Origin of the sequence: Flavobacterium ponti (assembly GCF_042652765.1) — a bacterium.
Lineage (GTDB): Bacteria > Bacteroidota > Bacteroidia > Flavobacteriales > Flavobacteriaceae > Flavobacterium > Flavobacterium ponti.
Window position 1 is genome coordinate 17378 of record NZ_JBHSGW010000009.1, and the last position, 44569, is coordinate 61946.

Annotated in this window: 40 protein-coding genes; 29 read left to right on the forward strand and 11 right to left on the reverse strand. The window is 31.1% G+C overall.

Annotated elements, in window-relative coordinates; translation table 11 throughout:
- Positions 1 to 222: hypothetical protein (locus ACFO3U_RS07395; RefSeq protein ID WP_379739974.1), on the forward strand; the 222-nt coding region annotated here is incomplete at its 5' end.
- On the opposite strand, the gene ACFO3U_RS07400 is transcribed toward ACFO3U_RS07395, so the two are convergent.
- Complete coding sequence (locus ACFO3U_RS07400) at positions 219 to 818, reverse strand: riboflavin synthase (RefSeq protein WP_379739977.1); 600 nt, start codon at positions 816 to 818, stop codon at positions 219 to 221. The genes ACFO3U_RS07395 and ACFO3U_RS07400 overlap by 4 nt on opposite strands.
- A gap of 57 nt (positions 819 to 875) precedes the next feature.
- Here ACFO3U_RS07400 and pdxA point away from each other — a divergent pair, with 57 nt between their 5' ends.
- The 15 genes from pdxA (at position 876) to ACFO3U_RS07475 (ending at position 11385) form a co-directional block, all read left to right on the forward strand.
- Positions 876 to 1916 (forward strand): 4-hydroxythreonine-4-phosphate dehydrogenase PdxA, encoded by a 1041-nt coding sequence (gene pdxA / locus ACFO3U_RS07405; RefSeq protein ID WP_379739980.1) that lies wholly within the window; start codon positions 876 to 878, stop codon positions 1914 to 1916.
- A 91-nt stretch (positions 1917 to 2007) separates the two neighbouring features.
- The gene (locus ACFO3U_RS07410; RefSeq protein WP_379739983.1) at positions 2008 to 2544 is read left to right on the forward strand and encodes a YceD family protein; all 537 of its coding nucleotides are present in this window, start codon (positions 2008 to 2010) and stop codon (positions 2542 to 2544) included.
- A gap of 9 nt (positions 2545 to 2553) precedes the next feature.
- The gene (gene rpmF, locus ACFO3U_RS07415; RefSeq protein ID WP_026716620.1) at positions 2554 to 2748 is read left to right on the forward strand and encodes a 50S ribosomal protein L32; all 195 of its coding nucleotides are present in this window, start codon (positions 2554 to 2556) and stop codon (positions 2746 to 2748) included.
- Positions 2749 to 2909: 161 nt separating this feature from the next.
- Positions 2910 to 3908 carry a beta-ketoacyl-ACP synthase III gene (locus ACFO3U_RS07420; protein ID WP_379739987.1) on the forward strand — a complete coding sequence of 333 codons (999 nt, stop codon included), beginning with the start codon at positions 2910 to 2912 and terminating at the stop codon, positions 3906 to 3908.
- A 28-nt stretch (positions 3909 to 3936) separates the two neighbouring features.
- Positions 3937 to 4416 (forward strand): acetyl-CoA carboxylase biotin carboxyl carrier protein, encoded by a 480-nt coding sequence (gene accB, locus ACFO3U_RS07425; protein ID WP_379739990.1) that lies wholly within the window; start codon positions 3937 to 3939, stop codon positions 4414 to 4416.
- 86 nt (positions 4417 to 4502) lie between these two features.
- Positions 4503 to 5855, forward strand: coding sequence for an acetyl-CoA carboxylase biotin carboxylase subunit (accC, locus tag ACFO3U_RS07430; protein ID WP_379739993.1), 1353 nt, complete (start codon positions 4503 to 4505; stop codon positions 5853 to 5855).
- 285 nt (positions 5856 to 6140) lie between these two features.
- The gene (locus ACFO3U_RS07435) at positions 6141 to 6488 is read left to right on the forward strand and encodes a hypothetical protein (protein ID WP_379739996.1); all 348 of its coding nucleotides are present in this window, start codon (positions 6141 to 6143) and stop codon (positions 6486 to 6488) included.
- 50 nt (positions 6489 to 6538) lie between these two features.
- Positions 6539 to 7651 (forward strand): hypothetical protein, encoded by a 1113-nt coding sequence (locus tag ACFO3U_RS07440; RefSeq protein WP_379739999.1) that lies wholly within the window; start codon positions 6539 to 6541, stop codon positions 7649 to 7651.
- A gap of 14 nt (positions 7652 to 7665) precedes the next feature.
- Positions 7666 to 8244 carry a hypothetical protein gene (locus ACFO3U_RS07445; protein ID WP_379740002.1) on the forward strand — a complete coding sequence of 193 codons (579 nt, stop codon included), beginning with the start codon at positions 7666 to 7668 and terminating at the stop codon, positions 8242 to 8244.
- Positions 8245 to 8310: 66 nt separating this feature from the next.
- Complete coding sequence (locus tag ACFO3U_RS07450; RefSeq protein ID WP_379740005.1) at positions 8311 to 8883, forward strand: DUF6705 family protein; 573 nt, start codon at positions 8311 to 8313, stop codon at positions 8881 to 8883.
- 25 nt (positions 8884 to 8908) lie between these two features.
- Positions 8909 to 9391, forward strand: a complete 483-nt coding sequence (locus ACFO3U_RS07455; RefSeq protein WP_379740008.1) for a DUF6705 family protein — start codon at positions 8909 to 8911, stop codon at positions 9389 to 9391.
- A 162-nt stretch (positions 9392 to 9553) separates the two neighbouring features.
- Positions 9554 to 10165, forward strand: a complete 612-nt coding sequence (locus ACFO3U_RS07460; RefSeq protein WP_379740011.1) for a DUF6705 family protein — start codon at positions 9554 to 9556, stop codon at positions 10163 to 10165.
- Between the two features lies 1 nt (position 10166).
- The gene (locus ACFO3U_RS07465) at positions 10167 to 10769 is read left to right on the forward strand and encodes a DUF6705 family protein (RefSeq protein WP_379740014.1); all 603 of its coding nucleotides are present in this window, start codon (positions 10167 to 10169) and stop codon (positions 10767 to 10769) included.
- A 171-nt stretch (positions 10770 to 10940) separates the two neighbouring features.
- Positions 10941 to 11141 (forward strand): hypothetical protein, encoded by a 201-nt coding sequence (locus ACFO3U_RS07470; protein ID WP_379740017.1) that lies wholly within the window; start codon positions 10941 to 10943, stop codon positions 11139 to 11141.
- The gene (locus ACFO3U_RS07475) at positions 11128 to 11385 is read left to right on the forward strand and encodes a hypothetical protein (RefSeq protein WP_379740020.1); all 258 of its coding nucleotides are present in this window, start codon (positions 11128 to 11130) and stop codon (positions 11383 to 11385) included. Before ACFO3U_RS07470 ends, ACFO3U_RS07475 begins: the two co-directional genes overlap by 14 nt.
- Before the next feature lie 61 nt (positions 11386 to 11446).
- On the opposite strand, the gene ACFO3U_RS07480 is transcribed toward ACFO3U_RS07475, so the two are convergent.
- Together ACFO3U_RS07480 and ACFO3U_RS07485 are read right to left on the reverse strand one after the other, a co-directional pair.
- The gene (locus tag ACFO3U_RS07480) at positions 11447 to 13321 is read right to left on the reverse strand and encodes a S9 family peptidase (protein WP_379740023.1); all 1875 of its coding nucleotides are present in this window, start codon (positions 13319 to 13321) and stop codon (positions 11447 to 11449) included.
- 102 nt (positions 13322 to 13423) lie between these two features.
- Complete coding sequence (locus tag ACFO3U_RS07485; RefSeq protein ID WP_379740026.1) at positions 13424 to 17074, reverse strand: reprolysin-like metallopeptidase; 3651 nt, start codon at positions 17072 to 17074, stop codon at positions 13424 to 13426.
- A 254-nt stretch (positions 17075 to 17328) separates the two neighbouring features.
- On the opposite strand from ACFO3U_RS07485, the gene ACFO3U_RS07490 reads away from it, so the two are divergent.
- The 6 genes from ACFO3U_RS07490 to ACFO3U_RS07515 all read left to right on the forward strand — a co-directional run bounded on the left by ACFO3U_RS07490 (position 17329) and on the right by ACFO3U_RS07515 (position 22977).
- Complete coding sequence (locus ACFO3U_RS07490; RefSeq protein WP_379740029.1) at positions 17329 to 18591, forward strand: dicarboxylate/amino acid:cation symporter; 1263 nt, start codon at positions 17329 to 17331, stop codon at positions 18589 to 18591.
- A gap of 1 nt (position 18592) precedes the next feature.
- Positions 18593 to 19285, forward strand: a complete 693-nt coding sequence (locus ACFO3U_RS07495) for a DedA family protein (RefSeq protein ID WP_379740032.1) — start codon at positions 18593 to 18595, stop codon at positions 19283 to 19285.
- Positions 19285 to 20400, forward strand: a complete 1116-nt coding sequence (locus ACFO3U_RS07500; RefSeq protein ID WP_379740035.1) for an NAD(P)/FAD-dependent oxidoreductase — start codon at positions 19285 to 19287, stop codon at positions 20398 to 20400. Before ACFO3U_RS07495 ends, ACFO3U_RS07500 begins: the two co-directional genes overlap by 1 nt.
- An 85-nt stretch (positions 20401 to 20485) precedes the next feature.
- Positions 20486 to 21163, forward strand: a complete 678-nt coding sequence (mtgA, locus tag ACFO3U_RS07505; RefSeq protein WP_379740038.1) for a monofunctional biosynthetic peptidoglycan transglycosylase — start codon at positions 20486 to 20488, stop codon at positions 21161 to 21163.
- A gap of 106 nt (positions 21164 to 21269) precedes the next feature.
- Entirely contained in the window at positions 21270 to 22058 is a 789-nt protein-coding gene (locus tag ACFO3U_RS07510; RefSeq protein ID WP_379740041.1) for a T9SS type A sorting domain-containing protein, read from the forward strand.
- Between the two features lie 118 nt (positions 22059 to 22176).
- Positions 22177 to 22977, forward strand: a complete 801-nt coding sequence (locus ACFO3U_RS07515) for a TIGR00266 family protein (protein ID WP_379740044.1) — start codon at positions 22177 to 22179, stop codon at positions 22975 to 22977.
- A gap of 73 nt (positions 22978 to 23050) precedes the next feature.
- Here the strand turns inward: ACFO3U_RS07515 and ACFO3U_RS07520 are convergent, their stop codons facing one another.
- The 7 genes from ACFO3U_RS07520 to ACFO3U_RS07550 form a co-directional block, all read right to left on the reverse strand.
- A complete protein-coding gene (locus ACFO3U_RS07520) occupies positions 23051 to 25177 on the reverse strand; it encodes a prolyl oligopeptidase family serine peptidase (protein ID WP_379740047.1) in 2127 nt (708 codons plus the stop codon).
- Positions 25178 to 25230: 53 nt separating this feature from the next.
- Entirely contained in the window at positions 25231 to 27438 is a 2208-nt protein-coding gene (locus ACFO3U_RS07525; protein WP_379740050.1) for a TonB-dependent receptor, read from the reverse strand.
- 104 nt (positions 27439 to 27542) lie between these two features.
- Positions 27543 to 27878, reverse strand: a complete 336-nt coding sequence (locus tag ACFO3U_RS07530) for a hypothetical protein (protein ID WP_379740053.1) — start codon at positions 27876 to 27878, stop codon at positions 27543 to 27545.
- 125 nt (positions 27879 to 28003) lie between these two features.
- On the reverse strand, positions 28004 to 28993 hold the full coding sequence (locus tag ACFO3U_RS07535) for an aspartate-semialdehyde dehydrogenase (RefSeq protein WP_379740056.1): 990 nt from the start codon (positions 28991 to 28993) through the stop codon (positions 28004 to 28006).
- A 168-nt stretch (positions 28994 to 29161) separates the two neighbouring features.
- Positions 29162 to 29563, reverse strand: coding sequence for a large-conductance mechanosensitive channel protein MscL (gene mscL, locus ACFO3U_RS07540; RefSeq protein WP_379740059.1), 402 nt, complete (start codon positions 29561 to 29563; stop codon positions 29162 to 29164).
- 69 nt (positions 29564 to 29632) lie between these two features.
- Positions 29633 to 32074 (reverse strand): bifunctional UDP-N-acetylmuramoyl-tripeptide:D-alanyl-D-alanine ligase/alanine racemase, encoded by a 2442-nt coding sequence (locus ACFO3U_RS07545; RefSeq protein ID WP_379740061.1) that lies wholly within the window; start codon positions 32072 to 32074, stop codon positions 29633 to 29635.
- A gap of 1 nt (position 32075) precedes the next feature.
- Positions 32076 to 32669, reverse strand: a complete 594-nt coding sequence (locus ACFO3U_RS07550) for a thymidine kinase (protein ID WP_379740064.1) — start codon at positions 32667 to 32669, stop codon at positions 32076 to 32078.
- Positions 32670 to 32772: 103 nt separating this feature from the next.
- On the opposite strand from ACFO3U_RS07550, the gene ACFO3U_RS07555 reads away from it, so the two are divergent.
- The 6 genes from ACFO3U_RS07555 (at position 32773) to ACFO3U_RS07580 (ending at position 39175) form a co-directional block, all read left to right on the forward strand.
- The gene (locus ACFO3U_RS07555; protein WP_379740067.1) at positions 32773 to 33816 is read left to right on the forward strand and encodes a hypothetical protein; all 1044 of its coding nucleotides are present in this window, start codon (positions 32773 to 32775) and stop codon (positions 33814 to 33816) included.
- A 45-nt stretch (positions 33817 to 33861) separates the two neighbouring features.
- Positions 33862 to 34533: a 16S rRNA (cytidine(1402)-2'-O)-methyltransferase gene (rsmI, locus tag ACFO3U_RS07560; RefSeq protein ID WP_379740070.1), complete on the forward strand. Its 672-nt coding sequence runs from the start codon at positions 33862 to 33864 to the stop codon at positions 34531 to 34533.
- 5 nt (positions 34534 to 34538) lie between these two features.
- Positions 34539 to 35366 (forward strand): alpha/beta hydrolase, encoded by an 828-nt coding sequence (locus tag ACFO3U_RS07565; protein ID WP_379740073.1) that lies wholly within the window; start codon positions 34539 to 34541, stop codon positions 35364 to 35366.
- 92 nt (positions 35367 to 35458) lie between these two features.
- Positions 35459 to 37165: a single-stranded-DNA-specific exonuclease RecJ gene (gene recJ / locus ACFO3U_RS07570; protein ID WP_379740076.1), complete on the forward strand. Its 1707-nt coding sequence runs from the start codon at positions 35459 to 35461 to the stop codon at positions 37163 to 37165.
- A gap of 33 nt (positions 37166 to 37198) precedes the next feature.
- The gene (locus tag ACFO3U_RS07575; RefSeq protein ID WP_379740079.1) at positions 37199 to 38467 is read left to right on the forward strand and encodes an MFS transporter; all 1269 of its coding nucleotides are present in this window, start codon (positions 37199 to 37201) and stop codon (positions 38465 to 38467) included.
- A gap of 48 nt (positions 38468 to 38515) precedes the next feature.
- Complete coding sequence (locus tag ACFO3U_RS07580) at positions 38516 to 39175, forward strand: peptidoglycan-binding domain-containing protein (protein ID WP_379740082.1); 660 nt, start codon at positions 38516 to 38518, stop codon at positions 39173 to 39175.
- Here the strand turns inward: ACFO3U_RS07580 and ACFO3U_RS07585 are convergent, their stop codons facing one another.
- A complete protein-coding gene (locus ACFO3U_RS07585; RefSeq protein WP_379740085.1) occupies positions 39176 to 39919 on the reverse strand; it encodes a UDP-2,3-diacylglucosamine diphosphatase in 744 nt (247 codons plus the stop codon).
- Between the two features lie 187 nt (positions 39920 to 40106).
- Between ACFO3U_RS07585 and ACFO3U_RS07590 the strand changes: the two genes are divergently transcribed.
- On the forward strand, positions 40107 to 44569 hold a 4463-nt coding region (locus ACFO3U_RS07590), incomplete at its 3' end, for a choice-of-anchor L domain-containing protein (RefSeq protein WP_379740088.1).

A 44569-nucleotide genomic window follows, 5' to 3' on the forward strand; every position in this document is an offset into this window, starting at 1 on the left:
ACTTTTACCCGCATGAAATTGACCCCAAATAAATATTCTCTAATAGCCTTTTTATTAATGGGCTTTACTGCAATGGCTAAACAGGGTCCACCACCACCAGCTGCTGCACCTCCACCACCAGGTTTTCCAATAAATGATAATTTAATGGTTCTAATGTTTTTAGGTGTTTTCTTTTCTTTTCTTTTTTTGAAAAAATATTTTAATTTAAGTAAAAAAGCTTAATTATTTAAAATATTTAATTCAGATAGTCTTTTAACATATTTTCCTATTACATCAAATTCTAAATTAATTGCATCTCCAACTTTTAAAGTTGAGAAAACTGTGTTTTCATAAGTGTATGGGATTATAGCCACACTAAATTCATTTAATTTTGAATTTACAACAGTTAAACTTGTTCCATTTATAGTTATTGATCCTTTTTCAATTGTAACATTTTTCAATGACTTGTCGTATTCAAAGGTAAAATACCAACTTCCGTCAGCTTCTTTTATTTCTTTGCAATAGCCAATTTGATCAACATGTCCTTGAACAATGTGTCCATCAAGTCTAGAGCCTAATATCATCGCTCTTTCTAAATTTACTAAATCATTTTTTCCCCAATCTCCTATAGTTGTTTTTTCAATAGTTTCTTTGATTGCGGTTACAGTGTATTGATTTTCCTTAACAGCAACAACGGTTAAACAAATACCATTATGTGCAACACTTTGATCAATTTTTAATTCGTTGGTGATTTTAGATTCTATTGTTAAGTGAAGATTTTCTTGGTCTTTTTGAATATCTTTTATTATTCCTATTGTTTCTACTATTCCTGTAAACATAACTGGTTTTATTTTACTAAATTTGCAGTTCAAAAATAGCATAAATTACTCTTTATAATGGTTAAAATAGCAGAAAATATTATTGTTGGGATTTCAATAGGTGACTTAAATGGTGTTGGAAGTGAAATTGTCCTTAAGACTTTTGAGGATAATAGAATGTTAGAGCTTTGTACTCCAGTTATTTTTGCAAATGTTAAAATAATGTCTTACTTAAAGAAGGTTTATGAATTAACATTAAATTTTCATGGAATAGATTCATTAGATCAGTTAGTTGTTGGGAAAATTAATGTTTTAAATGTTTGGAAAGAACCTGTAAATATAGAATTTGGAAAAACGGATAATGAAGTTGGAAAATATGCCATAAAATCTTTTTTTGCAGCTACAAAAGCATTAAAAGAAAGCAAAGTTGACGTGTTGTTAACTGCTCCAATCAATAAATATAACATCCAATCAGAAGAATTTAAATTTCCTGGTCATACTGATTACTTGGCAAAAGAGTTTAATGAAAACGCTCTTATGTTTATGATTCATGAAAATTTACGTGTTGGTTTGTTAACGGACCATGTTCCAGTTAATGAAGTGGCAAAACACTTGAATGAAAAACTAATAGCACAAAAAGTTAAAATAGTTAATGATACTTTAAAACAAGATTTTAGAATTGAGAAACCAAAAATAGCCGTTCTTGGCCTCAATCCTCATGCTGGTGATAATGGAGTTATTGGAAAAGAGGATGAAGAAATTATAAAACCAGCATTAAAGAAAATTTATGATTCTGGAATTTTAGTTTTCGGACCATATTCAGCTGACAGTTTTTTTGGGAGTAATCAATACAAACAATATGATGCTGTTTTGGCAGTGTATCATGACCAAGGTTTAATTCCTTTTAAAACAATGTCGTTTGGTAATGGAGTTAACTATACGGCTGGACTGAGTAAGATTAGAACTTCTCCAGATCATGGAACAGCTTTTGATATTGCAGGTAAAAATAAAGCTAGTGAAAGTTCTTTTAGAGAAGCCTTATATTTAGCAATTGACATGTATAATAATAGAAATGAGTATAAGGAATTGACAAATAATCCTTTAATTGCGAGTAAATAATTAGTTATAAACAAAAAAAAGTTGACAACTACTTTTATTTTATAAATATTTTATATCTTTGCACTCCTTTAAAAAGGAAAAAACTGTTGTAATGAATAAATTAAAAGAGTATTTAATTCAATTTGTTGGGTTAAAAGTAGGGAAACACCAGTTTGATTATCAGATAGATAATTCGTTCTTTGAGCACTTTGAGTTTGATGAATATAATGCTTCAAATATAAAAGTTGATGTTTTATTAGAAAAGAAAACAACCATGCTTGAATTAACAATTAAGCATAAAGGAACAGTAAATGTACCATGTGATTTAACTAGTGAAGATTTTGACTTACCTATAAAAGGAAAAATAAACTTAATTGTAAAGTTTGGGGATACTTTTAATGATGATAATGAAGAATTATTGATATTGCCTCATGGAGAATTTGAATTTAATATTGCTCAATATATATATGAGTCAGTAATACTTTCGGTTCCTTCCAAAAGAGTTCATCCTGGAGTAAAAGACGGAACACTAGATTCTAAAGCATTAGAACTTTTAAACGATTTAGCTCCAACAGAGATTAAAGAAGAAGAAAACAAAGATACCGACCCAAGATGGGACGATTTAAAAAAACTATTAACGGATAAATAATATATTAAAATGGCACATCCAAAGAGAAAAATCTCCAAAACAAGAAGAGATAAGAGAAGAACACATTATAAAGCAACTCCAGCTCAAATCGCTACTTGCCCTATAACTGGTGAAGCACATTTATACCACAGAGCTTACTGGCACGAAGGTAAAATGTACTACAGAGGACAAGTTGTAATTGACAAGTCAGAAGCAGTAGCTTAATAGCATTTTAAATTATAGAGAAAAACTCTCACTTAGTGGGAGTTTTTTTGTTAAAAATAAATCGTTGATAATTATACAAGATGATTTATTTTGGTTTGAATTTTTTTTTGTAATTTTCGCAACTATTCAAACGGCATCGTTTGATAAGAAAAATTATACTTATGAATAAAATAACAGCCGCAATAACAGCAGTTGGATCTTATGTTCCAGACTTTGTTATGTCTAATAAGGTGTTAGAAACTTTAGTAGATACTAATGATGAATGGATTACTTCAAGAACAGGAATAAAAGAAAGAAGAATTCTTAAAGAAGAAGGTCAAGGTACATCTTTCCTTGCCATAAAAGCAGCACAAAATTTAATAGAAAAAGCAAATATTGACCCTGCAGAAATTGACATGGTTATCATGGCTACAACAAGTCCAGATATGCCAGTTGCCTCTACTGGTGTCTATGTTGCCACTCAGATAGGAGCTGTAAATGCATTTTCTTATGATTTACAAGCAGCATGTTCAAGTTTTTTATACGGAATGTCAACTGCTTCAGCTTACATTCAATCTGGAAAATATAAAAAAATATTATTAATTGGAGCCGATAAAATGTCTTCAATTATTGATTATACAGATAGAACAACTTGTATCATCTTTGGAGATGGTGCAGGTGCCGTTTTGTTTGAACCAAACGAAGAAGGTTTAGGTTTACAAGATGAATACTTAAGAAGTGATGGTGTAGGAAGAGATTTCTTAAAAATTGAAGCAGGAGGTTCTTTAATGCCACCTTCTGAAGAAACTGTGAAAAACAAAAAACATTTTGTGCAACAAGATGGAAAAACAGTTTTTAAATATGCAGTTTCAGGCATGGCTGATGTAAGCGAAAAAATAATGGAACGCAACAATCTTACTAAAGAAAATATAGATTGGTTGGTAGCTCATCAAGCGAATAGAAGAATTATTGATGCAACAGCAAATAGAATAGGTTTAGAAGAAGATAAAGTTTTAGTAAACATCCACAGATATGGAAATACAACTTCTGGGACTTTACCTCTATTACTAGCTGATTTTGAAAGTCAATTAAAAAAAGGAGATAATTTAATATTTGCTGCATTTGGAGGTGGATTCACTTGGGGATCTATTTATTTAAAATGGGCATATAACACAAAATAACAAACAAACTAAATCAAATTTTAATAGTATGGATATTAGAGAAATTCAAAATTTAATCAAATTTGTATCGAAATCAGGTGCAACGGAAGTGAAATTGGAGATGGATGATTTTAAAATTACCATCAAAACAACTCCAGAAGGTGCTGAAAGTACTACAACTTATGTACAACAAATGCCAGTTTCTCAAGCTTTACCTCAAGCTCAAGCTGCTCAACCAACAACTCCAGCAGCTCCAGTAGCAGCAGTTGAAGTTAATGATGACGCAAAATATATTACTATAAAGTCTCCAATTATTGGAACATTATACAGAAAACCAGCTCCAGACAAACCAGTTTTTGTTGAAGTAGGAAGTACAATTTCTAAAGGAGATGTAGTATGTGTAATTGAAGCAATGAAATTATTCAACGAAATTGAGTCTGAAGTTTCAGGTAAAATTGTTAAGATTTTAGTAGACGATTCTTCTCCAGTTGAATTTGACCAACCATTATTCTTGGTTGATCCATCATAATTATTTTGAAATTCCAATAGTCAAAATACAAACTCCAAATGTTGGATTTTGGGATTTGGGATTTGTAATTTTAAAATTTAAAAAAGATGTTTAAAAAAATATTAATTGCTAATAGAGGTGAAATTGCACTTCGTGTAATTAGAACTTGTAAAGAAATGGGCATCAAAACTGTAGCTGTTTATTCAACTGCAGATGCAGAAAGTTTACACGTACGTTTCGCTGATGAGGCTGTATGTATTGGACCTCCTCCAAGTAATCTTTCTTATTTGAAAATGTCAAATATTATAGCTGCTGCAGAAATTACAAATGCAGATGCTATTCATCCAGGTTATGGTTTCTTATCTGAAAATGCAAAATTTTCTAAAATTTGTCAAGAACATGGTATCAAATTTATTGGAGCTTCTCCAGAAATGATTGATAGAATGGGTGACAAAGCCAATGCTAAATCTACAATGATTGAAGCAGGTGTGCCATGTGTACCAGGTAGTGAAGGAATTATCACTACTTATGAAGAATGTGAAAAAGTTGCCAAAGCTACAGGTTATCCAGTAATGCTAAAAGCTTCTGCTGGTGGTGGTGGAAAAGGTATGCGTGCCGTTTGGAAAAAAGAAGATTTGAAAAATGCTTGGGAATCTGCAAGACAAGAAAGTAAAGCTGCCTTTGGAAATGATGATATGTACATGGAAAAACTTATTGAAGAGCCAAGACATATTGAAATTCAAGTAGTTGGAGATTCTTATGGAAAAGCTTGTCATTTATCAGAGAGAGATTGTTCTGTTCAACGTCGTCATCAAAAATTAACGGAAGAAACACCTTCACCATTTATGACTGATGAATTGCGTAATGCAATGGGAGCTGCTGCAGTAAAAGCTGCTGAATATATAAAATATGAAGGAGCAGGAACGGTTGAGTTCTTGGTTGACAAACATAGAAATTTCTACTTTATGGAGATGAATACTCGTATCCAAGTGGAACACCCAATTACGGAACAAGTTATTGATTATGATTTAATTCGTGAGCAAATTATGGTTGCAGCTGGAATTCCAATTTCAGGTAAAAACTATTTCCCAATATTACACTCAATTGAATGTCGTATTAATGCAGAAGATCCTTATAATGATTTTAGACCATCACCTGGAAAAATCACTACGCTTCATACACCAGGTGGACATGGAGTTCGTTTAGACACACATGTTTATTCTGGTTATACAATTCCACCAAATTATGATTCAATGATTGCTAAGTTGATTACAACTGCTCAAACAAGAGAAGAAGCAATTAATAAAATGAAACGAGCATTGGATGAATTTGTGATTGAAGGTATAAAAACAACAATTCCTTTCCACAGACAATTAATGGAAGAACCAGATTATGTAGCTGGAAATTACACTACAAAATTCATGGAATCCTTTGTGATGAAAGAAAAAATAGAAGAATAAATAGAAAACGCTCAATGAAAATTGAGCGTTTTTTTATGATAAATTATTTTTAAAATATTATTTAAAAATAAAAAAATACTGTAGTTCATTTGATAGATTAATTTTAAGTATACTCTTTAGTTTAAATTTGCTTTTTAAAAATTTTATTTTAAAAAATCGACAAAATGCATAAAAAAGCTATAAAAAAATCATTTTATTAACAAATTGAAGATATGCGGTTTTACCGTAATTGAATTGCTATAAATCCATATTATATTAGCTAAAAATTATTTAATAATGTAAAATATGAATAGAAAAATTAAATGTTTATTCTTTTTGATTTTAGGTATACTTTTTGCCGCTTGTCAGTTAGAGGAAGATTATTTACAAAATCAAGATAATAACCCTAATTTAGGAAGGTATAAAATGCAATACAAAAAATTTGACGAATTAATTCTTGATACAAAAATTGCTCCTTTAATTAAAAATTATCCTAAAAAAGAAGAGATTATTAGCAGAAAGGCTAATAGAACCATTTATGCTGAGGAGAATGATTTTTATATAGACACTGAACAATCTGTTTATATTGAAGACACAGCATCTAGTTATTCTTCATATACATTACTGTTTATAGAACTGAAACAGAAAATATAAATTATTTAGAAAATCTAGTTCTTTCTTTTCCTGATTCTATTCACTATCAATTGACTTTGATTCGATATGAATTAACAACTCAGGAAAAACAAGATTTAAAAAACGGATTAAATATCGATTTAAGAGATAATATTATCATAACATCTTCTGTGGAAGATAATGAATTTGCGGCTAATCTTTCAGATAAATTAGCTCTTTCGCAAGATGGAGATTGTTTTACCTTAATACAAACCTCTTGTAATGGAAGTTTAAATCATCCTGATGGTTATTTACCTGATGGTTCAAACTGTCCTGGACATCATGAAGAGGGTATATGGACTTTTTGTAATGACAATGGGAGTAGTAGTGGTGGAGATACATTTGGCGGTTTAGATACTGGAATTAATAATAACAATACCAGTGGCACACAAACATCAGGCTCTGGTGGTGGTGGAGGTAATGTTACAACATCTCCTGTTATATGTAAAACTTGCCCAGAGTTTGATGAAAATTCTCCTTGTGAAAAAATAAAAAACGGCACAAGTAGTGCTGCATATAAACAAAAATTTAAGGCACTGACAAATAATTATAACTTAGATCATGAAACTGGTTTTAGTCAAGTTGGTAGTTCTTTAATAGATGGAACACATAACAATAATCATCAAATAATTTATCCTGATGATAGTAAAAATGGAACACATGTTCATAACAATAACATAAAAACAAAATCAGACGGTTCAACATATGATGCAAATGTTAAAATGTTATCACCTAAAGATTTATATTTATTAATGTTCGCTTTTAGACCTAATAACCCTGACCCTTTAGACACATTTCATATAATGCAATCCAATGAAGGTATTTTTGCAATTACCATAATTGATATTGCACCTTTTACTGTAGAACAAAGGAATTTCTTATTTAATTGGAACAAAGAATTTGAGGAAATTGCAAAAGAAATTATAGAAACTTGGAATACTTCCAATGCAAGAAAAAATGCCTTAGCAAAAATGTTTTTAAATGGTTTAAAAGAAGCTGGTCTAGAAGATAAAATAGCGTTTTTTGAAGGTGAAATAGAAAATGCTTCTGATACAAATATCAATAATTATAATATTAAATGGACTAGAAATAAACTTAAGAGCACTTTTTTGGGTACATCGATAGAAAAAACAGATTGTAATTAAAATAAAAATTTAACATGAAAACAATATATAAAATTTTAGCAGTATTATTAATTAGTTTAAATGCTTATTGTCAAGTAACACAAATTGTTCCATTAAGAACTTTGTCATATGATATGCCAAATGGTGCTTATGCAAAAGATCTAGACAATGAATTTCCGTTTTGGATAGATACTTGGGAAGGGGTTGTAAATAATAAGAAATACTCTTTTACATTTATTAAATTTGCTCAACAACTTAGGACTTATCCTAATGGTAATTATAGGTATAAAGATTTAGTAGTGGGTAAGTTAAAAGTAACGGATGTTTTAACAAATCAGATAATTTATGATGAATCTTCTTTTACAAATTATGAAGATTTTATTGTAAATGGTAATGTAATTATTGGAGATGAATTTCATTTTGGTTTATACGACAAAGAAAACCATTGCTATAATAGTGCTGACTTCATATTGGTAAAAGATCCAAATAATCCAAATCAAATTCTTTATAAAGATTTTAGTTATGATGAATATTATGAATGTTCTACTTATCAAAATCAAGAAGACATTCCTATGTTTTTGCCAAAAGTAGATTTAGTATTAACTAGGCAATAAAAGTTAAATGAAAATTTAAATAAAACCTTAGTTTACTGTTGAATTAAGGTTTTTGACTTTAACCTTATGAAAAATATATTAAAAACTTTATGTTTATTCTTGTTTACAATTAACATAAGCTGTAAAGCTCAAATTATCCCTCTTAATAGTGTTGATTATCCTGATGGAGCATATTTAAAAGATTTAGACAATATTTTACCATTTTGGGAAGGCACATGGAAAGGGACAGTAAACAACAAAGAATATACTATTCAATTTGTAAAATTTACACAACATCAAACAACTTTTTCGGATGGTAGTTTTGAATATGAAGATTTGCTGATGGGTAAGTTCAAAGTAATGGATTTAAGCACAAATCAAATTTTATACAATGATTTGAATACTACCATTTTTAATGATTATAAAATACAACTAAACGGCAAATTAGGAACTGAATATTTTTTTATGTTTTTTGATACCCAAAGTAATTGTAACAATACATTTAAATTTTCTTTGGTTAAAGACAATACTAACCCAAACCAAGTATTGTATACAAATTTTAGTTTTGATGAATACGATTCTTGGGATTGTCAATATCAAAATCAAGAAGACATCCCCATGTTTTTGCCGCAAACAAATTTGACATTGACAAAGCAGTAATTGTTAAGTTAAGGTTTTCTTTACCATGAAAAAACTAATTAAGACATTTTGCTTGTTGTTATTTACAGTTAATGTGAGTTGTCAAGTAACTCAAACAGTTCCACTTAAAACTATTGAATATCCTGATTATGGCACTTATTTAAAAGATTTGGATAATGTTTTACCTTTTTGGGAAGGCACATGGAAAGGCACAGTAAATAACAAAGAGTATACATTCCAATTTGTAAAATTTACACAACATCAAACAACTTTTTCTGATGGTAGTTATGAATACGAGGATAAGTTGATGGGTAAGTTTAAGGTGGTAGATTTAAGCACCAATCAAATATTGTATAATGATTTGAATGCTACTAATTTTGAAGATTATAAGATTTATTTTTTATCTAATATTGATAGGCAGTATTTTTTCAAGTTTTATGACACCGTAAATAATTGCTACAACAGTGTAGAATTTTCATTAATAAAAGACACTACAAATTCCAATCAAGTATTGTATACAGAATTTTGATTTGACGGATATGATTCTTGGGATTGTCAATATCAAAGTTCAGTAGATATACCTATGTTTTTGCCAAAAGTAAATTTGGTATTAACTAGGCAATAAAAGTTAAATGAAAATTTAAATAAAACCTTAGTTTACTGTTGAATTAAGGTTTTTGACTTTAACCTTATGAAAAGCATATTAAAAGCTTTATGTTTATTATTGTTTACAATTCATTTTGGTTGTAAAGCACAAACAATCATGCAAGAGCAACCACTTGAGAATCGAACAACAAGTACTACAGGAGTTTATTATAAAGACTTTGATAATTTTTTAAACACTTTTGAAGGAACATACTTATATTCAAACGGAAATACTTCTTTTAAGATTATTTTGCAAAAGAAAATTAAATCCTCTATAAACGGTAGATATGAAGAAGATATTTTAATTGGTGGATATCGTTATGTTGAAAATGGTATTGAAAAAATAAACACGTTGAATGCCTTAAATACCATTTTGCCTAATGGATGGTTTTATCCTATTAACGGAAATAATATTATGGAAGGAAAAATGCGTTGTCCAACTTGTGACGATAATGAAAAGTGGATTTTAGCTGATATTAAAGACCCTGTTGGTAACCATGTAAATGAGTTGTTTATTCGCAAAACAACTGTAGGTGGACAAGATGCTATTAAAATATTTATTTATCATGCTTTAGAAAGTGCAAGTCCAGATAATGCTCCAGCACCATTACCTATAAATCATCCAATAAACCAAGAGTTTACCTTGGTAAAACAGTAAAATGAAAAATACAATATTAATATTACTGCTATCCATTACTTACACTTCTTGCAAAGCACAATATTCTTTGCAGAATTATGATTCTGCTAACGATTTACCAAGTGGTTCTTATTGTGCCGATACATTTAATGATTTTAATAATTATGAAGGTACTTGGAAATCAGTTTTAGGCAATAAAGATTTTACAATAATATTACAAAAAAGAACACATGTTTATTATGATTTTGAAGATATTTATACTGATTTTTTAGTGGGGGAATATATATACAAAGAAAATAATGTAGAAATAATTAATACAACATCAAATTTATCTACTAATGAAGTTAGGGGTAATAATATTAATGGTAGATTATTTATTCAAGACAATAATGACTTCCCAATTTGTTATGATTGTGTTCCTAATGAACGTAGAGTTCAACTTTTTTTTACAGATCCCACGAGAACACATGTGCATGCTTTAATCGTTTTAAGACATAAAATTGAAAATGGAGTTCAAGTAATAAAAGCGTTTTTATATGAAACCTTATCTATAACAGTAGAAGGGGATAATTTACCTGAACATTTAACTGTACCTACTGGTGAATATACTTTAATAAAACAGTAACAAATGGATTCATTATTCTAGTTTGTAGTATTAATTAAAACCAAAAAAAATGAAAAATATATTAAAAACTTTATGTTTATTATTATTTACAATTCATTTTGGTTGTAAAGCACAAATTGACTCCTTAAACCAATGATTATGACAATGGCTCTTATTTAAAAGATTTGGACAATGTTTTACCTTTTTGTAAGTACATGGAAAGGAACAATCAATAATAAAGAATATACATTTCAATTTGTAAAACTTCATCAAAATTTAACTACCGTTTCTAACGGTGATTATTATTATGAAGATGTATTGAAAGCTAAATTTAAAGTTGTGGATTTAAGTTTAAATGTAATACTTTATGATAATTTGAATGCAAATAAATGAAGAATATGAAATTCGTTTTTTAGATAACATATTAACAGAGTACTTCTTTTATTTTACTGATAATGAAACAAATTGTTATAACAGTGCTAAATTTACTATATTAAAAAATATCACAAATTTAAATCAAATAGAGTTTAAAGATTTTACTTATGGTGATAACATTAATTTAGATTACCCTTATGCTAATCAAATTGATATTCCAATATATTTAACAAAAGTAAATTTAACTTTAATAAGGCAATAAGTATATTTAAAAAACGCTCAGTTAAAATTGAGCGTTTTTTTATCATGTTATTCAATAAAAATCAAAGCGTTTCTTTCAGCCATTTAAAAAATTCTCTTTGCCAAACTAAACCGTTTTGTGGTTTTAAAATCCAATGATTCTCTTCTGGGAAAATCATAAATTTACTTTTAATTCCTTTCAATTGTGCCGCTTGAAATGCTTCTTGACTTTGTCCAATGGGCACACGATAATCAATTCCACCTTGAATAATGAAAATAGGAGTGTTCCAATTATTAACCAAAGTTATTGGATTAAAATCATTATAGGTTTTTTGTGCAATTTTATTTTCATTTTCCCAATAAGCTCCTCCAGAATCCCAATTTGTAAAGAAAACTTCTTCTGTAGTTCCATACATACTTTGTGTGTTGAAAATTCCAGCATGTGAAATAAACGTTTTGAATCTATTCTTGTGAATTCCTGCTAAATAAAACACAGAATAACCACCATAACTTGCTCCAACAGCACCAATTCTTTCATTATCTACATAACTTTCTTTTGAAACATCATCTATAGCCGATAAATAATCATCCATCACTTGTCCACCCCAATCTCCACTAATTTTTTCATTCCATTCCACACCATGACCCGGCATTCCTCTTCGATTGGGAGCCACAACAATATAACCTTGCGAAGCCATAACTTGAAAATTCCATCGAAACGAATAAAATTGAGTCAATGCACTTTGTGGTCCACCTTGGCAATATAAAAGTGTTGGATATTTTTTTGAAGCATCAAAATTTGGAGGCAAAATTACCCAAACCAACATTTTCTTGCCATCTGTTGTCGTTACATATCTTCTTTCTGTTTTACACTTTGAAATTTTAGAATAAACTTCATCATTTACTTCCGTGATTTGGTTCCATTCAGAACTTTTTAAATCATACGAAGAAATCTCACTAGAATGATTCATATCTCCACGTGTTACAATGATTTTTGAATCACTAAAACCAACTATTCCATTTACATCAAAATCTCCTTTTGTGATTTGTTGCACTCGAATCATAATTTTGGTTAAACCCGGAAAATTCACTTCAAACAATTGTTTTGTTCCATCAATTGCTGCAATAAAATATACTTTTTTACCGTCTTCACTCCATGTAAAACTATCTACTGTTCCGTCCCAATTGCTTGTCAAATTAATGTCTAAACCTTTATGACGAACAATGATGTCATTTTTATCCGCTTCATAACCATCACGTTTCATTTGTAACCAAGATAAATCTCCGTTTGGTGAAAATTGAGGTGCAGTATCATAGCCTAAATTCTTTTCAGTAAGATTTTTGGTGGTTTTAGATGCAATATCATATTCAAATAAATCTGTATTTGTAGATGTTGCATAAGATGTTCCTGCTTTTTTCTTACAGACATAAATTACTTTTTTTCCATCAGGAGAAAATATATAATCTTCATCACCACCAAACGGTTTTTGAGGACAATCATAAGGTTCGTTTTCCATGATATCAACATCATTTACAAAAACATGATTGTGTTTCCCTTCATTCCAAGTATCCCAATGACGATAATCTAAACCATCATAGATTAGAACATTAGATTTGTCTAATTCTGGATAAAAATCTTTCCCTAATACTTTATCGATTTTAACTTCTTTATGGGAAAGTGTTTTTCCGTTTGAAGAATTTTTATCATTTACTAATGAAGCGTAATCTTTCACTTCTTTAGCTTTTCCACCGATAATTGGTATAGAATAATAACTAGAATTCAACTTGTTTTCAACCATATCAGGTTTTGAAACTTTATAAATAATAGATTTTCCATCTTTAGAAATTCCTAAAGCAGAAACTCTACCTAATTCCCATAATTTTTCTGGAGTCATACTTTCTTGAGTTATTCCTGAGCTTGTTATCATACACAATGCAATTAAAACTATTTTTTTCATAAATTTTTTATTATGATTTAAGATTTTAAAATTACGCAAATAAAGAGAATAAAAAAAGGTCTTCCTTTTGAGAAGACCTTTTTAATGAGTAATTAAAAATTATTATTGTTTGATAAATCGTTTCACAATTTTTGAATTGTTAAAGTCAATTTCTAGCATATAAGTTCCAACAGGTAAATTAGAAACATCTAAACTGTTATTTCTAATAGAACCATTATAAACCGTTTGCCCTTGCATATTGTATATTTTAACGGCTGTGTTTTCTGAAACTGTTGAAATATTTAATAAAGAGCTAGTTGGATTTGGATATAATTTAATGTCAACAAAATTGTTTTCGGTTTCAATTTCTTTACCAGTTCCACCAATTACAACGGTGTAATCTTCCACTTGTCCATAGGAGAATGACTCACAAGATGTTGGAACACCATTGTATTTCATTGAAACTCTCATTCGAGTAGAACCATTAAGAGCTGAAGTTGGAATAGTAAACGAACCACTTACTGGAGTTGTTTTTGAAGCTGTTCTTGTCCAAACTGTTTCTCCTGAATCGTTAAAATCACCATCTTGATTATAGTCAATAAATACAGCATAACCTTCATTATAAACCGTTCCTGTCCAAGTTGGAGTAATAGTGATTGTATATGATGAACCTTTATTTACATTTGTAGATTGTGAAGTAAAGTTTTCATAGCCAGCAGTTCCTGTTGAAATGTTGTTGATTGATCCAAAAACTACTTTTCCAATTCTTTCATCATTTGTATTATTTCCTTGCGAAGTACAATATGAAACTGAATTTGAAAGCGTAGTTACAGAAACAACATTACTTGATGATGATACATTTCCAGCTGCATCTTTTGCTTTTACTGAAAAACTATAAGTTGTCGCAGGAGTTAAGCCTGTAACATTTGAAGTAGTTCCAGTAACATTACCTAATAAACTTGAACCACTATAAACATCATAGCTAGTTACACCAACATTATCAGTCGAAGCATTCCAAGACAAATTGGTTGTTGTTTGAGTAGTTCCAGAAGCTGATAAACTTGTTGGAGCAGTTGGAGCAGTTGTATCTGCAGTTCCAGCACCAATATTTACTGTATAATCTTCTACTTCTCCATATGAAAAAGTTTCACATGATGTTGGAATTCCATTGTATTTCATTGAAACTCTCATTCTTGTTGCACCAGAAGATGCTCCAGATGGAACTGTAAAACTTCCATTAACAGGAGTTGAACTTGTAGCTGCAATAGAAACAATTTGTTCTCCTGCATCATCAAAATCACCATCTTGGTTGTAATCAATCCAAGCAGCATAACCTTCACTGTAAGTTGAACCTGTCCATGTTGGAGTTATTGTGATGGTGTAATTTGTTGATCTACTTAAGTTTGTTGAAATACTTGTAAAATCGGTATATCCATTATTTCCAGATGATGCATTATTTATAGTATTTAATTGAACTCGTCCAATATATTCATCATTTACGCTATTTCCTTTTGTATTGCAATAGGTTGGAGTAGAACTTCCCGATAAAGTAGTTACATTAACTGCATTACTTGATACAGAAATGTTTCCGGCAGCATCTTTAGCTTTTACAGAAAAAGTATAAGTAGTTGCAGGAGTAAGTCCTGTTACATTGTATGTTGTTGCAGCTGTTGAACCTAGCAAAGTCGCTCCTCTATACACATCATAACCTGTTACACCAACATTATCAGTTGCACCTGTCCAACTTAAATTTGTCGTTGTTTGAGTTGTTCCAGAAGCACTTAAGGTTGGAGCAGTTGGAGCAGTTGTGTCTCCACCAGAACCAGCAGTAATTGTAAAATTAGTATTAGAAACATCAAAGAAAATATGGTTTGTTCCTTTAACCATTATTCTATTTTGAGTTCCAGGAGTATTTGGAATTGTTACAGCTTGTGAGCCGTCATTTGGTGTTGAAGCTAATAAAGTTGTCCAAGTATTTCCACCATTAGTAGAAATAAGAATGTCAACATTAGCACAATTTACACCATTTGCAGTTGTTCCAGCAACCGACCAAGTTACAGTTTGTGTACTTCCTCCAACATAAGAAACTGCTGTGTTTGGAGAACTAACAGTAAATGGTCCAGCAGTTGCATTAACAGTTACTTTCATATCATCACTGTTATTACCTGAACCACCAGCTCTATTGTCTCTGACAGTTAATCTAAAGTTTAATGTCCTTGCAACTGAAGATAAAGCTTCAACAACAATTTCAGAACCAGAAGTTGTAGTTGCTCCAGCTAAAACTCTGGACATATTAGGAAAATATCGTACTGGAGAAGTAGTTGATGAATAAGACCTAAAAGTAGGTCCTGATGTTTTTGTTGCAGTTGCTGCAGAATTAGCTCCTGTTTGTGAACTTGAAGCATTATCTATTTGTTCCCAATTATAGGTTAAAATGTCTCCATTTGCATCGGTTCCTGTTCCTGTTAACATGAAAGGAGTGCTTTTTGGAATTGTGTAATCTAATCCAGCATTAGCAGTTGGAATAGCGTTACCTGTATTTGTTGAAACTGGACAAGTTTTTGCTTTTATATTATTAGTTACTTGTTGAATACTAATAGCATGAAAATAAGCATCTGAATGGGCTTGAATATCTTGACTGGTAATTCCAGCGTAACCCATAATTGTTGATCCTGAACCTGGCTCCATATTTACACCAGTTCCTTCATTACTCATAGAGAAAGTATGATTAGCACCAAATTGATGACCTAGTTCATGTGCAACATAATCCACATCAAAATTATCACCACTTGGTACACCATCAGCTGGAGAAGTATAACCACTTCCTTTGCTTCCGTTTACACAAACGCAACCAATGCAACCTGCATTTCCACCACCACCTGAAGCACCAAATAAATGGCCTACATCATAATTTGCTTCTCCAATTACAGAAGTTAATGTGGATTGTAATTGAGAATTCCAATTAGACATGCTACTTGAAGGTGAATAAGGATCAGATGAAGCATTTGTATAAATTACCGCATCAGTATTGGCAATTAAAACCATTCGTGCTGAAAAATCTTTTTCAAAAATAGCATTTACTCTGGTCATGGTATTGTTAATTGCTGCTAAAGCTAAAGCTTTTGTGCCTCCAAAATAAGCTGTATATTCTCCAGTAACCGACATGGCTAAACGAAAAGTTCTCAATTTAGCATCATCGGCATTTGGTCTCAACATACTTGAATCAATATCGGGTACAATTTCATCTATCATTGTACATTCAAATGCTGTAAATGCTTGTTTTTTATCCGATTTTTTATAAACTGAATAAGTGTTTAAATCTTTAGAATAAGGTTCTATAAATACAGGAGATTTATCAGCATATAAAGTCATTGATTTAAATCCTAAAGGGGAAATACTAAAATATACTGAAGTAGATGGATTATCAATCCCAATTCCAATATATGATTTTATTTCTGGATATTGAGCCGCTAAAGCAGGTTCCATTATTGAATTTTCATAAATTCCAAAACGTTCAAATTCACCATCTGCGTTAGGAATTGAAATTATAATATTTGATTTTATATTTAAATCATTCCTCTTGGGAGAATTAATTACTAAATTTTTTAAATCATTTACCTTCAAATCGAAAAGATTTTTTTGAGGTAACTGCATTTTACTTTCTAATAAAGTGATGTCGTTTTTAGTGGATGATTTCCACAAAGAGTTTTTTTCTTGGGCAAATGAAAAACTCACAACAGCCAACATTGCGATGGATAGTAATCTGTGTTTCATAATAATATAAGTTTGTTAATAGAGAGCAAATATATTTAACTTTTTTGTCTAAAAATGTTATATTTATAAAATTAACTGAAAATATGTGGTAAAACCGTAATTTTTTAAGGAATAAAATAAACAATATGCAAAGCTGGCTTAGGAAACAGTAAAACAATTAAATTAAGTTGTTTGTAGGTTAAAAATGGATTTAGATAACCTCTTTTTAAAAAAATATAAGTATTTTCACGGCATAAAAGCAAAAACAGAAAATAATGAGGAAATTAGCATTGCATTGGCAAATTTTACTAGGAATGGTTTTAGGAGTACTATTTGCTTTTCTACTAGTTCAGTTTGATTGGGGAAAACAATTTATAGTAGACTGGATCAAACCTTTCGGAAATATATTTATCAATCTTTTAAAATTAATTGCTGTTCCATTAATATTAGGCTCTCTTATTAAAGGAGTTTCAGATTTGAAAGATATTTCTAAGCTTTCAAAAATGGGAGGCAGAACCATTGGACTTTATATAATGACAACAGTTTTGGCTGTTTCAATAGGTTTAGCAGTTGTAAATATTATCAAACCAGGAAATTTTATTTCAGAAGATACTAGAAACGAATTATTGACCAATTTTGCAGGTGATGCTACTTCTAAAATTGAAGCAGCCAACAAACAAAATGAAGCTGGACCATTACAAGCACTTGAAGATATTGTGCCAAGTAATATTTTTAAATCAGCTACTGATAATGGAAGTATGCTTCAAGTGATTTTCTTTGCTTTATTTTTTGGTGTTTCTATGATTTTAATTCCAGAAAAAACGTCAAAACCTGTTAAAGATTTTTTTGATGGCTTCAACGAAATCATTCTCAAAATGATCGACTTAATAATGTTAGCAGCACCAGTGGGAGTTTTTGCTTTATTATCTTCTTTAGTGGCTGAATCTCCAAGTGCTGATTTGTTTAAAGCACTTGGAATGTATGGAATTTCTGTACTAATTGGGTTAGCTTTAATGATTGGTGTTTATTTGTTAATTGTAAAAATATTAGCTAAAAAGAGCCCAAGTTTTTTTCTTAACGGAATTGCACCTGCTCAATTATTAGCTTTTTCAACGAGTTCATCAGCAGCAACTTTGCCAGTTACTATGGAAAGAGTTGTAGATAATTTAGGGGTTGATGATGAAGTAGCCAGTTTTGTTTTACCCATTGGTGCCACAATAAATATGGACGGAACGAGTTTATATCAAGCAGTGGCAGCCGTTTTTATTGCACAAGCTTTTGGAATGGACTTAACATTAGGAGCTCAATTAGGAATTATTGTTACCGCAACTTTGGCATCAATAGGAAGTGCAGCTGTTCCTGGTGCAGGAATGGTGATGTTGGTAATTGTTTTAGCTCAAGCTGGAATTCCAGAAGCTGGTTTGGCCTTAATTTTTGCCATTGATAGACCTTTAGATATGTGTAGAACTACAGTAAATGTTACAGGTGATGCAGCTGTTTCAATGGTTGTGGCAAAATCAGTAGATAAACTCGAATAAGATGAACGACTTTCATTGGACCAAACTTTTTAACCCTGAATTCTATATTACTATGGAGCTCGGAGGTGTACCTATTGGAATTTACATGGTTTTGTTCATCGTCTTTGCTGAAACTGGTTTGTTTGCAGGTTTCTTTTTACCAGGTGATAGTCTGTTGTTTCTTTCAGGAATTTATAGTAGAGAATTGGTTGAAACTTTCTTTTATATTCCAAGCGATTTTTCTAATGTTACTGTTCTAGCTTTATTGATTGCATCAGCAGCCACTCTGGGGAATGTTTTTGGCTATTGGTTTGGAGCAAGAAGCGGACAATTTTTATATGCTAAAGAAGACAGTTTTTTCTTCAAGAAAAAATATTTATATCAATCGCAAGAATTTTTTGAAAAACACGGTGGAAAAGCCATCATTTTTGCTCGATTTTTACCTATTGTAAGAACCTTTGTTCCCATAATTGCAGGAATTGTTCACATGGAAAAAGGGAGATTTATGTTTTATAATGTCTTGAGTTCCTTACTTTGGTCTTTCGTTTTGGTTTTTGCTGGACATTATTTATATGATATGTTTTTAACCGAATTCAACATTGATTTAAAAGAACATATCGAAAAAATAATTCTGATTCTAATTGCCGTTACAACTTTTCCTTTGGTAATGAAAGCCATAAAATCTAGAAAGTCGAATTCTAATACTTCTGAATAATGCAACTAAGCTATTGGGAATTAAAAAACTGGTTCTCTAATGTAGATTTCACTATCGTAGGAAGCGGAATCGTTGGCTTACATTGTGCCTTAGAATTAAGAGCGAAATTTCCAAAAAGTAAAATTTTAGTACTCGAAAAAGGCATTTTACCACAAGGAGCTAGTACAAAAAATGCAGGTTTTGCTTGTTTTGGAAGCATTTCAGAAACTATAGATGACTTAAAAACCCATTCCGAAGAAGAAGTTATCCAATTGGTTCAAAAAAGAGTCAATGGTTTACAATTACTTCGTAAACGTTTAGGTGATGAGGTTTTGGATTATAAACCTTATGGTGGTTACGAATTGTTTTTAAAAAATGATGAAGCTTTTTATAGCGAGTGTCTTTCAAAAATTCCATTTATTAATAATGTTTTACAACCCATTTTTAAAGCAGATGTTTTTGCCAAAGAAGTAGACCGATTTAATTTTAAAGAAATTTTTGAATATCTAATTTTCAATCCGTTTGAAGGGCAAATTGACACTGGAAACATGATGCAAGCTTTATTGAAAGAAGCCATTTCCAATGATATTCTAATTTTAAACCAACAAAACGTTACTTCATTCATAGATAATAATTCATTCGTAGAAGTAGTTACGAATGAAATTTCATTTAAAACCAATAAACTACTTTTTGCCACAAACGGATTTGCTTCTCAACTCACCAATAACCAATTAAAACCAGCAAGAGCTCAAGTTTTGATTACCAAACCTATTGAAAATTTAGATATAAAGGGAACTTTTCATTTGGATCAAGGCTATTATTATTTTAGGAATATTGGAAACAGAATTCTTTTTGGAGGTGGAAGAAACCTAGATTTTGAAGGGGAAACCACAACAGAGTTCAATCAAACAGAACTTATTCAAAATAAGTTAGAACAATTGCTAAAAGAAGTTATTTTGCCCAACCAACCTTTTGAAATTGAACACCGTTGGAGTGGCATCATGGGTGTTGGAAATTATAAAAAACCAATAGTAGAGCAATTATCAAACAATGTTTATTGTGGTGTTCGTTTAGGAGGAATGGGTATTGCTATTGGAAGTTTAATTGGCAAAGAATTAGCGGATTTATTAGATTAGTTTTTTCTAGTGATAAGAAAAATTGATAATAGAGTAAATATCCAAATTCTTGAATATATTTGTTACTTATTTAAGTAGCTTTTTTATGTTTAAAAAAATAAAACGAATTATTTGGAAAACCTTTCTGTGGTTTAATATCATCAGTCTTTTTTTAGTATTGCTTTTCAAATTTGTACCAGTTCCTTTTACACCTTTAATGGCAATTAGAGCTATTGAACAAAAAATGGATGGCAAAGAAATGCGTTCCAGTCATGATTGGGTTCCTATTGAAGAAATTTCTACCAACTTACAAAAAGCAGTCATTGCCAGTGAAGATGGAAATTTTTTGACACACAGTGGTTTTGATTTTAAAGCTATTGAAAAAGCCTATGAAAGCAATCAAAAAGGGAAAAAAGTCAAAGGAGGAAGTACCATTTCTCAGCAAACCGCAAAAAATGTGTTTCTTTGGCAAGGTAGAAGTTATTTACGAAAAGGTTTAGAAGCTTATTTCACTGTACTTATTGAATTATTTTGGAGTAAAGAACGCATCATGGAAGTGTATTTGAACAGCATTGAAATGGGAAATGGAGTGTATGGAGCTCAAGCAGCAGCAAAACATTGGTATCATAAAGACGCAAAAAACCTCTCAAGAATTGAAGCAGCCGGAATTGCAGCCATTTTACCTAACCCAAGAAAATTCAATCCTGTAAATTCTTCCAATTACATAAACAGACGAAAAGCAAAAATCAGTAAATATATTGGCTATGTAGCTTTAGAGTATTAAGCATTTAATCGATATAATGTGTTACTGGTCTGGTTTTTAACTTAATTAAAGGACTTGCCTCATATTTTTAATACATTTGCTACTTAATAGACAAAATAAAATATTGATGAAAAAAATGCTCCTTTTTTCTGCCTTATTTGTGATGCAGTTCATCTCAGCACAACAAATAGATTTTACAATTAGATACAGTGATGCAAATGCTAGATTTGAAGTGTATGCAACATCTAATTTTACTGAAAACAACTTCACTTGGGGACCTTCACAAATTAGTGTTTTAGTTCCTGCTAACTTTCCTGACCAAGCTTTATTGATTACGTCTCACGCTGGAGGTTCTTGGGGAGATAATTCTATAGTATATGCTCCAACGGCTGCTCCAACTTTTGATTTTCATGGAATTTCAACAGGTGGTCAGTTAACTAATTTGGTGGCTAATCAAGAGAAATTGGTTTTTTCTTTTGTTTCTCCAGTTGGAAATTGTGCAACAGGTTTACGTTTATTTGTTAATGGAACAGATCCAGATTCAAGCCAACCAGGAATGGCTGGTGGTGATTTTAGTAACACTATTGATAATGGAAATACAGTTGATGTTTATAATGCAAATTATGCTAACACAGGAACGACTTGTACACTTTCAGCTGAAACTGTTGCATTAACTGAAATCAATATCAAAGCATACCCAAACCCTGTAATTTCACAATTGACTATTTCTGGATTAACAACAGCTTTCAATAACATAGAAATATTTGCTTACAACGGTCAATTATTAAAGTCATTTGACACTAAAGAATCTGAAGTAAAGTTTGATTTTTCTGGGTATGCAGATGGAGTTTATTTTGTAAAAATTCAAAATGCAGATCATAATTTTACAGTTAAAAAAATCATTAAACAACCTTAGTTTGTTTTTATATAGATTACAAAAAAGGAGCTAAATTTTAGTTCCTTTTTTTATTTCTAAAAATTGAAACGTAACATTTTCAGCTCAAATTCGACTGATAAACAAAAACAAATTAGATATGCAAGCACACGAAATTGATTACCATATTTATGGAGAAGAAATGCAATATGTGGAGATAGAACTAGATCCAAGCGAAGTTGTAGTAGCTGAAGCTGGAAGTTTTATGATGATGGACAGTGGCATCAAAATGGAAACTATTTTTGGAGATGGAAGTAAACAAGAAGGTGGAATTTTTGGAAAACTATTATCTGCTGGAAAACGAGTTTTAACAGGTGAAAGTCTATTTATGACAGCTTACCAAAACGTAGAATACGGCAAGAAGAAAGTTTCTTTTGCATCACCATATCCAGGAAAAATTGTACCTATAGATTTACAAAAATACGGTGGAAAATTTGTTTGTCAAAAAGATGCTTTTCTTTGTGCTGCCAAAGGTGTTTCTGTTGGCATTGACTTTTCAAGAAAACTAGGAAGAGGTTTGTTTGGAGGTGAAGGTTTCATCATGCAAAAATTAGAAGGAGATGGAATGGCTTTCGTTCATGCTGGAGGAACTTTAGCAAGAAGAGAATTACAAGCTGGTGAAGTATTAAAAGTGGATACAGGTTGTATTGTTGGTTTTACCAAAGACGTACAATATGATATTGAATTTGTTGGAGGAATTAAAAATACCATTTTTGGTGGAGAAGGTGTTTTCTTTGCTACTCTTCGTGGTCCTGGAGTTGCTTATATTCAATCATTACCATTTAGTCGTTTAGCTGATAGAGTTTTACAAGCAGCACCACAAATGGGAGGAAAAGACAAAGGAGAAGGAAGTCTTTTAGGTGGATTAGGAAACCTTTTAGATGGTGATAATAGGTTTTAATTTTTCTCATAAAAATATAAAATCCCGTTTAGCTAATTACTAAACGGGATTTTTATTTAAATTATTTCAAAAATTATTTCAACTCTCTAACACCCATATTATACAAAGTAAACGCTTGAATGTCTACTTGTTCATTAATAATAGCTTCAGTTGATTTTCCAGCACCATGTCCAGCATTAACATCAATTCTAATTAAGGTTGGATTTGGGCCTGTTTGTTTAGCTTGTAACTCAGCAGCAAATTTGAAACTGTGAGCTGGAACAACTCGGTCATCATGATCACCAGTTGTAATCAAAGTTGCTGGATAAGCTGTTCCTGCTTTTACATTATGAACAGGAGAATATCCTTTTATATAATCGAACATTTCTTTTGAATCTTCAGATGTTCCATAATCATAAGCCCATCCAGCTCCAGCTGTAAATGTATGATAACGCAACATATCCATTACACCAACTGCAGGTAAAGCTACTTTCATTAAATCTGGTCTTTGTGTCATAGTTGCTCCAACTAATAAACCACCATTAGAACCACCTTTTATCGCTAAATAATCAGATGAGGTGTATTTTTCTTTGATTAAATATTCAGCTGCAGCAATGAAATCGTCAAATACATTTTGTTTCTTCATTTGAGTTCCTGCATCGTGCCACTTTTTACCATATTCTCCACCACCACGAAGATTCGCAACAGCATAAATTCCTCCATTTTCCATCCAAACAGCATTTGAAATACTAAAACTTGGTGTCAAACTGATGTTAAAACCACCGTAAGCATATAAGATTGTTGGGTTTTTATCATTCAATTCAGTTCCTTTTTTATAAGTGATAATCATTGGAATTTTTGTACCATCTTTTGAAGGATAAAAAACTTGTTTTGATTCATAATCTTCTGATTTGAAATCAACTTTTGGTTTTTCATATACTTTAGAAACTCCTGTTTTTGGATCATAGGAATAAATAGTTCCTGGAGTGGTATAATTTGTGAAAGAATAATATAAAGTTGTTTCTTCTTTCTTGGCTCCAAATCCACCAGCAGAACCAATTCCTGGTAATTTTATGTCTCTAACTAATTTTCCATCATAATCATATTGTTTGATGAATGAAACAGCGTCTTTAATGTAATCAGCAAAAATATATCCACCACCAGTAGAAACTGAAAGGACATTTTCTGTTTCTGGTATAAAATCAACCCAATTTTCCATTTTTGGATTGGCTAAATCAAACGTAACGACTCTTTGGTTAGGAGCTTTATAATCTGTAGATAAATAGAATTTTGTGCCAACATTATCTACTACATTATTATTGTAATCAAAAGTGTTTACGATTTTTTGAATAGGTCCATTTTTACTCAAGTCCTTGATGTATAATTCATTTCCGTTAGTAGCAACTGCAGCAGAAATTACTAAATAATTCTCATCTTCTGTTACGTAACCACCAACATACCTTCTTTTTTCATTTAATCCAAAAACAACCTTGTCTTCTTTTTGTGAAGTATTTAATTTATGGAAATAAAGTTTGTGTTGGTCTGTTTTGGCAGAAAGTTCACTTCCTTTTGGTTTGTCATAACTTGAATAATAAAAGCCTTCATTTTTGTACCAAGAAATACCACTGAATTTTACATCCACAATTGTATCTCCAATAATTTCTTTGGAAACTGCTTGCATGACGATTACTTTTCTCCAATCACTTCCACCTTCAGAAATGGCATAAGCAACTAACGAACCATCTTTTGAGAAGTTGATTCCACCTAAAGAAGTCGTTCCATCTTTTGAAAAGGTATTTGGGTCCAAAAACACTTCTTCCTTGCCATTTTTGTCTTTTCTATATAAAACCGATTGATTTTGCAACCCATCATTTTTGTAGAAATAGGTATAATCTCCTTCTTTAAAAGGTGCTGAAATTTTTTCGTAATTCCATAATTTCTCCAAACGTTCTTTGATTTGCTTTCTGAAAGGAATTTTGTCTAAATAGCCAAAAGTAACTTCATTTTGTGCTTTTACCCAAGCTTTGGTTTCTTCGCTGTTATCATCTTCTAACCAACGATAAGGATCTTGAATTGAATCTCCAAAATAAACATCCACAGTGTCTACTTTTTTGGTTTCAGGATAATTTACAGTCATGTCTAACTCTGATTCAGTTTTAGGTTCTTGTTTGCAAGATATAATAGATAATGCTACAATGGCCAATGTTATTGTTTTTTTCATTTATAAAGGTTTAGTTGTTTCACAAATTTAACAAATTGATTATTAAAGCTTTGTTAAATCTTGAAATTCATTCCAATTATTAAGTTTCTGCCCATATTTGGAATACCGTCAGCTTTTAATCTTGATAAATGATTGATGTATGTTTTGTCAAAAAGGTTGTTGGCATTCAAAGAAAGGTCAATAGTTGATTTTCCCAATTTAACTGTTCCTCCAAAACCAAGATTTATTAGCGTATAATCATTAGTTTTAGTTTCAAATGTGCTGAAATTATTTTGTTCTAACGTATGATTCACTTGTAAGGAAGCAAATCCTTTTGTCAACCAATTTTGGATGTCAAATTCACCTTTAATGTTGTTTTTCCACTGGTTCGCTGGAATTAATGGTAAATAAGCATCATTGCTCTGTTTACCCGTAACTGACTCAAAACTACTCGTGAAATGCAACCAATCAAATGGATGTGGATGAAAATGTATTCCTACTTCTCCACCAAATAAATAAGCATTACTTTGTAAATAGTTAAACACAAAATTATCTTCAAGCATTGCTCCAGTTGGTGAAATAAAAATATAATTGTCAATATGATTATAAAAACCATTGGTAAACATTTCAAAATGCTCGCTTTTGTATTCCAAATTCAAATCCACTTGAAAATTTTGTTCGTTTTTTAAATTAGAATTTCCAATTTCGTAACGATTACTTCCTTCGTGTACTCCATTTGAGGTTAATTCAGATAAATTTGGAGCTCTAAATCCAGAAGCAATATTTATTCTTGATGTAAATTTTGATGTCCAATCCGTTTTATAGCCTAGAGCAGCATTAAAACTTTGGAATTTTTTGTCAATAGCCTCAAAATAACCTTCTTCACCAGCTTCTCCATGAGTTTCTGCTTCTACTTTTCTATTGTCAAATCGTAATCCAGCGATAATAGAATGTTGATTTTTTTCATAGTTGAAAGTTGCAAATCCACCAATATCATTTGTAACTGCATTTGGAATTAGTAATTCTTCTCCAAAATTTTCATTGGTTTGATGCATTCCCTGAACACCAACTATAGTTTCAACGTTTGCAATTTTTGGTAAATAATATTTTACATTGTAATTAGCTGTTTTTAACTTCATGTAGAGTGCAATTTCGTCAGCTGCTTCTAATTCCTTTCTATTATTGTAACTATAACCTAAATCTGCTTCTAGTTTTGAGTTGTTGAAATACACTTTTTGGTTCAAACTCAAAATATGATTGTCAATTTCTTGTTTTGGAAATAATGGATTTCGGTTGCCTTCATTCACTAAATCTTCTTCAGGTAAACCCAAATCTAAATTGTTATAATTATATCGAAAATCAGTTGAAAAATCAGAGTTGGAATAACCAATTCCAGTTTTAAAATCTTTTTCAATGGAACGCGTGTTGATTACTTTGTCACCTGAAGGGATTTTGTAATCTTCATGAGAAGTGTAATTTCCTCTTGCTAAAAATTTCCAATTACTTGGTGAAGTTTTTACACCAAATGAAGTTGAAGTTCCATTTGTATTTGAATAAAATTGTTGTGCAATGTTTGTTTTTGTTTCACCAATTGGAGCAAATTTTTCAGGATTAAAATAAATAACACCACCAATAGCATCAGAACCATAAAGTAATGAAGCTGGACCTTTGATAACTTCTACACTTTCAATCCCATTAGCATTTAAACCTAAACCATGTTCTTCTCCAAATTGTTGGTTTTCTAAACGAACACCTTGTGTGTAAACCAAAACACGACTACTACTCAATCCACGAATCACAGGTTTCCCAATGGAGTTTCCGGTTGAAATGTTTGAAATTCCTGGAATAGTGGTTAAACCATCAATCAAAGATGAAGCACCATTTTTTTGCATTTCATCCATAGTTTTGTGTTCAACTTTCATCACTGTTTGTGATTGAGCTTTATTAAAAATGGCTGAGACCACAACTTCTTCTAAGTGTTGCTCTTTTTCTTGTAAAATAATTGATAAAATGGTTTCGTTTTCGGTGATAATTTGTGAAATGGTTTTCTGTTCGTAACCTATCAAATAAAAGGCTAAATCTATTTTCCCTTTTGGAATATCTTTTAATTCAAAATTTCCGTTTTCGTCAGATTGTGTATATAAATTGGTTCCAATGATTTGAATGGTTACGTTTTCTAAATTGGAGCTATCTTCAGCTTTAATGTTCCCTTTAATATGATTTTGACTGAATGATATACTTGATATAAATGCAAATAATAATAATATATATAATTGTTTCATTATGAATGTTTTAAATAATAAATAGAAGTTTTTACTTGCAATACTAAATTACAAGCATTAGAAAATGGAATGATTGATTTAATCATTCTTTAAATAACTATGTATTAAATAAAATTAGGTGGTCCTCTTAAAGAATAAAGACTTCCGCTAAACGCAATTATATTTTCTGGAATTGAAAATAAATAAATAACGTTTTGGTAAAATGGAGTGAATTTAAAAGTAAAAACTTCAGGAGAAAGGAAAGCCGCAAATTTGAAATCACAAACAGGACAATCTTCTTTTTCAGAAATTTTATAAACTAAATTTTTGTTAGATTTTGATTGATGATGTTCAAAATCTTCATTTACCTGATGAGAAAATGCATGCAAAGATTGATAGCTTACAGCAAATAATACTGCGAGCATCAAACTTAAGTTAATAAATTGCAATTTCTTTTTCATTGTCACAAAGTTACTTTTTTTGCCTATCAAAAATAAAAAAAACCACAAATTAACTATTTTTTAGGTTTTCCCAAAAGTCAATTAGTGGTTTTAGATGTAAAGTAAAGTTTATGCTATTTCAGAATTTATACTAGCTTATTTGCTACTAAATATTCAGCAATTTGAATGGTATTTGTTGCAGCACCTTTTCTTAAATTATCAGCAACAATCCACATGTTTAAAGTGTTTGGTTGACTTTCGTCTCTTCGAATTCTACCTACAAAAACATCGTTCTTTCCTTGCGCATATAAAGGCATTGGATAGGTAAAAGTATCTAGATTATCTTGCACAGTAACTCCATCTGTATTATGTAAAATTTGACGAATTTCGTTCACATCAAAATCATTTTCAAATTCCACATTTACCGCTTCACTATGTCCTCCAACGATTGGTACACGAACTGCTGTTGCTGTAACTGCAATAGTTTTGTCGTTTAAGATTTTTTGAGTTTCACGCACTAATTTCATTTCTTCTTTAGTGTATCCGTTTTCTTCAAAAACATCACATTGTGGAATTGCATTTCTGTGAATTTGGTATTTGTAAGCCATTTCACCTTTTGTACCAGAGTATTCGTTTTCTAATTGTTCCACAGCTTTTACACCAGTTCCAGTAATAGATTGGTAAGTAGAAACAATAATTCTTTTGATTTTATATTTGTCATGCAAAGGAGCTAATGCCAACACCATTTGAATAGTCGAACAATTAGGATTTGCAATAATTTTATCTTCTTTTGTTAAATCTAAAGCGTTTATTTCTGGAACTACTAATTTTTTAGTTTGGTCCATTCTCCAAGCAGATGAATTGTCGATAACTGTTGTGCCAACTTCAGCAAATTTTGGAGCCCAAGCTAATGAAGTTTCTCCACCAGCAGAAAATAAAGCAATATCTGGACGCATTTCTACAGCAGTTTGTAAACCAACTACACTATAGCTTTTACCTTTATACTCAATTTGTTTTCCAACAGATTTTTCAGAAGCTACTGGAATTAATTCCGTTACCGGAAAATTTCTTTCTGCTAACACTTGTAGCATAACTTCACCAACCATTCCGGTTGCACCAACAACAGCTATTTTCATAATGAATTAAAATTTTATAATGCAAAAGTATTGAATATTAAAACTAGTTAGCAAATATTAATGAAATTATAACAAAAGTTATTAGTTGTAACATTAATTTAAAAATTTTCAAAAAAAAGAACCCTGAAGTTGTTTCAGGGTTTAGTTAGAATATATAATGTAGCGGTTTTATTTCTTTAATAAATCTCTAATTTCAGCTAATAATTCTTCTTGAGATGGTCCTGCTGGAGCAGCTGGAGCTGGTTCTTCTTTTTTCTTCATTGCATTAACTCCTTTTACAATCATAAACATAACAAAGGCAACAATTACAAAATCAATTACATTAGTTAAGAATTCTCCCCACATTACAGCAACTTCACCTTCAATTACTCCTTCAGCATTTGCAGTTCCTGGAGTTATAACATATTTTAAATCTTTAAAATCAGCATTAAATATTAAACCAATTAACGGAGAAACAATTCCTCCAGTAAAAGAAGAAACTACTTTATTAAAAGCAGCACCCATAACGAAACCAACTGCAATATCTACAAGGTTTCCTTTCATTGCAAATTCTTTGAATTCTTTTAACATAATGTTTTAGTTTTAAATTAGTTTTAGTTATAATCTCTCTACGAATTTATAAAAAAATTAAGATTTATTTTAGTTTTTGAAAAAAATACGTTTAACTCGTTGCGAAATTCCGACAAAAACCTCATACGGTATGGTGAATGACACATTTGCAATTTCTTTGACATGTGGTTTTTCTCCAAAAATGATTACTTCATCTCCAGGTTTGCATGTAATTTCTGATACGTCAACCATCAACATATCCATACAAATATTTCCTAAAATAATTGCTTTTTGATTGTTGATTAATACATAACCTTTTTCATTTCCCCATGCTCTTCGAATTCCATCAGCATAACCAATTGGAATTGTTGCTACTTTAGTTTGTTTGTTAGCTATGTATTTTCTTGAATAACCAACACTTTCTCCTGCTTCAATGGTATGAATTTGGGAAATAATACTTTTTAAAGTACTAACATTTAAAAGTTGTTTGTTTTCTTCATCGGAATTTCCAACACCATAAAGACCAATTCCCAATCTCACCATTTCCATTTGATAATTAGTATAATTGAAAATACCTGAAGTATTTAAAATATGTCGAATAGGTTTGTGATTTAAAACAGAAGATAAATTATCAAAAGCTTCAGTAAATAATCGAATTTGATTTAAAGTAAACTCTTTAAAAGCAACATCATCACTTGCAGCTAAATGTGTAAATATACTTTCAACTTTAATAAAATTATTATTTTTAATAATGGCTTTGAGTCTTTCAAATTCATTGGGTTCATAGCCCAATCGATGCATTCCTGTATCAATTTTCAAATGAATTGGATAAGAAGAAATATTGCGTTGCTGTGCTACTTTCAAGAATGCATTTAAACCAGTTATTGAATAAATTTCAGGTTCCAAATCGTAAGCAATCATAGCATTGAAACTACTGTTTTCAGGATTTAATACCATAATGGGTAAAGTAATTCCGGCTTTTCTTAATTCAATACCTTCATCTGCAAAAGCAACTCCTAAATAATCAACTTTGTGATGTTCTAAAAGTTTAGCAATTTCATAACCACCATTTCCATAACCAAAAGCTTTTACCATAACCATAACTTTGGTTTCAGGTTTCAATTTCGATTTATAAAAGTTGAGGTTATAACTAATAGCATCTAAATTGATTTCAAGAACCGTTTCATGATTTTTTTCTTCTAAAATCACGACTATTTCTTCAAAATCAAAGCTTCGAGCACCTTTGATTAAAATAGTCTCATTTTCAAAGGAATTCAAATTGAATTGTTGCAAAAACTCTTGCGTTGATGAAAATGAAATTATATTCGGAATGTCTTTCAAATAATTGCCAATTGTATCACCAATGGTAATCAATCGATCAATTTTATTATTTTGAATTAAAGACGTAACTTTTTGATACAATTCCTGCAAAGGCAAACCACTTTGAAAAATATCAGAAAGAATTAAAGTCTTTTTTTGATGTAATTTTTGTTGCTCTAAAAAATCCAAAGCCATTTTTAAAGACTGATAATCGGATGAATATGAATCATCTATCAAAGAGCAATTGTTTATTCCTTTTTTGACTTGTAAGCGAAGTTCAACTGGATACAAATTTTTAATTCTTTCAGCAATTACATCAGTGCCGTATTTTAGATATAATAAAGTACAAACACAAGTCATTGCATTGGACAAAGAATCTTCATCCTGAAAAGGAATTTCAACTTCAAATGAATTGTTATTATGAGTTATGACAATATTTGTAAAGCCATTTTTACTGTTTTCTTTCTCGCCAAAAACAGTTGCATTTTTATCAGTAAAACTCCAAGTTATAGTTTGTGAAGGAAGTAATTTTTCAATGGAATCATTTTTTTCAAGAATTACGATTTCACAATCTTTAAAAAGTTTGATTTTTTCATCAATTTTTTCTGAAATAGACGAAAATCCTTCATTGTGAGCATTGCCTAAATGTGTAAAAATTCCAATTTTAGGTTGGATGATTTTCTGAAGATTTTCCATTTCATTAGAAGTCGAAATTCCAGCTTCAAAAATGCCTAAATTGTGATTTTCATTGCTTCCAAAAATAGATAAAGGAACACCGACTTGCGAATTGTAACTCTTCGGGCTTCTAACAATAGTAAAATCTGGACTTAATAAGAAATTCAACCATTCTTTCACGATGGTTTTTCCGTTGCTTCCAGTAATTCCAATCATTGGAAAATGAAATAAGTTTTTATAGAAAATAGAGGTTTGTTGTAATGCTTTTAAAGTATTTTCAACGACAACAAAATGAGCTTTATCTTTTAAGTTTTCAGGAATGTATTCAACCACAAAAAACTGAACACCTTTTTCAATTAAATTTTCAAGATATTGATGAGCATCATGATTATGTCCTTTTAAGGCAAAAAAAAGTGTTCCTTGATTATTTTGTAAAGAACGACTGTCTATGGAAATGTTTTCAATGCTAAATTCAGGTAAATTTTTAGCTGATTTAGCATCGATAACCGGAATAATATTTTGGAGTGTAAAAGTCAAATTATTGATTTTCTTTGTTTTCTTTCATGGCTTTGAAAAAAGCTGCTCTGCTCAAAGGTTCGTATTCTTCGGTTTCCCCAAGCATAACTAATTTATCACTTTCTGATTTTCTGAAACTGTAATTAGCTAAATTTCCAGTTCGTGTGCAAACAGCGTGAACTTTAGTAACATATTCAGCAGTTGCCATCAAAGCAGGCATAGGTCCAAAAGGATTTCCTTTAAAATCCATGTCTAAACCAGCTACAATTACTCGAATACCCGAATTGGCTAAATCATTACAAATAGCAATAATTTCATCATCAAAAAATTGGGCTTCATCAATACCAACTACATCACAACCTTGAGCCAAAATTCTTATGTTTTCAGCAGCAGGAACAGGTGTAGAACGAATTTCGTTAGCATCATGAGAAACAACCATTTCTTCATGATAACGCGTGTCTATAGCAGGTTTAAAAATTTCAACTTTTTGTTTGGCAAACTGAGCTCTTTTTAGACGTCTAATTAATTCTTCGGTTTTACCAGAGAACATCGAGCCACAAATTACTTCAATCCAACCAAATTGTTCTTGTTGATTTACGGTGTTTTCGAGAAACATTTTGTATATTTCGGACGATTAATACTAAATTCTTTTATTTTTGTAATCAGAAACAAATTTATCAAAAAAATCATCTATAAACTCTATTCTATTCTATAAAGTTATGAAGAAAAAGCTAGAAGGCGAATTAATAAGCATTGCACACCGAGTTTTAAAATTAAAAAATCGTTCAGAAACTGTTCTTTTGCAGCGAGAAGCTAAAAAATTATATGAACAACTGACTGTTTTACGTTTTTATGAAGAGAATTTTGAGACTCTAAAAGATGATATTTCTCAAGAACAATTAGAAGAAAAATTGGAGCATATGGCAACTATTGCTGCTATTGAAACTACTGATTTAGAAGAAAAAGTAGCTGAAGTAGCTCAACCAGTTGAGGAAACTCAACAAATTGAAGAAGAAGTAGGACAACCTGTAGAAGTTCAAGCTGAAGAAATTGTCCCAGAAGAACCTGCAAAAGAGGAAATTGTTGCTGAAGAAATTGTTTCTGAAAATGTGGAACCAGCAAAAGAAGATGTTTATGCAACGGCTGAAGATATCAATAGAATAGTTTCTGAAATGGCTAACAAAAAAAATGTTTCAGAAGAAACTCCAGCTGAAACAGAAACTTTTGAAGCTGTAAAACCGAATGAACCAAAACAAATCTCTTTTGAAGATTTATTAGGGGAATCATACAAAGAACCTGAATTTATTCGTGTGGAAGACACTCCAAAAGAAGTGGAAAAAGCAGCAGATTTAGTTTTTGAAAAAAAAGAAGAAGTTGAAGAAACTAAACAGAAAGAAGTAGAAAATGCAGGTGATGTTATTTTTGAAAGAGCTAATGAATTACCGCAAGAAGAGAAAAAAGAAGCCTATAGTTTTTCTACTCAAACTACAGAAAAAACGGAAGTAAAGTCAAAATCTTTAAACGATAGATTAACTAGTGGAATCAGTTTTGGATTAAATGATAGAATTGCCTTTGAGAAAAAATTATTTGGTGGAAGTGCTGATGATTTCAATCGTGTAATTTCGCAATTAAATACTTTTGATTCATTTGAAGAAGCAAAAGGATTCATAGAAAGCTTTGTAAAACCTGATTATAATGATTGGGATGGAAAAGAAGAATATGAAACTCGTTTTCTAGAAATTATAGAAAAGAAGTTTAATTAATTTTTTTAACCAATTACCCATAACCTATAATCCAAAAACTCTTTTATGGGAAAACTATTCCTTGTGCCCACACCAATTGGTAATCTCGATGATATGACTTTTAGAGCGATTAAAGTTTTAAAAGAAGTGGATTTGATTTTGGCAGAAGACACGCGTACTAGTGGAAAATTGATGAAACATTTTGAGATTTCCACACACATGCACAGCCATCACATGCACAACGAACATAAAACCGTTGAAAACATAATCAAACGATTAGAAGCTGGAGAAAATATTGCTTTAATCAGTGATGCAGGAACACCCGCGATTTCTGATCCTGGATTTTTATTGACAAGAGCTTGTGTTGAAAATAATGTTGAGGTTGAATGTTTACCTGGAGCAACGGCTTTTGTACCAGCTTTGGTCAATAGTGGTTTACCGAATGATAAATTCGTTTTTGAAGGATTTTTGCCAGATAAAAAAGGAAGACAAACGCGTTTTTTAGCGTTAGAAAACGAAACGCGAACCATGATTTTTTATGTTTCTCCTCATAAATTAAATAAAACTTTAGCCGAATTTATACAATATTTTGGAGCAGAAAGACCTGTTTCTGTTTCCAGAGAATTATCAAAATTACATGAAGAAACCATTAGAGGAACAGCCGAAGAAGTGCTTAAACATTTTGAAGCCAAACCTGCAAAAGGAGAAATTGTTGTGGTTGTTGGTGGGAAAAGATAGTATTTATGAAAAAACTTATTTTGTTTATTTTAGTTGTTTTCATGATTTCATGTAATTCTTCCAAGAAGATTGCTGATACTTCTTCAAAATATTATACAGACTCCATTTATAGTAATTCATTAAAAGAATTTAGATTACATAATGTTTATTTGCCTAAAAACTTCAATAAGAAAAAGAAATATCCTATTATTTATGCTACTGATGGAATTCCAATTAAATTTAATATTAAACGTAAAAGTGAGTTAGATTCATTAATTCAAGCAAAACTGACAAAACCATTCATTTTAATTGAAAGTCATTATAACTCTAAAATTGCTGATAGTACAAGTACCGCTTATGGTAATGGAAAGAAAGTTTATAATAAATTTAGATATTTTGATTACGTCCCAAATCAAACCGTAGATACTATTTTAAAACAAAGATTTAGTAAGCATATGAATTACTTTGTTAGTGAGTTAATTCCAACTATTGAAGTTCAATTTAATCAGAAAAATAAAAAAGAGAATAGATTTTTTTATGGATACTCTAATAGCGCAAGTTTTGGAATGAATATGCTAAATTCTCATCCTGACTTAATAGGGACATATATTTGTTACTCTATAATTGGTGGTGGTATTCAATCTATGGAATGGAAAAAAACAGTAAATTATCCAAAATTATATGTACAATATGGAAATCAAGAACCAGAATTTGTTAAAAAAGAAGCAGATTTTCTGATAAATAAGTATGAAGAGTTAAATTTATTTTATGATATTAAACAATTTGAAGGAGGTCATGATGAGCACATTTGGAAAAAAGAATTTATAAAAACGATTAAAAAAATATTAAAATAGTATAAAAAATCTTTTATACATTTGCATTTCAATTATATACGCCATAACAACTGAATTCAAAATTCAGAATTCTAACTTCTAAATTTTTCAAAATGAGATGGAATTTAAAATCTAAGCCAGAAAAACAAAAAGTTCAACACCTACAAAATGAACTTCAAGTCGATGAAATTATTGCTACTTTATTAGTGCAAAGAGGCATCGAAACCTTTGAACAAGCCAAAACTTTTTTCAGACCCACTTTAGAAGATTTACACAATCCTTTTTTAATGAAAGATATGGATTTGGCCGTAAATCGAATCGAAAATGCCATTAAAAACGAAGAAAACATCTTGGTATTTGGTGATTATGATGTTGATGGAACAACAGCGGTTTCTTTAGTTTCAAGTTATTTGAAAACGATTTATCCAAATATCGATACGTATATTCCAGATAGATATGATGAAGGTTACGGAATTTCATACAAAGGAATTGATTATGCAGAAGACAATGGAATTTCACTAATCATTGCTTTAGATTGTGGCATAAAATCCATTGAACATATTGATTATGCGAACAATAAAGGAATCGATTTCATTATTTGTGACCATCATAGACCTGGAGAGTTTTTACCAAAAGCCATAGCAGTTTTAGATCCAAAACGTGAGGATTGTTCCTATCCATATGACGAATTATGCGGTTGTGGTGTTGGTTTTAAGTTGATTCAAGCTTTAGGTCAAAACAGAAATCAAACTATTCAAGATTTATTGCCTTATTTGGATTTAGTGGCAACAGCTATTGCCGCTGATATTGTTCCCATGACAGGAGAAAATCGTGTTTTAGCTAAATTTGGTTTGGAAATCATAAATTCAAATCCAAGACCAGGAATTCAAGCTTTAGTGCAGAATATAAAAAAGAAAACACTTACGATTACAGATGTTGTTTTTATTGTTGCACCAAGAATAAATGCTGCAGGAAGAATCAAACATGGAAATTATGCGGTTCAATTATTAACGGAATTCAATTTAGAACAAGCAACAGAATTTGCTTCAGAAATAGAAGATTTTAATTCAGACAGAAGAGGTTTAGACCAACAAATTACCAAAGAAGCTTTACTTCAAATTGAAAAAAATCAAGAAGAAAAAGGTTTTTCAACAGTAGTTTATCAAGAAGATTGGCACAAAGGTGTAATCGGAATTGTAGCTTCTAGATTAATCGAAAAATATTACCGACCAACCATAGTTTTTACAAAAAGCGGAGATAAGTTAGCGGCTTCGGCTCGTTCTGTGAAAGACTTTGACGTTTATAATGCTTTGGAAGCTTGTGCTGAACATTTAGAGCAATTTGGCGGACACATGTATGCTGCTGGAATGACTTTAAAAGAAGAAAACTACGAAAATTTTAAAAATGCTTTTGAGAAAATAGTGGAAGAGACCATTCATCCTGATTTGTTAATTCCAGAAATTTCTATTGATGCAGAACTTGAATTTTCAGATATAAACCCGAAATTTGTACGGATTTTAGATCAGTTTGAACCTTTTGGGCCACAGAATATGCATCCAATTTTCTTAACAAAAAATGTTACAGATACAGGTCATGGAAAACCAATGGGAAAAGAAGAAGAACATTTACGTTTATTTTTAAAACAACAAAATTCAGAAGGAATTGGAGCCATAGGTTTTGGTTTAGGTAATAAATTAGAACTAACCAAAAACTTCAATCCATTTTATGTGGTATATTCAATAGAAGAAAACGAATGGAACGGCAATGTGAGTTTGCAATTGAGATTACGAGATTTAGAATCAAAATTGCTTAGTAACTAAACATTTTAGTCGCTCAGCAACTTTATACAAAATATGGCAAAAAAAGATCCTTACGCAGCTTTACGATATAAAGAATTTAATTTTTTCCTCTTCATGCGATTTGCTATGGTTTTTGCATGGTCAATGCAATTCGTAATTATCGAATGGGAAGTTTATAGTTTAACAAAAGACCCTCTATCATTAGGAATTATAGGTTTAATGGAAATTATTCCAGCGGTTTCTATGGCTTTATTCTCAGGTCATATTGTTGATCAAAGCGAAAAGAAGAAACTATTAGTTAAATGCATTCTTGGGTTTTCAGTAGTAAGTTTAGGGTTGTTTTTGATAACGGTTCCTGAGCTCACAAAAGAGTTGTCTTTAAAAACAATACTTTATACTGTTTATGCTTTGGTTTTTTTAGGAGGTTTAGTTCGTTCTTTTATTAGTCCAACTATTTTTTCATTATTATCTTTAATTGTTCCGAAAAAAGTTTATCCAAATGCAGCAACTTGGAGTAGTTCTACTTGGCAATTAGCTTCTATGTTTGGTCCAGCTTTAGCAGGATTATCTATTAGTTTTGTCGGAGTTCATTGGTCTTTATGTTTGGTTTTTGCTTGTTCGATTATGGCTTTAATCATGTTGACTAAAATCGAGAAAAAGCCAATTTTAAATCCAAAGATAGGAGAACCTATATTTAAAAGTTTAAAAGAAGGTTTGAATTTTGTGTTTACCAATAAAACGATTTTAGGAGCCATTTCGTTAGATATGATTGCTGTTTTATTTGGTGGAGCAGTAGCGTTGTTACCGATATTTGCACAAGATATTTTAAAAGTGGGTTCCGAAGGTTTTGGAGTATTGCGAGCATCACCAGCTTTAGGTTCTTTCTTAATGATGATTTTTTCAGCTTATATTTCTCTGAATAGAAAAGCTGGAATCAAATTATTAGGAGCCATTTTTATGTTTGGTGTTTGTATCATCGTTTTTGGATTATCTGAAATTTTCTGGATTTCGGTTTTAGCGATGTTTTTAAGTGGAGTTTTTGATGGTGTTTCTGTTGTTATTCGAAATACAATTCTACAATTACATACTCCAGATCATATGAGAGGAAGGGTTTCTTCGGTGAATTCTATATTTGTTGGCTCTTCAAATGAGTTAGGTGCTTTTGAAAGTGGTTTAACGGCAAAATTAATGGGAGTTGTGAATGCAGTGGTTTTTGGTGGTGTAATGACCTTAATTACTGTTAGTTTTACAGGTTTTATCTCTCCCTCTTTCAGAAAATTAGATTTAGAAAAAGACGTTGAAGAATTAGAAAGTCATAATTAACACTTGTTTAAGTTATTTGTATAAATTTGCACCAAACAAATAACAACAATGAAACAGATTTTAATAATTATTCTTGTAGTGATTCTTTTAATTTTTGGATATAATCAATATTCAGATTACAAACGATTTCATTCTCCAGGTGTTGATTATGTGAGTAATGAATCAATTGATTTAAATTATCATGATAAAAATTTCTTGCTAAATTATTATCAAGCTATTGAAGATTTAAATGGGTATGTTCGATTAAAATGGGTTGAGCAAGATGTTGATGTAAGAAATCCAGAAAGTAATAATGAAGATGTAAAAAATGCTGTTTTAGGTTATACAAAAAAACTTGGAACGGTTAAATTTTATGAAGACAAGTTGGTTGAATCTTCAAAATTAAAAAATCAAGGTATAAGTAATAAGGAAATTATTGTTTTTGAACAAAATGGTTTAAAGACAAAAGACTACAATCAATATCTAAAGAGAAAATTTCTAATTGAAACCTTTAAAAGTAATCCCGAAAAATACAGTTTAAAAGTTGGAGATTATAGCTCGTTTATTTTTGAACTTCAAAAAAAGTTAGTTGAAAAGGGATATAATATTCCTATAGATGGACTTTTTAGAGATATTACTTTTAATGCTGTTCGTTCTTTTGAAGAAAAAAATGGATTATTCCCTGATGGTAAAGTTGACTTATTGACTTTGGATTATTTACTTCAATAATTATTCAAATTTCTTTAATTCAAAATTTTCTCCATCAAAAACTCCATATGTAAAATAGCCTATCCAGTCTCCAAGATTTGCATACTTAGAATTTTCTCCAACATCAATAATCATGGGTAAATGTCTGTGTCCAAAAATTAAATAATCATAATGTTTGGTTTCAAGTTTTCGTTTTGCATATAAAACTAACCATTCATTCTCTTCTCCTAAAAATTTTACATCTTCATTACCAGAAATTAGTTTGTTTTTTACCGACAAATATTGAGCTAGTTTCACTCCAATATCTGGATGTAACCAACGGAACAGCCATTTTGAAAAATGATTTGTAAACACTTTTTTCATACGTTTATAACCTTTGTCTCCTGGTCCTTTTCCGTCACCATGACCAATCAAAAAAGTTTTATTATTGAATGTAAATTCTTTGTTATCATGATAAACAGGAATGTTCAATTCTTTTTCAAAATAATCATGCATCCACAAGTCGTGATTTCCTACAAAAAAATAAATTGGAATGCCAGAATCTCTGATTTCTGCCAATTTACCCAGCACCCTAACAAAGCCTTTGGGAACAACTGTTTTATATTCAAACCAAAAATCAAATAGATCGCCAAGTAAAAAAATAGCAGTTGCATCCTCTTTTACTTCATCTAACCAAGCCACAAATTTTTGTTCTCTAGGAAAACTTAATTCAGAATTTGGTGCACCAAAATGTTGATCGGAAGCGAAATATATTTTTGTTTTCAAAGTTTTTGTTTATTGTTTTTTGTCAAATATATAAAAGTTTTTATTAATTTATTTTCAGCATTTATATTTAAACTTTTATAATTGTAACATCTACATTAAAATTTGTTAATTCTACCTATTGATTGTGTAAATTTGTTAATATTTTCTTAACTTAGGGCGCTAAATAAAAATCAAACTACTAATAATTATGAAGAAAATTACGCTATTTTTAGTAATGTTGCTTCTTTCTTTTACTGGTTATGCACAGTTTCCAGAGAATTTTGAAGGAACAACATTGCCAAATTACACCACAGATGACTGGGTTTTAAGTGGGGGAACTTGGAAAGTTTTTGACAACGGAATTGGAACGATTCAATCATGGGGTGTTGTTCCTGCTCCAAATTCTTGTAACGGTCGTTCTGCTTATTTGAACAATGAAAATGTTACCAATGGAACTTTTGCCGAAGATTGGCTAGTATCACCTTTAACAGTTCCTGTAATTGCAAATGCACAGTTGCGTTTTTCTGCTAAACAGACTTTAGCAGCGAATTTTGGTAGTATTTATACAATTAGAGTATCAACTACTTCTCAAACTGACGTTTCTACTTTTACAACTATTCAAACATGGACTGAAACGGAATTGAATGATGTTTATAATGTTTGTGAAGAAAAAGTTGTTTCATTAGCAGCTTATGCTGGACAACAGATATATGTTGCTTTTGTTATGACAAATGACAATGGTGATAGATGGATTCTTGATGATGTTAAAATTGTTGAGCAATGTTTAGATCCAACAAATCAAACAGCTACAAATCCTACATTGACAAGTTCAACATTAGGATGGACCAGTCCAGGAAGTGCTACAAACTGGGAGGTTGAAATTGTACCTTCAGCGGGTACTCCAACTGGTACAGGAACAGTTGTTTCTACAAATCCTTATGTTGCAACAGGTTTAACACAAGGAACATGTTATGACTATTATGTAAGATCATTGTGTGCATTTGGTACACCAACTGCAGCAAATAGTGAATGGATAGGACCATTTAATTTTTGTACTGCTTCTTTAGGAGAAACTTGTGGAGCACCAATAGTGGTGCCTGACCTTTCAACAGGTCCTTATATTACTACGGGTAATACATCTGGATATGGAGATGATTATAATGGAAGTCCTGGTTCTTCAGGTTGTGGAACTACAAGTCCTTATTTAAATGGAGATGATGTTGTTTATAGTTTTACTGCAACATCAACAAACACAGTAACAATTACATCATTAACTAATTCTACTTGGTCTGGATTATTTGTATACAACAGTTGTACAAACGTTGGAGTAAGTTGTGTTGCCGGAAGTACAGGTGGAAATGGTTCAACTGCTCCGGATTCGGTCACTTTTGCTCAAACATTAGGTCAAACATATTATGTAGTTGTTTCATCTTGGGGTACAAATGCTGCAACACAAAGTGTTGATTATGTTCTGACAATTATTGAAAATACTTGTACAAATCTTACTGCTACATTTGATGTAGTTACAAATTGTCCTAGTGGAACAGATACTTTTTTCGTAACGGCTACAGTAAATAACTTAGGTACTGCTACTTCGGTTACAGGTACAACAACACCAGCTTCGACAAGTGAGAATTTAACAGCACCTGGTACAATGCAATTTGGTCCTTTCCCAAATAACACACCAGTTGTTATAAATGTTCAAAACGATAATGATGTCAATTGTTTTAGAAATAGTAATGCTTTAACTCAAACTTTTTGTCCAGCACCAAATAATTTATGTGCAGACGCTATACCTTTAACTTGTAATAGCACAATTGCAGGAACAACTCAAGGATCTACAAATGCAGGTGCTTCTACAGCTTTTTGTGGAACAGCTTCTAATACTTCTGCAGGAGTTTGGTACACCTATGCGGGAAATGGAGATGTGGTAACATTTTCATTATGTGGATCTCCTTTTGATACAAAAATTCAAGTACTAACAGGTACATGTGGAACATTTACATGTGTAGCAGGTAATGATAACTCTTGTGGTACACAATCTGAAGTTCAAATAGCAACAACTACAGGAGTAGATTATTACATATATGTATTTGGAGCTACCAACACTACACAAGGGCCGTTTACTTTAAACACTATTTGTGTAACACCACCACCACCACCTGCAAATGATAATTGTGATACAGCAACAAACGTTCCTGTTAACATTGATGGTTCTTGTACTCAGATAGTTGCTGGAACAGTAGCTGGAGCAACACCATCTTTACAACCAAATGGATGTGTTGGAAGTGCAGATGATGATGTTTGGTTCTCATTTACTGCAACTCAAGCTATACATACAGTTAGTATTCAAGATGTCGCAGGTTCATCTTTAGATTTAAATCATGTAATATATACGTCTACAAATACTACGGATCCTTGTGGGAATTTAACACAAGTATTTTGTAGTAATCCTGATTTTAGTTATTTAACAGGTCTTGTTGCTGGTCAAGTGTATTTTATAAGAGTTTATACAGCAACAGCTGCTTTGTTACAAAATACTACATTTAACCTATGTGTAAGTGTACCACCACCACCACCATCAAATGATAGTTGTGCAAATCCAATTATTGTTCCTGTTAACGGAGCAAATGATTGTGCTCAGGTTGTTGCGGGGACTATTACTAGTGCTACACCTTCACCAGAGCCAAATGCTTGTGGAGGATCAGCTGATGATGATGTATGGTTTCAATTCACAGCTTTACATCCTACTCATATAATTTCTTTAAACAACATAGTGGGAAATAATAATAACCTAAATTTTGCACTTTATTCAGGTGCTTCTTGTGGTTCATTAACTCAAGTGGCTTGTAATTTACCAAATACTGGAATAATTAATAATCTTACTTCTGGAACAACATATTATATTCGTGTTTATACAGATACAGCTACTATTGGACAATTTTCAAGTTTTGATCTATGTATTGGCTCAATTCCTTTAACATTAGATAATACAACCTATACTGTTCCTCAACTTGTTACGGATGTTTTAATTGATTCTCCTTGTGGAATTGTTACAAACATTACTTGGCAAACAGGAACCGGAGTTAATGGTAATGGTATTGCATATTTTGAAGAAAATTCTCCTGGAGTTATGCCTTTTCCAAACGGAATTGTTTTATCAACTGGAAATGCAATGCGATCATCAGGACCAAACAATGTAGGGTTAAGTGATACAAGTGCTGGTTGGGGAGGAGATGCTCAATTATTTAATTATATTCAATCTCTTAACATTGATCCTGGTTTAAACTCTTATAATAATGCTACCATATTAGAATTTGACTTTGTTCCTTTAACACCTGATTTTAGTTTTGATTTTATGTTTGCATCAGAAGAGTATGGTACTTTTCAATGTGCTTATTCAGATGCTTTTGCCTTCTTTTTAACTAATATGGCAACAAATACTACAACGAATTTAGCTGTATTACCAGGGATAACACCAGTAACACCGGTTTCAGTAGTAACAGTTAGAGATGCAGCTTATAATACAGGATGTGCTTCTGCTAATCCGCAATTTTTTGATGTTTATAATTTAGACAACCCAGCATCCCCAAATGCTACTGCTAATGCAGTAACTAATTATAATGGTCAAACAGTTATGCTTACAGCTTCTGCTATTGTTGTTCCTCAAACACCTTATCACATTAAGATGGTAATTGCAGATAGAAATGATACTGCTTTTGATTCTGCTGTTTTTATAGCAGGTGATAGTTTTAACATTGGAAACATTGAATTAGGAAATGACTTCTTAGAAGCTAATGGGAATGCTCTTTGTGAAGGAGATTCTTATACAATTCAAAGCGGTTTAGATCCTGCAGTTTATACTTTTGAGTGGTCAAACTCTACAGGTGTAATTGCTGGGGAAACAGGTCCTGATTTAGTGGTAACTGAAGAAGGAACTTACTCAATAGCCGCACAATATAATGGTACAACTTGTTCTGCAACTGATTCAATTACTATTGAATACTACGATCCTTTTACAATCGGAATACCTAATAATTTGGTTGATTGTAATCCAACTGGATATGCTACTTTTGATTTAACTCAAAATACAAATACAGTTTTAGATTTACTAAATCCTGCGGATTATACAGTTTCTTATCATTCAACTCAATCTGATGCAGATAATGATTTGAACCCTATTACTAATCCTACAAGTTATACAAACATCATTCAGAATTTAGAACCAGTTTTTGTTAGAATAGAAAATAATATTGAAGGATGTTATCAAACAAGTACTTTTGATTTAGTCATTCAAGATTTAACACCTCAATTTACTTTAACTAGTGATTTTAGTATTTGTCAAAATGACACAGGAACTATAACAGTTACTCCTATTAACTTTGCAGATGCAGATGTAACGTATACATGGACTTTAGATACAAACCCATTAACTGATACTACTGGTACAATTTCTGTAACTCAAGCAGGTACATATACTGTTGTAGTAGATAATAATGGTTGTACTGCTACAATGAGTTGTACAGTCACAATAACACCGTCTCCTGTATTAGATCCAGTAAGTGCTGTATTAGCTTGTGATTCTTATTCATTGCCTGCTTTAACAGTAGGGGATTATTATTCTCAACCAGGAGGAGTTGATCCAATAAATATTGCTAATCCTATAACTTC

Bases quoted from the DNA above. Each gene is read 5' to 3' on its own strand.
- ACFO3U_RS07400 (WP_379739977.1), bottom strand. From the start codon at position 818: ATGTTTACAGGAATAGTAGAAACAATAGGAATAATAAAAGATATTCAA.
- pdxA (WP_379739980.1), top strand. From the start codon at position 876: ATGGTTAAAATAGCAGAAAATATTATTGTTGGGATTTCAATAGGTGAC.
- ACFO3U_RS07410 (WP_379739983.1), top strand. From the start codon at position 2,008: ATGAATAAATTAAAAGAGTATTTAATTCAATTTGTTGGGTTAAAAGTA.
- rpmF (WP_026716620.1), top strand. From the start codon at position 2,554: ATGGCACATCCAAAGAGAAAAATCTCCAAAACAAGAAGAGATAAGAGA.
- ACFO3U_RS07420 (WP_379739987.1), top strand. From the start codon at position 2,910: ATGAATAAAATAACAGCCGCAATAACAGCAGTTGGATCTTATGTTCCA.
- accB (WP_379739990.1), top strand. From the start codon at position 3,937: ATGGATATTAGAGAAATTCAAAATTTAATCAAATTTGTATCGAAATCA.
- accC (WP_379739993.1), top strand. From the start codon at position 4,503: ATGTTTAAAAAAATATTAATTGCTAATAGAGGTGAAATTGCACTTCGT.
- ACFO3U_RS07435 (WP_379739996.1), top strand. From the start codon at position 6,141: ATGAATAGAAAAATTAAATGTTTATTCTTTTTGATTTTAGGTATACTT.
- ACFO3U_RS07445 (WP_379740002.1), top strand. From the start codon at position 7,666: ATGAAAACAATATATAAAATTTTAGCAGTATTATTAATTAGTTTAAAT.
- ACFO3U_RS07450 (WP_379740005.1), top strand. From the start codon at position 8,311: ATGAAAAATATATTAAAAACTTTATGTTTATTCTTGTTTACAATTAAC.
- ACFO3U_RS07455 (WP_379740008.1), top strand. From the start codon at position 8,909: ATGAAAAAACTAATTAAGACATTTTGCTTGTTGTTATTTACAGTTAAT.
- ACFO3U_RS07460 (WP_379740011.1), top strand. From the start codon at position 9,554: ATGAAAAGCATATTAAAAGCTTTATGTTTATTATTGTTTACAATTCAT.
- ACFO3U_RS07465 (WP_379740014.1), top strand. From the start codon at position 10,167: ATGAAAAATACAATATTAATATTACTGCTATCCATTACTTACACTTCT.
- ACFO3U_RS07470 (WP_379740017.1), top strand. From the start codon at position 10,941: ATGTTTTACCTTTTTGTAAGTACATGGAAAGGAACAATCAATAATAAA.
- ACFO3U_RS07475 (WP_379740020.1), top strand. From the start codon at position 11,128: ATGCAAATAAATGAAGAATATGAAATTCGTTTTTTAGATAACATATTA.
- ACFO3U_RS07480 (WP_379740023.1), bottom strand. From the start codon at position 13,321: ATGAAAAAAATAGTTTTAATTGCATTGTGTATGATAACAAGCTCAGGA.
- ACFO3U_RS07485 (WP_379740026.1), bottom strand. From the start codon at position 17,074: ATGAAACACAGATTACTATCCATCGCAATGTTGGCTGTTGTGAGTTTT.
- ACFO3U_RS07490 (WP_379740029.1), top strand. From the start codon at position 17,329: ATGAGGAAATTAGCATTGCATTGGCAAATTTTACTAGGAATGGTTTTA.
- ACFO3U_RS07495 (WP_379740032.1), top strand. From the start codon at position 18,593: ATGAACGACTTTCATTGGACCAAACTTTTTAACCCTGAATTCTATATT.
- ACFO3U_RS07500 (WP_379740035.1), top strand. From the start codon at position 19,285: ATGCAACTAAGCTATTGGGAATTAAAAAACTGGTTCTCTAATGTAGAT.
- mtgA (WP_379740038.1), top strand. From the start codon at position 20,486: ATGTTTAAAAAAATAAAACGAATTATTTGGAAAACCTTTCTGTGGTTT.
- ACFO3U_RS07510 (WP_379740041.1), top strand. From the start codon at position 21,270: ATGAAAAAAATGCTCCTTTTTTCTGCCTTATTTGTGATGCAGTTCATC.
- ACFO3U_RS07515 (WP_379740044.1), top strand. From the start codon at position 22,177: ATGCAAGCACACGAAATTGATTACCATATTTATGGAGAAGAAATGCAA.
- ACFO3U_RS07520 (WP_379740047.1), bottom strand. From the start codon at position 25,177: ATGAAAAAAACAATAACATTGGCCATTGTAGCATTATCTATTATATCT.
- ACFO3U_RS07525 (WP_379740050.1), bottom strand. From the start codon at position 27,438: ATGAAACAATTATATATATTATTATTATTTGCATTTATATCAAGTATA.
- ACFO3U_RS07530 (WP_379740053.1), bottom strand. From the start codon at position 27,878: ATGAAAAAGAAATTGCAATTTATTAACTTAAGTTTGATGCTCGCAGTA.
- ACFO3U_RS07535 (WP_379740056.1), bottom strand. From the start codon at position 28,993: ATGAAAATAGCTGTTGTTGGTGCAACCGGAATGGTTGGTGAAGTTATG.
- mscL (WP_379740059.1), bottom strand. From the start codon at position 29,563: ATGTTAAAAGAATTCAAAGAATTTGCAATGAAAGGAAACCTTGTAGAT.
- ACFO3U_RS07550 (WP_379740064.1), bottom strand. From the start codon at position 32,669: ATGTTTCTCGAAAACACCGTAAATCAACAAGAACAATTTGGTTGGATT.
- ACFO3U_RS07555 (WP_379740067.1), top strand. From the start codon at position 32,773: ATGAAGAAAAAGCTAGAAGGCGAATTAATAAGCATTGCACACCGAGTT.
- rsmI (WP_379740070.1), top strand. From the start codon at position 33,862: ATGGGAAAACTATTCCTTGTGCCCACACCAATTGGTAATCTCGATGAT.
- ACFO3U_RS07565 (WP_379740073.1), top strand. From the start codon at position 34,539: ATGAAAAAACTTATTTTGTTTATTTTAGTTGTTTTCATGATTTCATGT.
- recJ (WP_379740076.1), top strand. From the start codon at position 35,459: ATGAGATGGAATTTAAAATCTAAGCCAGAAAAACAAAAAGTTCAACAC.
- ACFO3U_RS07575 (WP_379740079.1), top strand. From the start codon at position 37,199: ATGGCAAAAAAAGATCCTTACGCAGCTTTACGATATAAAGAATTTAAT.
- ACFO3U_RS07580 (WP_379740082.1), top strand. From the start codon at position 38,516: ATGAAACAGATTTTAATAATTATTCTTGTAGTGATTCTTTTAATTTTT.